The sequence below is a fragment of the Streptomyces sp. CNT360 genome, assembly GCF_000424785.1.
Genome location: NZ_AUKO01000001.1, coordinates 1 through 57,671, shown reverse-complemented (window position 1 = coordinate 57,671; position 57,671 = coordinate 1). Strand labels below are relative to the sequence as shown.

General features: G+C 71.8%; 49 protein-coding genes and 1 pseudogene (1 of these 50 running past the window's edge). 39 read left to right on the top strand and 11 right to left on the bottom strand.

Translation table 11 applies throughout. The features are described from left to right. The 3 genes in view from H297_RS33685 to H297_RS0100240 are tightly spaced (at most 57 nt apart) and all read left to right on the top strand, a layout consistent with a single transcriptional unit that may run on beyond the window. Positions 1-1,206, top strand: partial view of a [protein-PII] uridylyltransferase gene (locus H297_RS33685; RefSeq protein ID WP_064744766.1) — the end only. The gene continues 1,530 nt to the left of window position 1, outside the view; 1,206 of the gene's 2,736 nt are visible here — the last part of the coding sequence; its start codon lies beyond the left edge, outside the window; it ends in the stop codon at positions 1,204-1,206. Positions 1,207-1,263: 57 nt separating this feature from the next. After that, positions 1,264-2,826, top strand: coding sequence for a signal recognition particle protein (gene ffh / locus H297_RS0100245; protein ID WP_027735402.1), 1,563 nt, complete (start codon positions 1,264-1,266; stop codon positions 2,824-2,826). Between the two features lie 32 nt (positions 2,827-2,858). Beyond that, entirely contained in the window at positions 2,859-3,377 is a 519-nt protein-coding gene (locus H297_RS0100240; RefSeq protein WP_486589352.1) for a GNAT family N-acetyltransferase, read from the top strand. A gap of 103 nt (positions 3,378-3,480) precedes the next feature. On the opposite strand, the gene H297_RS0100235 is transcribed toward H297_RS0100240, so the two are convergent. Continuing rightward, positions 3,481-4,329 carry a methyltransferase domain-containing protein gene (locus H297_RS0100235; protein ID WP_027735400.1) on the bottom strand — a complete coding sequence of 283 codons (849 nt, stop codon included), beginning with the start codon at positions 4,327-4,329 and terminating at the stop codon, positions 3,481-3,483. A gap of 248 nt (positions 4,330-4,577) precedes the next feature. On the opposite strand from H297_RS0100235, the gene proS reads away from it, so the two are divergent. The 17 genes and pseudogenes from proS (at position 4,578) to H297_RS0100145 (ending at position 20,755) form a co-directional block, all read left to right on the top strand. Beyond that, positions 4,578-6,077: a proline--tRNA ligase gene (gene proS / locus H297_RS0100230; protein WP_027735399.1), complete on the top strand. Its 1,500-nt coding sequence runs from the start codon at positions 4,578-4,580 to the stop codon at positions 6,075-6,077. A gap of 135 nt (positions 6,078-6,212) precedes the next feature. Next, positions 6,213-6,872 (top strand): hypothetical protein, encoded by a 660-nt coding sequence (locus H297_RS0100225; RefSeq protein WP_199787117.1) that lies wholly within the window; start codon positions 6,213-6,215, stop codon positions 6,870-6,872. 255 nt (positions 6,873-7,127) lie between these two features. Next, the gene (gene rpsP, locus H297_RS0100220) at positions 7,128-7,586 is read left to right on the top strand and encodes a 30S ribosomal protein S16 (protein WP_027735397.1); all 459 of its coding nucleotides are present in this window, start codon (positions 7,128-7,130) and stop codon (positions 7,584-7,586) included. A 2-nt stretch (positions 7,587-7,588) separates the two neighbouring features. Beyond that, positions 7,589-7,828, top strand: coding sequence for an RNA-binding protein (locus H297_RS0100215; protein ID WP_027735396.1), 240 nt, complete (start codon positions 7,589-7,591; stop codon positions 7,826-7,828). A gap of 196 nt (positions 7,829-8,024) precedes the next feature. Then, on the top strand, positions 8,025-8,633 hold the full coding sequence (gene rimM, locus H297_RS33680) for a ribosome maturation factor RimM (RefSeq protein ID WP_051351373.1): 609 nt from the start codon (positions 8,025-8,027) through the stop codon (positions 8,631-8,633). Next, positions 8,630-9,442: a tRNA (guanosine(37)-N1)-methyltransferase TrmD gene (trmD, locus tag H297_RS0100205; RefSeq protein ID WP_027735395.1), complete on the top strand. Its 813-nt coding sequence runs from the start codon at positions 8,630-8,632 to the stop codon at positions 9,440-9,442. The genes rimM and trmD overlap by 4 nt, the downstream gene beginning before the upstream one ends. Before the next feature lie 197 nt (positions 9,443-9,639). After that, the gene (rplS, locus tag H297_RS0100200; protein WP_027735394.1) at positions 9,640-9,990 is read left to right on the top strand and encodes a 50S ribosomal protein L19; all 351 of its coding nucleotides are present in this window, start codon (positions 9,640-9,642) and stop codon (positions 9,988-9,990) included. Positions 9,991-10,034: 44 nt separating this feature from the next. Next, positions 10,035-10,748 carry a signal peptidase I gene (lepB, locus tag H297_RS0100195; RefSeq protein WP_078513640.1) on the top strand — a complete coding sequence of 238 codons (714 nt, stop codon included), beginning with the start codon at positions 10,035-10,037 and terminating at the stop codon, positions 10,746-10,748. A 145-nt stretch (positions 10,749-10,893) separates the two neighbouring features. Beyond that, positions 10,894-12,135 (top strand): signal peptidase I, encoded by a 1,242-nt coding sequence (gene lepB / locus H297_RS40945; RefSeq protein WP_051351372.1) that lies wholly within the window; start codon positions 10,894-10,896, stop codon positions 12,133-12,135. Continuing rightward, on the top strand, positions 12,029-13,180 hold the full coding sequence (gene lepB, locus H297_RS33670; protein WP_106959539.1) for a signal peptidase I: 1,152 nt from the start codon (positions 12,029-12,031) through the stop codon (positions 13,178-13,180). Before lepB (H297_RS40945) ends, lepB (H297_RS33670) begins: the two co-directional genes overlap by 107 nt. A gap of 71 nt (positions 13,181-13,251) precedes the next feature. Beyond that, on the top strand, positions 13,252-13,989 hold the full coding sequence (gene lepB, locus H297_RS0100180; RefSeq protein ID WP_027735392.1) for a signal peptidase I: 738 nt from the start codon (positions 13,252-13,254) through the stop codon (positions 13,987-13,989). 39 nt (positions 13,990-14,028) lie between these two features. Continuing rightward, the gene (locus H297_RS0100175) at positions 14,029-14,352 is read left to right on the top strand and encodes a DUF2469 domain-containing protein (RefSeq protein ID WP_027735391.1); all 324 of its coding nucleotides are present in this window, start codon (positions 14,029-14,031) and stop codon (positions 14,350-14,352) included. A gap of 569 nt (positions 14,353-14,921) precedes the next feature. Then, positions 14,922-15,290, top strand: a pseudogene (locus H297_RS42465) (YraN family protein); the annotation flags it as partial. After that, the gene (locus H297_RS0100160; protein WP_027735388.1) at positions 15,290-16,906 is read left to right on the top strand and encodes a YifB family Mg chelatase-like AAA ATPase; all 1,617 of its coding nucleotides are present in this window, start codon (positions 15,290-15,292) and stop codon (positions 16,904-16,906) included. The pseudogene H297_RS42465 and the gene H297_RS0100160, both read left to right, overlap by 1 nt. A gap of 350 nt (positions 16,907-17,256) precedes the next feature. After that, positions 17,257-18,432, top strand: coding sequence for a DNA-processing protein DprA (gene dprA, locus H297_RS0100155; RefSeq protein ID WP_486589395.1), 1,176 nt, complete (start codon positions 17,257-17,259; stop codon positions 18,430-18,432). 308 nt (positions 18,433-18,740) lie between these two features. Next, positions 18,741-19,592, top strand: coding sequence for an RNA polymerase sigma factor WhiG (whiG, locus tag H297_RS0100150; protein WP_027735386.1), 852 nt, complete (start codon positions 18,741-18,743; stop codon positions 19,590-19,592). Positions 19,593-20,215: 623 nt separating this feature from the next. After that, entirely contained in the window at positions 20,216-20,755 is a 540-nt protein-coding gene (locus tag H297_RS0100145; protein ID WP_037792605.1) for a TetR/AcrR family transcriptional regulator, read from the top strand. Here H297_RS0100145 and H297_RS40935 read toward each other — a convergent pair. Further along, a complete protein-coding gene (locus H297_RS40935; protein WP_078513638.1) occupies positions 20,644-21,915 on the bottom strand; it encodes a M23 family metallopeptidase in 1,272 nt (423 codons plus the stop codon). The genes H297_RS0100145 and H297_RS40935 overlap by 112 nt on opposite strands. Before the next feature lie 451 nt (positions 21,916-22,366). On the opposite strand from H297_RS40935, the gene rpsB reads away from it, so the two are divergent. From rpsB to H297_RS33665, 9 genes are all read left to right on the top strand, one after another. Beyond that, positions 22,367-23,287: a 30S ribosomal protein S2 gene (rpsB, locus tag H297_RS0100140; RefSeq protein ID WP_027735384.1), complete on the top strand. Its 921-nt coding sequence runs from the start codon at positions 22,367-22,369 to the stop codon at positions 23,285-23,287. Between the two features lie 151 nt (positions 23,288-23,438). Further along, on the top strand, positions 23,439-24,275 hold the full coding sequence (gene tsf / locus H297_RS0100135) for a translation elongation factor Ts (protein ID WP_027735383.1): 837 nt from the start codon (positions 23,439-23,441) through the stop codon (positions 24,273-24,275). A gap of 197 nt (positions 24,276-24,472) precedes the next feature. After that, entirely contained in the window at positions 24,473-25,231 is a 759-nt protein-coding gene (gene pyrH, locus H297_RS0100130; protein ID WP_051351371.1) for a UMP kinase, read from the top strand. Between the two features lie 361 nt (positions 25,232-25,592). Then, positions 25,593-26,150, top strand: coding sequence for a ribosome recycling factor (gene frr / locus H297_RS0100125; RefSeq protein WP_027735381.1), 558 nt, complete (start codon positions 25,593-25,595; stop codon positions 26,148-26,150). A gap of 39 nt (positions 26,151-26,189) precedes the next feature. Next, positions 26,190-27,422 carry a phosphatidate cytidylyltransferase gene (locus H297_RS40930; protein ID WP_078513637.1) on the top strand — a complete coding sequence of 411 codons (1,233 nt, stop codon included), beginning with the start codon at positions 26,190-26,192 and terminating at the stop codon, positions 27,420-27,422. A gap of 181 nt (positions 27,423-27,603) precedes the next feature. Continuing rightward, positions 27,604-28,710 carry a dual-specificity RNA methyltransferase RlmN gene (gene rlmN / locus H297_RS0100115; protein WP_027735379.1) on the top strand — a complete coding sequence of 369 codons (1,107 nt, stop codon included), beginning with the start codon at positions 27,604-27,606 and terminating at the stop codon, positions 28,708-28,710. Between the two features lie 173 nt (positions 28,711-28,883). After that, on the top strand, positions 28,884-29,960 hold the full coding sequence (locus H297_RS0100110; RefSeq protein ID WP_027735378.1) for a thiamine ABC transporter substrate-binding protein: 1,077 nt from the start codon (positions 28,884-28,886) through the stop codon (positions 29,958-29,960). Next, the gene (locus H297_RS0100105) at positions 29,936-31,693 is read left to right on the top strand and encodes an ABC transporter permease (protein ID WP_078513636.1); all 1,758 of its coding nucleotides are present in this window, start codon (positions 29,936-29,938) and stop codon (positions 31,691-31,693) included. Before H297_RS0100110 ends, H297_RS0100105 begins: the two co-directional genes overlap by 25 nt. Positions 31,694-31,719: 26 nt before the next feature. After that, complete coding sequence (locus tag H297_RS33665; protein ID WP_078513720.1) at positions 31,720-32,820, top strand: ABC transporter ATP-binding protein; 1,101 nt, start codon at positions 31,720-31,722, stop codon at positions 32,818-32,820. Between the two features lie 76 nt (positions 32,821-32,896). Here H297_RS33665 and H297_RS0100095 read toward each other — a convergent pair whose 3' ends face one another. From H297_RS0100095 to H297_RS0100080, 4 genes are all read right to left on the bottom strand, one after another. Continuing rightward, positions 32,897-34,099 carry a hypothetical protein gene (locus tag H297_RS0100095; RefSeq protein WP_027735376.1) on the bottom strand — a complete coding sequence of 401 codons (1,203 nt, stop codon included), beginning with the start codon at positions 34,097-34,099 and terminating at the stop codon, positions 32,897-32,899. Beyond that, a complete protein-coding gene (locus H297_RS0100090) occupies positions 34,081-34,857 on the bottom strand; it encodes an ATP-binding cassette domain-containing protein (protein WP_027735375.1) in 777 nt (258 codons plus the stop codon). Before H297_RS0100090 ends, H297_RS0100095 begins: the two co-directional genes overlap by 19 nt. A gap of 139 nt (positions 34,858-34,996) precedes the next feature. Then, positions 34,997-36,403 carry an aspartate aminotransferase family protein gene (locus H297_RS0100085; protein ID WP_051351370.1) on the bottom strand — a complete coding sequence of 469 codons (1,407 nt, stop codon included), beginning with the start codon at positions 36,401-36,403 and terminating at the stop codon, positions 34,997-34,999. Continuing rightward, positions 36,388-36,879: an Lrp/AsnC family transcriptional regulator gene (locus tag H297_RS0100080; RefSeq protein ID WP_051351369.1), complete on the bottom strand. Its 492-nt coding sequence runs from the start codon at positions 36,877-36,879 to the stop codon at positions 36,388-36,390. The genes H297_RS0100085 and H297_RS0100080 overlap by 16 nt, the downstream gene beginning before the upstream one ends. Positions 36,880-37,043: 164 nt before the next feature. Between H297_RS0100080 and H297_RS0100075 the strand changes: the two genes are divergently transcribed. Beyond that, complete coding sequence (locus H297_RS0100075) at positions 37,044-38,477, top strand: gamma-aminobutyraldehyde dehydrogenase (RefSeq protein WP_027735372.1); 1,434 nt, start codon at positions 37,044-37,046, stop codon at positions 38,475-38,477. 121 nt (positions 38,478-38,598) lie between these two features. On the opposite strand, the gene H297_RS0100070 is transcribed toward H297_RS0100075, so the two are convergent. The 3 genes from H297_RS0100070 to H297_RS0100060 form a co-directional block, all read right to left on the bottom strand. Further along, entirely contained in the window at positions 38,599-38,955 is a 357-nt protein-coding gene (locus H297_RS0100070) for a zinc-ribbon domain-containing protein (RefSeq protein WP_027735371.1), read from the bottom strand. Between the two features lie 74 nt (positions 38,956-39,029). Next, entirely contained in the window at positions 39,030-39,737 is a 708-nt protein-coding gene (locus H297_RS0100065; protein WP_027735370.1) for a glycerophosphodiester phosphodiesterase, read from the bottom strand. Between the two features lie 185 nt (positions 39,738-39,922). Then, positions 39,923-40,960: an adenosine deaminase gene (locus H297_RS0100060; protein ID WP_027735369.1), complete on the bottom strand. Its 1,038-nt coding sequence runs from the start codon at positions 40,958-40,960 to the stop codon at positions 39,923-39,925. Between the two features lie 154 nt (positions 40,961-41,114). Here H297_RS0100060 and H297_RS0100055 point away from each other — a divergent pair, with 154 nt between their 5' ends. The 7 genes from H297_RS0100055 to H297_RS0100025 all read left to right on the top strand — a co-directional run bounded on the left by H297_RS0100055 (position 41,115) and on the right by H297_RS0100025 (position 49,874). Beyond that, a complete protein-coding gene (locus H297_RS0100055; protein ID WP_106959520.1) occupies positions 41,115-41,789 on the top strand; it encodes a DUF4190 domain-containing protein in 675 nt (224 codons plus the stop codon). A gap of 450 nt (positions 41,790-42,239) precedes the next feature. Further along, a complete protein-coding gene (locus tag H297_RS0100050; RefSeq protein ID WP_027735367.1) occupies positions 42,240-43,763 on the top strand; it encodes a gamma-aminobutyraldehyde dehydrogenase in 1,524 nt (507 codons plus the stop codon). Between the two features lie 169 nt (positions 43,764-43,932). Then, positions 43,933-45,174: a polyamine ABC transporter substrate-binding protein gene (locus H297_RS0100045; RefSeq protein ID WP_027735366.1), complete on the top strand. Its 1,242-nt coding sequence runs from the start codon at positions 43,933-43,935 to the stop codon at positions 45,172-45,174. A gap of 80 nt (positions 45,175-45,254) precedes the next feature. Continuing rightward, complete coding sequence (locus H297_RS43915) at positions 45,255-46,538, top strand: spermidine/putrescine ABC transporter ATP-binding protein (protein WP_027735365.1); 1,284 nt, start codon at positions 45,255-45,257, stop codon at positions 46,536-46,538. Positions 46,539-46,543: 5 nt separating this feature from the next. Then, entirely contained in the window at positions 46,544-47,500 is a 957-nt protein-coding gene (locus H297_RS0100035; protein WP_051351475.1) for an ABC transporter permease, read from the top strand. Further along, complete coding sequence (locus H297_RS0100030; protein ID WP_078513635.1) at positions 47,500-48,369, top strand: ABC transporter permease; 870 nt, start codon at positions 47,500-47,502, stop codon at positions 48,367-48,369. The genes H297_RS0100035 and H297_RS0100030 overlap by 1 nt, the downstream gene beginning before the upstream one ends. Positions 48,370-48,449: 80 nt before the next feature. Continuing rightward, positions 48,450-49,874, top strand: a complete 1,425-nt coding sequence (locus H297_RS0100025; protein ID WP_027735362.1) for an FAD-dependent oxidoreductase — start codon at positions 48,450-48,452, stop codon at positions 49,872-49,874. Between the two features lie 82 nt (positions 49,875-49,956). Here H297_RS0100025 and H297_RS0100020 read toward each other — a convergent pair whose 3' ends face one another. Both H297_RS0100020 and gabT read right to left on the bottom strand, forming a co-directional pair. Then, positions 49,957-50,577: a phosphatase PAP2 family protein gene (locus H297_RS0100020; RefSeq protein WP_486589351.1), complete on the bottom strand. Its 621-nt coding sequence runs from the start codon at positions 50,575-50,577 to the stop codon at positions 49,957-49,959. Positions 50,578-51,131: 554 nt separating this feature from the next. After that, positions 51,132-52,490, bottom strand: a complete 1,359-nt coding sequence (gabT, locus tag H297_RS0100015; protein WP_027735360.1) for a 4-aminobutyrate--2-oxoglutarate transaminase — start codon at positions 52,488-52,490, stop codon at positions 51,132-51,134. A 593-nt stretch (positions 52,491-53,083) separates the two neighbouring features. Between gabT and H297_RS0100010 the strand changes: the two genes are divergently transcribed. After that, entirely contained in the window at positions 53,084-55,132 is a 2,049-nt protein-coding gene (locus H297_RS0100010) for a P-loop NTPase family protein (protein ID WP_037792427.1), read from the top strand. 215 nt (positions 55,133-55,347) lie between these two features. Further along, positions 55,348-57,438: a PucR family transcriptional regulator gene (locus H297_RS0100005; protein ID WP_027735358.1), complete on the top strand. Its 2,091-nt coding sequence runs from the start codon at positions 55,348-55,350 to the stop codon at positions 57,436-57,438. Positions 57,439-57,671: the final 233 nt, after the last annotated feature.

The following is a 57,671-nucleotide window of genomic DNA, read 5'->3' as shown; positions in this document are numbered from 1 at the left end:
ACGGCCGCGCTGCTGCACGACATCGGCAAGGGGTGGCCCGGCGACCACGCCCGCGTCGGCGAGACGATCATGCGCGACTTCGCGCCCCGCATGGGATTCCCGGACGCCGACACCGAGGTCCTCGCCACCCTGGTGCGCCACCATCTGCTGCTGGCCGAGACCGCGACCCGCCGGGATCTCGACGACCCGGCGACGGCGCAGACCGTGGCCGAAGCGGTCACCAGCACCGACACCCTGGAACTGCTGCACGCGCTGACGGAGGCCGACGCACTGGCCACCGGCCCCGCGGCATGGAGCGGCTGGCGCGCCTCGCTGGTCCAGGGCCTGGTGACCCGGGTGGCCACCGTGCTGACGGGTACTCCTGCGGCGGCTGCCCGCTGGGGCGGTACGCCGACGGCGGGGGAGGCGCAGGTGGAACTGTCTGCGGAGACGGCACGGCTGGTGGAGGGGGCCCGGCGGACGGGTGGGCCGGTGCTGACGGCGACGCCGGGCGAGGGGCAGCGGACGGAAAAGCCCGGCCGCGACGCCGGGGAACCGCTCGGTGTCGAGCTCCGGATCGCCCTGCCGGACCGGCCGGGTGCCCTCCCCGCGGTGGCCGGGGTGCTGGCCCTGCACAAGCTCTCCGTCCGCTCGGCGGACCTGCGCCGGGCGGCGCCGCACACCGGGACGCACGGCCGCCGCACCGCAGACGAGGAGCCGCCGGTTCTGCTCCTCACCTGGCGCGCCGCCGCCCGGTACGGCTCCCTCCCACGGGCCGACCGACTCCGCGCGGATCTCTCACGCGCGCTCGACGGCTCGCTCGACCTCGCCTCCCGGCTGGCCGAACGAGAGGCCGCGTACCGTCGTCCCCGGCACGGTGGGGCCGACGTCCAGCCGCCGCCGCCCCGGGCGCGGGTCGTGCCGGGGGTCTCCGGTACCGCCACGGTGGTCGAGGTACGGGTCCATGACGTCCCCGGGGTCCTGCACCGCATCGCCCGGGCGCTGGAGGGCACGGGCGTCCGGGTGCGCAGCGCGCACGTCAGCACGTTGGGCGCCGACGCCGTGGACGCCTTCTATGTGACGGACGCCTCCGGGGCGCCCCTCACCGAGGAGGCCGCGGCGCACCTGGTCCGGCGGGTCGAAACGGAGCTGGCAGCAGGCGGTCCGGCCGCGCGCCCGGAGCTGTCCGGTCCCGAATCCGGACAGGCGGGGAAGCGTCGTCGGTGAGGCGGCTACCCTTGCCAGTGACTGACTCCGCCACCGACCCGAGGACCGACGAGCGCTGTGTTCGATACCCTTTCCGACCGCCTGAGTGCGACGTTCAAGAACCTCCGGGGCAAGGGGCGCCTCAGCGAGGCGGACATCGACGCCACCGCGCGGGAGATCCGCATCGCCCTGCTCGAGGCGGACGTCGCGCTCCCTGTCGTCCGCGCCTTCATCAAGCAGGTGAAGGAGCGCGCCACCGGGGCCGAGGTCTCCCAGGCGCTCAACCCCGCCCAGCAGGTCATCAAGATCGTCAACGAGGAGCTGGTGAGCGTCCTCGGTGGCGAGACCCGGCGCCTGCGGTTCGCCAAGAATCCGCCGACCGTCATCATGCTGGCCGGCCTCCAGGGCGCCGGTAAGACGACCCTGGCCGGCAAGCTGGGCCGCTGGCTCCAGCGGCAGGGCCACACCCCGGTGCTGGTCGCCGCGGACCTCCAGCGCCCGAACGCCGTCAACCAGCTCTCCGTCGTCGCGGAGCGCGCCGGGGTGGCGGTCTTCGCGCCGGAGCCCGGAAACGGGGTCGGCGACCCGGTCGAGGTGGCGAAGGACTCGATCACCTACGCGCGGGACAAGCAGCACGACGTGGTCATCGTCGACACCGCGGGCCGCCTGGGCATCGACCAGGAGCTGATGCGGCAGGCCGCCGACATCCGCGACGCGGTCAGCCCCGACGAGGTCCTCTTCGTCGTCGACGCCATGATCGGTCAGGACGCGGTCACCACGGCGGAGGCCTTCCAGGAGGGCGTCGGCTTCGACGGCGTCGTGCTCTCCAAGCTCGACGGTGACGCGCGGGGCGGTGCGGCGCTCTCGGTGGCCCAGGTCACCGGCAAGCAGATCATGTTCGCCTCCAACGGCGAGAAGCTGGACGACTTCGACGCGTTCCACCCGGACCGCATGGCGTCCCGCATCCTCGGCATGGGCGACATGCTCACGCTGATCGAGAAGGCCGAGCAGACCTTCAGCCAGCAAGAGGCCGAGAAGATGGCCGCCAAGCTGGCGAAGGGGCCCAAGGAGTTCACGCTCGACGACTTCCTGGCCCAGATGGAGCAGGTCCGCAAGATGGGCTCGATCTCCAAGCTGCTCGGCATGATGCCGGGCATGGGCCAGATGAAGGACCAGATCAACAACCTCGACGAGCGCGAGGTCGACCGGACGGCCGCCATCATCAAGTCGATGACGCCCGCCGAGCGTGCCGAGCCGACCCTCATCAACGGCTCCCGGCGGGCCCGGATCGCGCGCGGTTCGGGTGTGGACGTCAGCGCGGTCAAGAATCTGGTGGAGCGCTTCTTCGACGCCCGCAAGATGATGTCGAAGATGGCACAGGGCGGTGGCATGCCGGGTATGCCCGGGATGCCGGGAATGCCCGGCGGCGGGGGTGCCAAGAAGAAGGGCAAGCAGCAGAAGAAGGCCAAGGGCAAGCGCCAGTCGGGCAACCCGATGAAGCGCAAGCAGGAGGAGCAGGCCGCGGCCGCCCGCCGGACGCAGGGCGAGGAGGGCGGCGCATTCGGCCTCCCCGGCGCGGGCCAGGACCCGAGCGACTTCGAACTCCCGCAGGAGTTCAAGGACATGCTCCCCCCGAAGTGAACCTGCCGCGGCAAAGGCGGATGATGTCGTCCATGCGCGTATACATCCGCCCTCCCCGGCCCTCGGACGAGCAGCTCTACAGCGAGGCCGTTCTCCGCTCGGCAGACCACCTCCGCCCGTGGAACCCGGTCGAGCCCGACGGCCTCCCCGATCTGCTGCGCCGCCAGGGCCCCGCGCTGCGGACGTTCCTCATCCTCGACCGGGAGGACGAGGGGCTGGTCGGTCGGGTGAACGTGGCCAACATCGTGCGGGCCCGCTTCCGGAACGGCTCCCTCGGCTACGACAGTTACCTCCCCTACGCGGGGACGGGGCGGATGACCGAGGGGCTGCGGCTGATCGTCGACCGCTGCTTCCAGGCCGGGCCCGACGGGTTGGGGCTGCACCGGCTGGAGATCAACGTCCAGCCGGAGAACGACCGCTCCCTGGCGATGGCCAAGCGGCTCGGGTTCCGGCACGAGGGGTTCTCGCCCCGGATGCTCTTCCTCGACGACGCCTGGCGCGACCACGAGCGCTTCGCCCTGACCGCGGAGGAGTGGCCGGGCCTCGACTGATACGAGGCATAGGCGTGCCCGTACGCCCGCCGGCGAAACGCGCCCGGCGTGCGGGGCGAGGGCGGTCCGCCCGTCGGCGGTGCTGCGTGTCGTCCGCGGGGTGCTAGGTGCGGGCGACGACGTACCGGAAGAGGTTGGGCATCCACACCGTGCCGTCCGCGCGCAGGTGCGGATGCAGGGCCTCCACCAGCTCCTTGAGGACCTGCTCCAGATCGGTCGCCCGCACGGCGGCGTCGTACAGACCCGTCGACAGCAGGCCGCGGACCGCGGCGGTCAGGTCCGCGTAACCGAACGGGCAGGCGACCCGGCCCGACCCCTCCAGCCGCAGCCCGCAGCGCACCGCCAGCTCCTCCAGGTCGTCCCGGCCGCACCAGCCGCCCGCCGGGCCCAGGCCCACCGGATCCGCCAGCCGGGACGCGACGCGGAGGGCGGGTGCGGTCGCACACCGCTCCGCCGGCCCCCAGCCGGTCAGCACCACGGCCACGCCGCGGCCCAGCGTCTGGCGCAGGGCGCGCAGCTCCTCCGCTGCGGGGGGCGCCCCAAACGCCGTCACCAGCGTCGGCCGCGGCCGTTCGGCGGCCACCTCGGCCGCCGTACGGCCGGTGATGCCCACGCTGAACCCGGCCTCCTGCGGAGGGGAGGCGTCGGACACGGGGTGGTCGAGGAGCCGTTCGCGGGCGACGGCCAGGCGGGCCGGGTCCGTGTCGATGCCGTGCACCTGCGCGCCGCGACCCGCGGCGAGCAGCAGTGCCAGGCCGGTCCCGCAGCCGAGGCCGAGTACGCGCGAGCCCGGCCCGGTCTCCATCCGTGCGTACACCGCCTCGTGCAGCGGTACCAGCATCCGTTCCTGGAGCTCCACCCAGTCCCGCAGCCGTGCCGCGCCGTCGGCGGCAGGCAGTGCGGCGCGGGGCCGGTCCGTCGGGTGCCGGTGGTGTACGAGCGCGGGTGTCATCGCAACGCCTCAATCCGAAGATCCGTCGCAGCCGTCTGGTCCCCCGAGTGGTGCCGTGCCCTGCGCGCGGGCTGCCTGCGTGCGGCGGCCCGGGGGAGCGGAACCCCGTGTGTCAGGGAACTGCGCATCCCGGCGTCCGTCCAGGGGGTGCGCCCGGTTGTCTTCCGCACACCCTGCGTGCGCCTCCCCGCCCCCTGTGTGCGCCCTCGGCACGGCACGCGGCGACCTCGCGCCCTACGATGCCCGCCATGGCGACATCACCCGTCCTCACGCCTCGGTCCGAGGACTTCCCGCGCTGGTATCAGGAACTGGTCAACAAGGCGGAGCTCGCGGAGAACGGGCCAGTGCGCGGCACCATGGTGATGCGACCGTACGGCTACGGCATCTGGGAGCGCATGCAGTCCGCAATGGACGCCCGCATCAAGCAGACAGGTGCCCAGAACGCCTACTTCCCCCTCCTGATCCCGCAGTCCTACATGACGAAGGAGGCCGAACACGTCGAAGGCTTCTCCCCGGAACTGGCCGTCGTCACCCACGGCGGCGGTAGACAGCTGGAGGAGCCGGCCGTGGTGCGGCCCACCTCCGAGACCATCGTCAACGACTACTTCGCCAAATGGGTGCAGAGCTACCGCGATCTGCCCCTGCTGATCAATCAGTGGGCCAACGTGGTCCGTTGGGAGATGCGGCCCCGGCTGTTCCTGCGCACCTCCGAATTCCTGTGGCAGGAGGGCCACACGGCCCACGCCACCGCCGAGGAGGCACGCGACTTCGCCGCCCGCATCCACCGCGACGTCTACCAGGACTTCATGACCGAAGTGCTGGCTGTCGACGTCGTCCCCGGCCGCAAGACGGCACGGGAGCGCTTCTCCGGCGCGCTGAACACCCTCACGCTGGAGGCCATGACGGGAGACGGCAAAGCGCTCCAGATGGGCACCAGTCACGAGCTGGGGCAGAACTTCTCCCGCGCTTTCGGCACCCGCTACCTCACCCGGGAGGGCACCCGCGAGTACGCCTGGCAGACCTCCTGGGGGAGCACCACGCGAATGGTGGGCGCGCTGGTGATGGCGCACGGCGACGACGGAGGGCTGCGCCTGCCGCCACGGCTGGCGGCCGTGCAGGTGGTGGTCGTCGCGGTCAAGGGCGACGAGGCCGTGCTCGCCCAGGCGTACGCCCTCGCCGACGAGCTGCGCGCCGCCGGGCTGCGGGTGCACACCGACGACCGCACCGACGTCCCCTTCGGGCGCCGGGCGGTGGACTGGGAGCTCAAGGGCGTCCCCGTACGGATCGAGATCGGCCCCCGCGACCTGGCGGCCACCGCTGCCGACCCGGACCGCACCGGAGGAGCCGCGGGCCGCGCGGGCGGCACCGAGAGGGCCGATGCGGCCTCCGGCTCGGGTGCCGGCGCCACGTTGGTGCGCCGTGTGCCGCGGACGAAGGAGAAGGTGGCCCTCCGTTCCCTGGCCGCCACCCTGCCCGGTCTCCTGGAAGAGGACCAGGCGGCGCTGCTGCGCGAGACGCGGGAACGCCGCGCAGCACGCACAGAAAACGTCCGTACGATCGGGGAGGCCGTGCAGGCGGCCACCGCGGGCGGGTGGGCGCGCATCCTGTGGTCCACGCTCGGCCCCCGGGGCGAGGCGGAGCTGGCACAGCACGCCGTGACGGTGCGCTGCCTGGTCGCGGAGGACGGTTCCGTACCGCGGACCGAGGACGCGCCGGGTACGTACGCGCTGGTGGCCCGCGCGTACTGACGGGGTGTACCGACGGCCACGTAGTGGTGATACGTCCCGGGTTGGGGCGGGTGCACGGCTTGGCCGCCATTGAGGGCACCCGCCCCGCTCCCACCGCAACGGCGCCGACTGACTGGTACGTGCAAAATATTTGTGTTGCCCCGGAATCGGAACACCAGGGCGCTCCCGCTCGTTGGGAACGACGTGAGCACGACACCACCAGTTCTCGCCGCCGAGCTGGCAGCCGCCTGGGCCGACATTCAACGTCACCACCCCGAGCTGCCGGACCTGGCCGCGCCCGAATCCCTCATCGGAGAGTCCTCGTCCGCATGCGGCACCGGTCTCTCGTTCGAACGGCTGCTGCACGAGGCAGTCCACGGCATCGCCGCAGCCCGCGGCGTCCGGGACACCTCCCGTGCGGGCCGCTATCACAACCGCCGTTTCCTGGCGATCGCCGAGGAGCTGGGGCTCGACCACCCCGAGGAGCCGCACCCCAGCAGCGGTTTCTCCCTCGTGGCCCTCACTCCCGACACGCGGCGCCGCTACCGCCCCACCATGGAGCGCCTCCAGCGGGCCCTGAAGGCGTACAGCACGGCCACCGAGACCGACAGCGGGCGCAGCTTCCGCGGCCCCGCAGCGCGCCACGGCTCCTCCGGGGGCGGGGTCCGCGTCAAGGCGGTGTGCGACTGCGGGCGCAACGTCCGGGTCGTGCCCTCGGTGCTGGCCCAGGCGCCCATCATGTGCGGCGCCTGCGGCAAGCCGTTCCGCATCCCGGTGGAGGCGTCCGTGGGCGCGGAGCCGGTCCCGGTCGGCTGACCCGGCCGCCGGGCCGCGCGGAGGCCGGGGACCGAGCGCGGGAGCGGGGTGCGGGAGAGCAGCGGGGGATGGTACGGGACCGGGGGCGGGTTTCCTGCGGGGCCGCGCGGTGTGGCATCATGGTCGGCTGAACTCGACAGCCGCACAGGACCCCTCTCTCCTCCGGCTGACGCGTCCATTCGGACACCCGGCGCCGCAACCCCACGTGGCATCCCGACGTGTCCACCCACGTCAAGACCAGGAGACACCACACCCGTGGCAGTCAAGATCAAGCTGAAGCGTCTGGGCAAGATCCGTTCGCCTCACTACCGCATCATCGTCGCCGACTCCCGCACCCGCCGTGACGGCCGGGCCATCGAGGAGATCGGCCTGTACCACCCGGTGCAGAACCCCTCGCGCATCGAGGTCGACTCGGAGCGCGTGCAGTACTGGCTCGGCGTCGGCGCCCAGCCGACCGAGCCCGTCGAGGCGATCCTCAAGGTCACCGGCGACTGGCAGAAGTTCAAGGGGCTGCCCGCGCCCGAGCCGATGAAGGTCCCGGAGCCGAAGGCCGACAAGCGGGCCCTCTTCGAGGCGGCCGCCAAGGAGTCCGCCGACGAGCCGCAGGGTGAGGCCATCACCCCCAAGGCCAAGAAGGCCGACAAGGCCGAGAAGAAGGCGGACGCACCCGAGTCGGCCGGCGCCTCGGCCGCCTCTGAGTCGACCGAGGCCTGAGGATGCTCGAGGAGGCCCTCGAGCACCTGGTGAAGGGCATCGTCGACCACCCCGACGAGGTGGGGATCGCATCCCGCAACCTCCGTCGCGGGCGCGTGCTGGAGGTCAGGGTGCACCCCGACGACCTCGGCAAGGTGATCGGCCGCAGCGGTCGCACCGCACGCGCTCTGCGCACCGTCGTGGGAGCTCTCGGCGGCCGTGGCATCCGCGTCGACCTCGTCGACGTGGACCAGGTCCACTGAAGGGCGATATGCAGCACCGGCACGGGCCGGGGACGGCAGCCACGCCGTTCCCGGCCCGTTGTCGCGTGAACCCTCCCGCCCGCACGCCGCTCTCCGCGCCCCTCGCCTCCTTCCTCACGTTCTGCCGTATCACCACGTCCCGCCCGCTGTCCCGACGCACGGGTCAGTACCGAGCACGGAGAGGCACGAAGGCACAGTGCAGCTAGTCGTCGCACGGATCGGCCGCGCCCACGGCATCAAGGGCGAGGTCACGGTCGAGGTCAGGACCGACGAGCCCGAGCTGCGGCTCGCGCCGGGCGCCGTGCTGGCCACCGACCCCGCTTCCGCCGGGCCGTTGACCATCGCCACGGGCCGGGTGCACAGCGGTCGGCTGCTGCTGCGCTTCGAGGGGGTCGGCGACCGCACTGCGGCCGAAGCCCTCCGCAATACCCTGCTCGTCGCCGAGATCGACCCGGACGAGCGGCCGGAGGACCCCGAGGAGTTCTACGACCACCAGCTGGAGGACCTGGAGGTGGTCACGCGTGCGGGCGAGGTCGTCGGACGCATCGAGAGCGTCGCGCACCTGCCAGCGCAGGACCTGCTCGTGGTGCGCGGCGCGGACGGCGGTGAACTGCTGATCCCGTTCGTCACCGAGATCGTGCCCGAGATCGATCTGGAGGCCCAGCGCGCGGTCGTCGACCCGCCGCCGGGCCTGCTCGGCGAGCCGGAGGAGACGCAGCGCCCGGAGGGCGGGGAGCGGCAGAGTGCTCAGCACAGTGCTCAGCGGCCCGGGCAGGACGGAGCCGACCGGGAGCACCCGCGGTGAGGCTCGACGTCGTCACGATCTTCCCCGAGTACCTGGAGCCCCTGAACGTCTCGCTGGTCGGCAAGGCCCGCGCCCGCGGCGTGCTGGACGTCCGCGTCCACGACCTCCGCGCGTGGACGCACGACCGGCACCACACCGTCGACGACACCCCCTACGGCGGCGGCCCCGGCATGGTGATGAAGCCCGAGCCCTGGGGAGCCGCCCTCGACGAGATCCTCGCCGACGGCGCGCCGGAGTACGGGGAGCCCGTTCTGATCGTCCCCACGCCCAGTGGCAGGCCCTTCACGCAGGAGCTGGCCGTCGAACTGGCGGACAAACCGTGGCTGGTCTTCACGCCCGCCCGGTACGAGGGCATCGACCGCCGCGTGATCGAGGAGTACGGGGACCGTTTCGACGTACGGGAGGTCTCGATCGGCGACTACGTGCTGGCCGGCGGAGAGGCTCCGGTGCTGGTCATGGTCGAGGCGGTCGCCAGGCTGCTGCCCGGCGTGCTGGGCAACGCGGCCTCGTACCAGGACGACTCCTTCGCCCCCGGCGCCATGGCCGACCTGCTGGAGGGCCCCGTCTACACCAAGCCGCCCGAGTGGCGTGGACGCGGCATCCCCGAGGTGCTGCTGAGCGGCCACCACGGCCGGATCGCCCGCTGGCGCCGGGACGCGGCGTTCGCTCGCACAGCGGCCCACCGGCCCGACCTGATCGAACGGTGCGACCCGGAGGCCCTGGACAAGCACGACCGGGCGGCGCTGGAGGGACTCGGCTGGCATCAAGACGCGGACGGGCGCTGGCGCCGTGCCGCGGACGACGGCTGACCAGGGCGGCGGTCCGGTTCGGGCGGGCGCTCGATTTGGGCCGGAGGGGGCGCCCGTGGAAGAATGGGCCGCTGCCTCCCGTCCGGTGCGGCGACCCTGCCACAGGGGGACCGACGCCCACCGACAGCGGCGGCTCTTCGACCAGATCACACTATGCCGCTGATGACCTGTGGCATCAGCGAGGAAAGCAGACGGACATGTCCCACCTTCTCGACAGCGTCGACTCCGCGTCCCTGCGCACGGACGTTCCGGCCTTCCGCCCCGGCGACACGGTCAACGTGCACGTGCGCGTCATCGAGGGCAACCGCTCCCGTGTCCAGCAGTTCAAGGGCGTCTGCATCCGCCGCCAGGGCGCGGGCGTGCGGGAGACCTTCACCGTCCGCAAGGTCAGCTTCAGCGTGGGCGTCGAGCGCACCTTCCCGGTGCACACCCCGATCGTCGAGAAGATCGAGGTCGTGACCCGCGGTGATGTCCGCCGCGCCAAGCTGTACTACCTGCGTGATCTGCGCGGCAAGGCCGCCAAGATCAAGGAGAAGCGCGAGAACTGATCTCGCGTCCTGGGTGTTCAGGGCGCCGGTTAGGCTTCCGCCCGATGGACACCGAGGAACAGCACGACGAACCGGAGCGCGACCGCTCCTCCGCTTCCCTGGAGGAAGCCGAGGGCAGGTCGCGCTTCGTGCGTCCGGCCCTCTACGCCGGGATCGTGCTGGGTGCGCTCTTGCTGACGAACGCATTCGTCATGCAACCTTTTCTGATCCCGAGTTCCTCGATGAACCCGACCCTGCGCGTCGGGGACCGGGTGCTGGTGAACAAGCTGGCCTATCGGCTCGGCGGCGGTCCGCGGCACGGGGACATCGTCGTCTTCGACGGCACCGACTCGTTCTCCGGCGAGGCGGATGCGGACGGGAACCCGGTCACCACCACCTTGCGCGAAGCCGGCGCGGCGACCGGGCTGGTGCGGCCGGCCGAGACGGACTACGTCAAGCGCGTCATCGGAGTCGGCGGCGACGTCGTGCGCTGCTGCGACAGGCGGGGGAGGATCGAGGTGAACGGTCGGCCCGTGAACGAGGACTATCTGCACCCCGGCGACGCGCCTTCCGCCGTGCCCTTCGAAACCCGGGTGCCAAAGGGGCGCCTGTGGGTGATGGGGGACCACCGCTCGCAATCCAGCGACTCCCGTGACCACCTGGGAGACCCGGGGGGCGGCACCGTTCCCGCGGACCGCGTGATCGGGCGGGCCGAGTGGGTCGGCTGGCCGCTGGGCCGCATCGGGTCGGTCCCCGCGGGCGCGGGGAACAATGACTGATCCCGGCGGCGGATACCGCGACCCCGACCGGCGCCCCCGCCCAGCGCAGCAGCAGTCCCCCTGGCAGCAGCCGGCACCGACGCCACCCGCGAACTCACCGTACGGAGGTGCCGAACCGTACGGAGGTGCGGAACCGCACGGAAGCGTGGGTCCGCAGTATTCCGGGGCGCCGCACGGCGGATCGGGAACGTACGGGTCCGGGCCCCCGCATGACGGCTCCGGTTCGTACGGTGGCCCTGGCCCGTACGGCAGCCCCGGCCCGAACCCGGGGCCTGCTCCCTATGACGGCTCCGGCCTCTACGGTGACCGTGGAGCGGAGCACTCCGGATACGGAGAGGCGTACGGCCCCGATCCCGGCCCGGAGGCGGCGGCTGCCTCGGAGGAGGAGCCGCTTGCACTGCGGCGCCCCGGCCAGGGACGGGCCGACCGCAGGCGGGCAGCCAAGCGGATCAAACGCCGCCGCAGGTTGTCGGCGACCAAGGAGATACCCATCCTCCTCGGCGTCGCCCTGGTCATCGCCCTCGTACTCAAGACCTTTCTCGTCCAGGCGTTCGTCATCCCCTCCGGTTCGATGGAGCAGACGATCCGGATCGGTGACCGGGTACTGGTCGACAAGCTGACCCCCTGGTTCGGGGCCGAGCCGCACCGCGGTGACGTGGTCGTCTTCGAGGACCCCGGCGGCTGGCTGGAGAGCGAGAAGGACAAGAAGAAGGATCCTCCTTGGGGGATCAAGCAGGGCAAGGAACTGCTGACGTTCATCGGGCTGCTGCCCTCCGACGACGAGCAGGACCTGATCAAGCGTGTCGTCGCCGTCGGGGGAGACACCGTCCACTGCTGCGACAAGAAGGGGCGCGTCACCGTGAACGACACGCCCCTGGACGAGCCCTACATCCACCCGGGCAACAAGCCTTCGCGGATCACGTTCACGGTGAACGTTCCCCGGGGCCGGGTGTTCGTGATGGGCGACCATCGGGGCAACTCGGCGGACTCGCGCTACCACTTGCGGGACCCGGACCATGGAACGATCGGGGCGGACCGGATCGTTGGCAGGGCAGTGGTCGTGGCCTGGCCGTTCGACCACTGGAGACGGCTCAAGGAGCCGGAGACCTACGCTTCGGTACCCGACGCGGGTGGTACCTCGGCGCCGGCGCCCGCAGGCCGGGAGAATCGAGTGGCGCAACTCCCGTTCTCTGCGGAACTTCCGCTCGTTATGGGAGTGGTGGGCCTGGCCCGATGGCAGGACAGGCGAACGCGCAGCGTGAGGAGTGGATGTGGGGGACTTGGCGGTCGGCGCACGGTCCGGTTCCGGGTACCCGGAGGACGAACGTTCTGGTGCGGACGGCAGGGCGGACGACGCAGGACCACCGGCCGTGGAAAGAGAGAGTGACGGTGTGACCGCCGAGACCGACGGGACGGCAGCAGGACCAGGAGCCGAGGGAGGCCGGCCGAACGGCTTCGGGCCTCCCGCCGGGCAGCAGACGCCGGGTGCCCACGCGGGCCGGACCGGCTGGAGCGACCACATGGATCAGACCGGCGGGCCGGATCCGAACGCCGCGGGCGGGCCGGACGGCAGGCACGGCAAGCACGCGGCCGACGGGAAGGGCGACGGCACGGACGGGAAGGGCGGCGCCAAGCAACAGCGCTCCTTCTGGAAAGAGCTGCCGATGCTCATCGGCATCGCGCTGGTCCTCGCGCTGGTCATCAAGACGTTCCTCGTGCAGGCCTTCTCCATTCCCTCGGCCTCCATGCAGGACACGCTCCGCATCGGGGACCGGGTCCTGGTCGACAAGCTGACGCCCTGGTTCGGGTCGACCCCGGAGCGCGGTGACGTCGTCGTCTTCCACGATCCGGGCGGCTGGCTGCCCGAGGCCCAGGTGGAGGAGAACTTCGTCCAGACCGCGCTCAGCTTCATCGGCTTGATGCCGTCCGCGAACGAGAAGGACCTCATCAAGCGCGTCATCGCGGTCGGCGGTGACACCGTGGAGTGCAAGAAGGGCGGCAAGGTCCGCGTCAACGGCACACCGCTGAACGAGTCCTCCTACATCTACCCGGGCAACACACCGTGCGACGACAAGCCGTTCGGCCCGGTGAAGGTGCCCAAGGGGAAGCTGTGGGTGATGGGCGACCACCGTCAGGACTCGCTCGACTCCCGTTACCACCAGGACCAGCCCGGTGGCGGTTTCGTCCCCGAGAAGCAGGTCGTGGGCCGTGCGATCGTCCGTGCCTGGCCGATCGACCGCTGGGGCACGCTGCCGGTGCCCGAGACCTTCGACCAGAAGGGCGTCCAGGCAGCGCGCGGCACCGACTTCGCCCCCGCCACACTCGGTGCCGCACCAGGTGCGCTCGGCCTTGCCGGCGCGGTTCCGCTGGTGCTGTGGCGGCGCAGGCGGCGGTTGGTCGTCACGGCCAGGCCTGCGAAGCGCCAGGGCTGACGGATTCCCGTACCCCTGGGTAGGGTGCCGCGCAGATCTTCGAGGCCGCGGCCCACTACCCGGGAGTGCACGTGAGCAGGACAGAACGAGCCGACGAGAGCCGCGGTCGCCTGGGCAACCGACTGTCCGGGATCGCCGTGGCTCTCGGCTGTGTGCTCTTCCTCGGCGGTTTCGTCTGGGGCGCGCTGCTCTACCAGCCGTACACGGTGCCGACCGACTCCATGGACCCGACCGTGAAGGCGGGCTCCCGCGTGCTGGCCGAGCGGGTGGACGGCGACGAGGTGCACCGCGGGGACGTCGTCGTCTTCCAGGACTCGGTGTGGGGCTCGGTTCCGATGGTCAAGCGCGTCGTCGGCGTCGGCGGTGACAAGGTGGCCTGCTGCGACAGGCACGGGCGCCTCACCGTCGACGGCAAGGGGGTGGACGAGCCCTACCTGGGCTCGCGCGGCCACGATGCGCAGCGGCCCTTCGCGTCGACGACAGTGCCCAGGGACAAGCTGTTCCTGCTGGGCGACAACCGTTCGGCCTCCCTGGACTCCCGGGTACACCTGGAGGACCGTGACCACGGAGCCGTACCGCGCTCCACCGTCTCCGCCCGTGTGGACGCCATAGCGTGGCCCGCCGGCAGGTTCGGAATGTTGCCGGAGGCGAGCGGCTTCGCCGGTCTGCCCGGCGGTACCTCCGACCGCGGCCCGCTGCCGCAGGCCCTGACCGCCGTGGTGGTGGGCGCCGTCCTGGTGCTCGGCGGAGCCGCCTGGGGGCCGATCGCGCGGCGCCGCGCGATGTCGGCCCGTCGTCGCGTGGGGTGACGCACAATAGGGGGACGCACGGCTGAAGGGGAACATGCCATGAGCGCCGAGGACCTCGAAAAGTACGAGACCGAGATGGAGCTGAAGCTCTACAGGGAGTACAGAGACGTCGTCGGACTGTTCAAGTACGTGATCGAGACCGACCGGCGTTTCTATCTCACCAATGACTACGAGATGCAGGTCCACTCGGTTCAAGGCGAGGTCTTCTTCGAGGTCTCCATGGCGGATGCCTGGGTCTGGGACATGTACCGGCCGGCCCGCTTCGTCAAGCAGGTGCGGGTTCTCACGTTCAAGGACGTGAACATCGAGGAGCTCAACAAGAGCGAGCTGGACCTGCCGGAGGACTCGGGCTTCAAGGGCTGAGCCCTCCCCGTCCGGCCTTCGGGTCCGCTCGCAGCCTTCTACTCGCTGCCCCTCGCGTTTTTCGCTCGTGTGAGTGACGGACTTGTCCACAAGCGCCGGGTTCTCCACAGAAACAGAGCAAGATCCCCAGCTCACCTCCGATGCCGCGACAGTCGGTGTCGGAGGTGGTTCACATGCAGACCAGCACAGCGCGGAGTGCACGCACGGCGAGCCAGAGCGTGTGTGGCCCGAAGCGGTCGAGGGGGCCGAGGGAGTCCTGGGAGCCGAGGGAGCGGGGCGGGCCGGGAGCGGCACCGCCCGCCCACGAGGGGCCCGACCGCACCGACGGGCGCCGCGACAGCTCGCGCACCCAGCGTCCCGAAGCGGAACAACCGGAGCCGCGGCATCCTGCTACGCCGAGTAGGGGCACGCCGACCCCTGCTGCACAGCGCGACGGTGCGTCGAGTCCGGAGCGACGGCGGGGTGGCGATGGAGCCGCCCGAACCGTCGGAGCACGCCCCGACGGCCGGAAACGAGCGGGCCGGAAACAGGCGGGCCGGGTCCAGGCGGCGCGTGAGCCCGCCCGGACGGCGAGGGGAGCCCTCGGCCGGTACGGGGAGGACGTCGCGACCCGGCGCCTGCGCGAGGCGGGAATGGTCGTCCTGGAGCGCAACTGGCGCTGTCGGGAAGGCGAGATCGACCTGATCGCGCGGGACGGCGATGCCGTGGTGATCTGCGAGGTCAAGACCCGCAGGGCCGTCCCCTTCCAGCACCCGATGGAGAGCTTGCCGCCCACGAAGACGGCTCGGCTGCGCCGCCTGGCGGCGCGCTGGCTCTCCGAATGCTGGGTCGCCCGCTACGGCCGCCCGCCGACGGGCGGGGTCCGCATCGACCTGGTCGGCGTCGTCCTGCCGGACCGGGGCGCACCGGTCGTCCAGCACGTTCGCGGGGTGGGCTGATGGGGTTCGCCCGTACATGCGCGGTGGCGCTGGTCGGTGTCGAGGGCGTACCGGTCGAGGTCCAGGCCGACCTGGAGCCCGGCGTCGCCGCCTTCACCCTCGTGGGGCTTCCGGACAAGAGCCTGACCGAAAGCAGGGACAGGGTGCGGGCGGCCGTGGTCAACTCCGGTGTCGCCTGGCCGCAGAAGAAACTCACCGTGGGCCTCAGCCCTGCCTCCGTGCCCAAGGGCGGCAGCGGTTTCGACATCGCGGTGGCGTGCGCCGTACTCGCCGCCGCCGAGCGGATCGACCCCCGTCAGATCGCCGGAGTCGTCATGATCGGCGAGTTGGGGCTCGACGGCCGGGTGCTGCCGGTGCGGGGCGTCCTTCCCGCGGTGCTGGCGGCGGCCGACGCCGGGTACCGGCAGGTGGTGGTGCCCGAACACACGGCGCCCGAGGCCGCACTCGTCCCGGACGTCTCCGTGGTGGGGGTGCGCAGTCTGCGTCAGCTCATCGCGGTGCTCAACGACGAACCCGTCCCCGACGAACCCGAGCACGCGGAGGACGGCCCACCCGAAGCCGCCCGACCCGGCCTCGCCGGGCTCCCCGCCGCGGCCCCCGGACTGACCGGGTTGCTGAGTGAGGACCGGCCCGTCGATCTCGCGGAGGTCACCGGGCAGCACCGTGCGCGCCGGGCCTTGGAAATCGCGGCGGCAGGCCGTCACCACATCTTCTTCAAGGGTCCCCCGGGCGCAGGCAAGACCATGCTGGCCGAACGACTGCCGGGCCTGCTGCCGCCGCTCAGCCGCAAGGAGTCGCTGGAGGTGACGGCCGTGCACTCGGTCGCGGGGGCGCTGCCTCCCGGCCAGCCCCTGGTCGCGCGGCCGCCGTACTGCGCCCCGCACCATTCCGCGACCATGGCTGCCCTGGTGGGCGGGGGTTCGGGACTGCCCCGCCCGGGCGCCGTCTCGCTCGCCCACAACGGAGTCCTCTTCCTGGACGAGGCGGCGGAGTGCAGCGCCCGGGTCCTCGACGCGATGCGTCAACCGCTGGAGTCGGGACACGTGGTCGTGGCTCGGACGGCCGGGATGATGCGTATGCCGGCCCGCTTCCTCCTGGCCCTGGCCGCGAACCCGTGCCCGTGCGGGCGGCACGGCGGTACGGGAACCGAGTGCGAGTGCGGGCCCGCCTCGGTACGCAGGTATCGCGCCCGGCTCTCCGGACCACTGCTGGACCGGGTGGATCTCCGCGTCCTGGTCGAGCCGCTGGCCCGCTCCGAACTGGTGGCCGCCAACGGGAACGCGGAATCGACCGCCACGGTGGCGGTCCGCGTACGGGAAGCCCGGGAACGCGCCGCCAGGCGCTACGCGGGTACTCCATGGAAGACCAACAGCGAAGTCCCCGGCCACGAACTGCGTACCCGCCACCCTGCCGGTCCAGGAGCGCTGCACGATGCGGAGTGCGACCTGGAGCGCGGCATACTCACTGCTCGCGGTCTCGACCGGGTGCTCCGGGTGGCCTGGACCGTCGCCGACCTGTCCGGCCACGACAGGCCCACCCGCGACCACGTCAACTACGCGCTGGAGCTGCGGACCGGCGTCCGGCGCGGTGCCTTCGTGCCGGAGGTGCCCGCATGACCCCCGACACCGCTCGCCCGCTGACCCCTTCGACTTCTCCGGCCGCCTCGGCTCCGCAGGCGCCTTCGGGTGCATCGGCTTGCACCGCCCCATCAGGAGCCGCCGCACCGGCGAGCTCGACCGACGGCGCACCGCGGGCCGGGGGACGGCAGGAAGTGGAATCGGCTCCCGCTGGTGCGCCATCCGACGGCCCGTTCCCGACGGTGCCGCCGCTGACCGGACCGCCGCTGACCGCCCCGTCATCGGTCGCCTCGTCCCCGGCGGGGCCGCCGCCCGGCCCACCGGCGGGGCCACCACCGGCGGCCTCGCCACCAGGCGGGCCACTGCTGTCCGCACCGGCCTCGGCGGGGCTGCGCGAAACCCGGCCCCCTGATGTCCCCGCGGACGGTGGCCCCGCGGACTGGCCGGAACGGCTGGCCCGCGCCGCTCTGACACGGATCGCCGAACCGGGCGACGAACTGGTGGGCCGGTGGGTCGCCGACCTCGGCGCATGCGCTGTCGTGGCGGCTGTGCGCGGTGACGGGCCACCGCTCGACGGCGCACGCGAACAGCGCTGGGCGGGCCTGAAGCTGCGAGCTGCCGCTGTCCGGCCGGACGCGGACCTCGCCGCCATCGAACGGCTCGGTGGCCGGTTCATCTGCCCCGGGGACGGTGAATGGCCCCGCCAGCTCGACGACTTGGGTCATGCCAAGCCCCTCGGCCTCTGGGTCGACGGTGTGCCTTCACTGCGGGTGTGGGCGCTGCGCTCGGTCGCCGTCGTCGGAGCCCGGGCCTGCACCGAATACGGTGCGCACTGCGCCGCGGTGCTCGCCGCGGGGCTCGCCGAGCGGGGCTGGACGGTCGTCTCCGGTGCGGCGTACGGCATCGACGCCGCAGCGCACCGGGGTGCGCTCGCCGTGCGCGGGCCCACCCTCGGCGTGCTGGCGTGCGGCGTCGACGTGGCCTACCCACCCGGTAACCAGGAACTGATCCGCGCGCTGGGCCACCGCGGGATCCTCCTGGCGGAACTCCCGCCGGGGGACCACCCGACCCGCTCCAGGTTCGTCCTTCGCAACCGCGTGATCGCGGCGCTCACGCGGGGGACCGTTGTCATCGAGGCGGCGGTCCGCAGCGGGGCACTGGTCACCGCACGGCGAGCCGCCGCACTGGGGCGTCATGTCATGGGAATGCCCGGCCCCGTCACCTCGGGGCTCTCCCAGGGCGTGCACGAACTGCTGCGGGGGGAGGCAACGGTGGTCACGGATGCCGCCGAAGTGGTGGAACTCGTCGGCGCCATGGGAGAGCTGGCACCGCAGCGCCGCGGGCCCGCCGTGCCGCGGGACGCGCTCAGCCCCAGCGCTTCCCGGGTGCTGGAGGCGGTCCCGGGGCGTGGTACTGCCGACCCGGCCCGCATCGCGTGCTCCGCCGGTGTCCCGGTCGACGTGGTCCTTGCCCGGCTTCATGAGCTGCGAGCCCTCGGTTTCGTCCAACGGGACGGTGAAATCTGGCAGTTGACTCCCTCCCGCAAGGGGCACTCCTTCGAGTGATGGGGCGGTCCTTGACCTGGGGCTATCGGGTGAAAAGCTGAGCTGTGTGCCTTCGCCGGGGTGGTACGGGCCCCGTGGGGCCCCGTGCCCCGGCCCGTGCCCGGTCATCCGTACCGCGCCCGTCACACGGCCCCCGCAGCGCTCGCGGAATGGAAGCGAAAAGGAGTGTCTCGGCACAGAGGAGGGCGAACGATCCGTCGCATATTGCGATGCCCCGGTCACGTTACGCTCGCACGGTCTCCCAGGAGACGACGAATCCCGCACACCAACAGACCACCACTACCCAGCAGAACGGCTCAAGGCGACGAATGCCTCAGCACCTCTCCGGGCCCGAGCGCACAACCGCAGCGGTCCCCGCAGCCGCGCGGGCCGTGGTCGACGACGCGCCCAGGACTGCGCCCAGCTCGCTGGATGAACTCTGGCGGTCCTACAAGGCCACAGCCGACAGCGGGCTGCGTGAGCAGCTCATCCTGCACTACTCGCCGCTGGTCAAATACGTCGCGGGCCGGGTCAGCGTGGGTTTGCCCTCCAACGTCGAGCAGGCCGACTTCGTCTCCTCCGGAATCTTCGGACTCATCGATGCCATCGAGAAGTTCGATCCGGCACGCTCCATCAAGTTCGAGACCTACGCCATCACCCGCATCCGCGGGGCGATGATCGACGAACTCCGGGCGCTGGACTGGATCCCCCGTTCGGTGCGACAGAAGGCCCGCGCCGTGGAGCGCGCTTACGCCACCCTGGAGGCCAGGCTCCGCCGCAGCCCCTCGGAGGCGGAAGTCGCGGGTGAGATGGGCATCGAGGTGGAGGAACTGCACGGGGTCTTCAGCCAGTTGTCCCTCGCCAACGTCGTCGCTCTCGAAGAGCTCCTGCACGTCGGCGGGGAGGGGGGCGACCGGCTCAGTCTCGTGGACACGCTGGAGGACACCGCCGCGGACAACCCCGTCGAGGTCGCGGAGGACCGCGAGCTGCGCCGCCTGCTCGCCCGCGCCATCAACACCCTGCCGGACCGTGAGAAGACCGTCGTCACCCTGTACTACTACGAAGGGCTCACGCTCGCCGAGATCGGCCAGGTCCTCGGCGTGACCGAGAGCCGCGTCAGCCAGATCCACACCAAATCGGTTCTGCAACTCCGTGCCAAGCTGGCCGACGCCGGCCGCTGACGCCCTGCGCCCCACCCCCACGCGCCGGCCATCTCGCGCTCCCGCCCACGAGGCGCACGCCACCTTGCCGCGTCGACCGCTTCGGGCCTGTGTCCCTTCTGCTTGTGCGTGTCCCGGGCCTCCCGCTTATGCGTGTTGCTGCACGTCGGCCGCCTCACACGCTGGCTGCGGCTTGTTTCCGTCTCGGCTCGCAAGCTGCCTTGCGCCACCACCCACGGCTTGTTAGTCGCCGTCGCCGGACGCCTCGCGCCTCACCTCCCCAATCAATGGTCACGCTGGCGTTCGCGACCTCCGCCTGCTGCCCCCTCGACTGTGCGCCGACCCCGCTTGCGGCTCGCCTGTGGCCCTGTGGGCGACTGCTGTCCGTTGCTCGCCTGCGGCTCCGTTGGCGGGCTTTCTGACGGCTCCCTGTCACACCTGCGCGCGGCTCGCCTGCCTCTTCGCCTCCGTCCTCATCTTCCCGGCGGCCTCTTCGCGGGTTGCTCGGCGTCCGGCGCGGCGCGAGGTCTCGTCCGGCCGGTCGTCCGGTTGATCCGCGGGGACGTGTGGGAGTCGCGGGCCTGAATCCGTAAGCTGGAGGCGTGCCCAGGATTCGAGCGGCCTCTGTGGCCGAGCACCGGACCATGCAGCGAGCGGCCCTGCTGGATGCCGCCAGATCGTTGCTGTCCGAGGGCGGGACCGAAGCACTCACCTTCCCCGCCCTCGCCCAGCGCACCGGTCTCGCGCGGTCCTCCGTGTACGAGTACTTCCGTTCCCGCGCCGCCGTCGTCGAGGAGCTGTGCGCTGTCGACTTCCCGGTGTGGGCCGCCGAGGTCGAATCGGCGATGCGCGAGGCGGAGACGCCGGAGGGGAAGGTCGAGGCGTACGTCCGTCGGCAGCTCGCGCTCGTGGGAGACCGTCGGCACCGTGCTGTCGCCGCGATCTCCGCGGGGGAGCTGGACGCGGGTGCCCGTGAACGCATCAGGGCCGCGCACGGCGGACTGATCACCATGGTCGTGGAGGCACTCGGTGCATTGGGCCACGAGCAGCCCCGCCTCGCGGCAATGCTCCTTCAAGGGGTCGTGGACGCAGGTGTCCGCCGCGTCGAGTTGGGGGCCGCCGAGGATCCCGAGCAGATCGCCGAGGCAGCCGTCTCCATGGCGTTGCGCGGGGTCTGCGGCTGACGCGGTTGCTCTGGGGCAGGAGTGTGCCGGTGGTCGGCGGCCACGGGGGATGCGCCGACCGTCCGACTGCCTCGCTGGCCTCTGTCGTGACCCTCGCGTTCTCTCCCGTCTCGACAACAACACTCGTGCCGACCGTCGCCTTCGTCCCGACACCCCCTTCGTCTCGACGGCCGTCGGCGTCCCGGTAGCCGCCGGTGGGCCCAGAGGCAGCAGAGCACCAGTGCTGCTGTCGCGCTCCAGGTGGCGGGGCCGCCCTGGCCGGCCCCGGGCCCGGCCACGGCAGCCGGAGCGGCGGCCAGAGGCGCTGCGGTGACGTCCTTCCCCCGCGCCTGCCCTTGCCCGCGCCGCACACCGGGGACGGGCACACCGAAGACCGGGAGCAGTCTGGAGCGGCCGCCCAGCAGGGATGCGGGCAACAGGGAGAGTGGGTCGAGATAGCGGTCGCCGCGGAGCAGACCCCAGTGCAGGCACGGCATGTGCGGACAGTGCTCACCCCGGACCAGCGTGCCGACCGTCTCACCGGCCTTCACCGCTTCGCCCTTGTGCACCGACGGCCGCACCGGCTGGTACGTCGTCCGCAGTGGGGGTTTCCCCGTACCCGCCAACTCGATCGAGACCACCCCGCTTCCGGCGACCTTCCCCGCGAAGGAGACCTTTCCGTCAGCCACCGCACGGACGGCTTGTCCGGGGCGCGCGGCGAGGTCGACCCCGCGGTGGCCCGGTGCCCACCGCTGCGGGGGCGGATCCCAGCCGCGGGGGACCCGTGGCCGCCGGGCCCCGTCCGTGCCCTCGACCGGCCAGTTGCGGCCCGGGGTGGCTCGGCCCGCATGGTCGGCCCCTCCCTCCTTCACCTTTTTGCTCCCCTTGCCCTCCGGTCCGTCCCGGGCGGGGACTCCCGCACCCGCGCGCGCGGGGTGAACATCGGGTGCGGGAGGTTCGAGGGCCCAGGCCGTGCCACCCGGCGAGGCGGTGACGCACAGCAGCCCCACGAGCAGCACTACGGCGAGGGCTGCGAGGGAGAAGCGGAGCAAGAAGGCCGCCCGCGAGCAGCGGAAGAGCCCTCCTGGCAGCCGCCGCAGCCGCAGCCGTTGCAAGAGGCAGGACAGCCGGAGGAGGGGAGCCGCTCGAAGAGCCCCGGTGGCCCCCTCGCCGGACGCCATGACGTCCTGAGCCGCCCGGTCGGCGAGGGGATCGGAGTCCTCGGCGGGCCGTCCCGCTCGTAGGCTGGTGCCTGCCCCCTCACCGGAGGGCCTGTGCCGTGTCATGGCAGAACCGTCGCGCGGATCGGCGGCCCGCAGGGATCATGGTCAGGATCTGTGGGTAACTCCGCAGTTGTGGACAACGCCGTCACCCGCGCGAGCGGTCACCCTCCGCACCGGCAGGCACCCGCGGCCCCCGCCCGGCGCGGCCCGCCTCAGCGGTCCCGTACACTGCTGGTGCGGCCCGGGTGACCGGGCTGACTTCGCACGCCCGCCACCCTCACCCGGTGGCCGCGCATCTCGGTCCCAGGACCAGTCGTCATACGACCTCCAGGGCGGCGCGTCAGGGCGTCAGGCAAGCGGGGGCATCCGCCTCCGCTGACGACAACCGAGTATTTCAAGGAGAACGGCCATGGCCGTCGTCACGATGCGGGAGCTGCTGGAGAGCGGCGTCCACTTCGGGCACCAGACCCGCCGCTGGAACCCGAAGATGAAGCGCTTCATCTTCACCGAGCGCAACGGCATCTACATCATCGACCTGCTCCAGTCGCTGTCGTACATCGACCGCGCCTACGAGTTCGTCAAGGAGACCGTCGCGCACGGCGGCTCCATCATGTTCGTCGGCACCAAGAAGCAGGCCCAGGAGGCCATCGCCGAGCAGGCCACCCGCGTGGGCATGCCCTACGTGAACCAGCGCTGGCTCGGCGGCATGCTGACCAACTTCTCGACCGTCTACAAGCGGCTGCAGCGCCTCAAGGAGCTGGAGCAGATCGACTTCGAGGACGTGGCCGCCTCCGGCCTGACCAAGAAGGAGCTGCTGGTCCTCTCCCGCGAGAAGGCGAAGCTGGAGAAGACCCTCGGCGGTATCCGCGAGATGCAGAAGGTGCCCAGCGCCGTCTGGATCGTGGACACCAAGAAGGAGCACATCGCCGTCGGTGAGGCGCGCAAGCTCAACATCCCGGTGGTGGCGATCCTCGACACCAACTGCGACCCCGACGAGGTCGACTACAAGATCCCGGGCAACGACGACGCGATCCGCTCCGTCACCCTGCTGACGCGCGTGATCGCCGACGCGGTCGCCGAGGGCCTCATCGCGCGTTCGTCGGGCGGCTCCGGCGAGGGCAAGAGCGAGAAGGCCGCCGGTGAACCGCTGGCCGAGTGGGAGCGCGACCTCCTGGAGGGTGAGAAGGCCGCCGAGAAGCCGGCCGCCGAGGCTGCTGCCGAGGCCGAGAAGCCGGCCGAGGCCCAGCCCGCCGCCGAGGCCGAGCAGGCCACCGAGGGCGAGCAGGTCGTCGAGGGCGAGCAGCCCGCGGCCGCTGCCGAGCAGGGCTGACCCACCGGTCCACGTGGATCATGTGGGCCCCTCGGGTCCACCGTAAGACGGCGGGGGCCGGGTGCCCCCGCCGTCCAGGCGTGACCTGGGCGGTCCGCCCGCGTGATCCAGATCCATTCTCATCGACTTTCCGGGAAGAGATTCACAGACCATGGCGAACTACACCGCCGCCGACGTCAAGAAGCTCCGGGAGCTGACCGGCGCCGGCATGATGGACTGCAAGAAGGCGCTGGACGAGGCCGAGGGCAACGTCGACAAGGCCGTCGAGGTCCTGCGCGTCAAGGGCCAGAAGGGCGTCGCCAAGCGCGAGAGCCGCACCGCCGAGAACGGCGCGGTCGTCGCCCGCATCTCCGACGACAGCACGGCCGGTGTCCTGGTCGAGCTGAAGTGCGAGACGGACTTCGTCGCCAAGGGTGACAAGTTCCTCGCCGTCGCCGAGTCCATCGCCCAGCACGTCGAGGCCACCTCCCCGGCCGACATCGACGCGCTGCTCGCCTCCGAGATCGAGGCCGGCAAGACTGTCCAGGCGTATGTCGACGAGGCCAACGCCACCCTCGGCGAGAAGATCGTGCTGGACCGCTTCGCGCAGTTCTCCGGCGCCTACGTGGGCTCCTACCTGCACCGCACGAGCCCGGACCTGCCCCCGCAGGTCGGCGTGCTGGTCGAGCTGGACTCCCCGAACGCCGACATCGCCAAGGACGTCGCGCAGCACATCGCCGCCTTCTCCCCGGCCTACCTGAACCGCGAGGACATCCCGGAGGAGACGGTCGCCAACGAGCGCCGCATCGCCGAGGAGACCGCGCGCGAGGAGGGCAAGCCGGAGCAGGCCCTGCCGAAGATCATCGAGGGTCGGGTGAACGGCTTCTTCAAGGAGAACACCCTCCTCGACCAGCCCTTCGCCAAGGACAACAAGAAGTCCGTGCAGAAGGTCCTGGAGGAGGCCGGTGTCTCGCTGAAGCGCTTCGCCCGCTTCCGCGTCGGCGCCTGAAAGGCCCGGTCCTGACGTAAGCCGCAGGCCGGTTCCGGCCCCCGCGCGCCTGGTGCACACCGGGTACCGCAACGGAACCGGCGCGGGCCCGATAGGGTCGGGCACAGGGCAGTTGTGACGAGGAGGCCATTGCCGCAGAGGGAACCGCGAGGGTCCGACGGCAGTGGCCTCTTTCGTATGTGCACGAGGAGATCTCCATGACCTGCAATGACACCGGCAAAGACAGTGACAGCCGCCGGCGCTTCCTGCTGAAGCTGTCCGGCGAGGCGTTCGCCGGGGGCGGTGGCCTCGGTGTCGACCCCGACGTCGTGCACAAGGTGGCACGGGAGATCGCCTCGGTCGTCCGGGACGACGGCGCCGAGATCGCCGTCGTCATCGGCGGCGGCAACTTCTTCCGCGGCGCCGAACTGCAGCAGCGCGGTATGGACCGGGCCCGCTCCGACTACATGGGCATGCTGGGCACGGTCATGAACTGCCTCGCGCTCCAGGACTTCCTGGAGAAGGAGGGCATCGACTCACGCGTCCAGACCGCCATCACCATGGGGCAGGTCGCCGAGCCCTACATTCCGCTGCGCGCCATCCGGCACCTGGAGAAGGGGCGCGTCGTCATCTTCGGCGCGGGCATGGGCATGCCGTACTTCTCCACCGACACCACCGCGGCCCAGCGTGCGCTGGAGATCAACGCCGAGGTGATGCTGATGGGCAAGAACGGCGTGGACGGGGTCTACGACTCCGACCCGCGGAGCAACCCGGCGGCAGTGAAGTTCGACGCGCTCGAGTACGGCGAGGTCATCACGCGTGACCTGAAGGTCGCCGACGCGACCGCGATCACGCTCTGCCGGGACAACAAGTTGCCGATCCTCGTCTTCGAGCTCCTCGTCGAAGGCAATATCGCCCGTGCCGTCAAGGGTGAGAAGATCGGCACCCTGGTGAGCAACCAGGGCACCCGGGGCTGACCTGTCCCGCCTCCGGCCCGGACCCTGCGGCCCGGCGTCGGTGCGTACCGGGTGGCGGTGCGTGTCGGCGGCGGCGTGTGCCGCTGGCGGGCCGTCGGCGGCGCGGACCGGCAGGGTGGTACCGGCCGACGGGTGGCGCGGGCCGGTGCGGTGTATGCGGACGTGGGCCGGTGCGTTCGCGGCGGACCCCGGCAACACCGGGGCGCTCGAACAGCCCGGTACGGGGATGGACAACAGCCTGCCGGTCGGACACCGTGCAGGCATCAGTGCACTGCGGGGGCCGGGGCGGCCCGCGGGGCGGCCGACAGCTCATAGCCCCGGATGAAGCAGTCAGGCTCATTCATCGAACCAGGAGCACGTGGTGATCGAAGAGACCCTCCTCGAAGCCGAGGAAAAGATGGAGAAGGCGGTCGTCGTCGCCAAGGAGGACTTCGCCGCTATCCGCACCGGCCGTGCGCACCCGGCGATGTTCAACAAGATCGTGGCGGAGTACTACGGCACGATGACGCCGATCAACCAGTTGGCGTCCTTCTCCGTTCCGGAGCCCCGGATGGCGGTGGTGACCCCGTTCGACAAGAGCTCGCTGCGCAACATCGAACAGGCCATCCGCGACTCGGACCTGGGCGTCAACCCGTCGAACGACGGCCACATCATCCGGGTGACCTTCCCCGAGCTGACCGAGGAGCGGCGCCGAGAGTACATCAAGGTCGCCAAGAACAAGGGTGAGGACGCCAAGATCTCGATCCGCAGCGTCCGGCGCAAGGCCAAGGAGACCATCGACAAGGCCGTCAAGGACGGCGAGGTGGGCGAGGACGAGGGCCGCAGGGGCGAGAAGGAGCTCGACGACACCACCGCCAAGTACGTCGGTCAGGTGGACGAGCTGCTCAAGCACAAGGAGGCCGAGCTGCTCGAAGTCTGAGGTCCCCGTCTCAAGGTCCGAGGTCGAAGGCTGCTATTTGTGAACGACTCATCCTGGGGAGCCGCGCAACCGCACACGGGGTACCGGGGCCCTGGCGAGCAGGGGCCCGCAGCCCCGGCTGCGATGCCCCGCCCGGGCGATGGTCATCTCTCCATGCGCGACGTGAGCGTCCCCGTGCACGATGCGGGGGGCGATGCGTCGCAGACTCGGCGTATGCCCATTGTGTCCGACCCCGGGGGCCCCGGTGATGCGGGAGAAGGCCCCGAAGGCCGCCGCCCTGAAGGCGCCGGCTTCCCAGGCCCGGCCGACCCTCCGGACGGTACGCCGCCGCACGGCCAGGACCGGCCGCGCGCGGAACCCCCGCCGCGGCCGCAGCATCCGGAGGCTGCACCCCCGGCTCCACCGCCAGGCGCCCCGTCGTCCCCCGCGCCCGCTCCGGCCGCGGGGGAGGGCAAGAAGCGCGCCGGACGGGATCTGCGGGCCGCGATAGGGGTCGGCCTCGGCCTGGGCGTGGTCATCCTGGCCTCGCTCTTCGTCTACAAACCGGTCTTCCTCGGCGTCATCGTCGTCGCTGTCGTCGTCGGACTGTGGGAGCTGACCTCGCGGCTGAAGGAACGCAAGGACATCAGCGCGCCCCTGGTGCCGCTGGCAGTGGGCGGCGCCGCGATGACGGTGGCCGGGTATCTGCGCGGTGCCGAGGGCGCCTGGGTCGCGATGGCGCTCACGGCGCTCGCCGTTCTCGTGTGGCGCATGGCCCAGCCACCGGCCGACTATCTGCGGGACGTGACGGCGGGCCTGTTCGCGGCCTTCTACGTGCCGTTCCTCGCCACTTTCGTCGCCCTCATGCTCGCGGCCGACGACGGCCCCCGACGGGTGCTGACGTTCCTGATCCTCACCGTCGTCAGCGACACCGGTGCCTACGCCGTGGGCTGGCGGTTCGGGCGGCACAAGCTGGCCCCTCGGATCAGTCCCGGCAAGACCAGGGAGGGACTGATCGGTGCGGTGACGTTCGCCATGGTGGCGGGCGCACTGTGCTCCCAGTTCCTGATCGACGACGGCGTCTGGTGGCAGGGGCTGTTGCTGGGGCTGGCTGTCGCGGTCAGCGCCACCCTGGGCGACCTGGGCGAGTCGATGATGAAGCGTGACCTGGGCATCAAGGACATGGGCACACTGCTGCCGGGACACGGCGGCATCATGGACCGCCTCGACTCCCTGCTGCCGACGGCGCCCGTGGTCTGGCTGCTGCTGGTGATCTTCGTCGGAGCCGGCTGACCTGGTGCGGCCCGGCCCCGCGTACGGCGCATGACCCAGGCGGACCACCCTTCCGCGCAGCCTCTCGGCCCTCCTGACCCGCACGCCCGTGCCAGCGCCTTCCTGCCCTCGGCTGCCACAGCCCCCGCACACCCACGCACGGGCGAAGGCCCGCCCGTGCGTCTGCGACACTTGATTCGTTATGCCTGCACCCGGAGAACTCACGTTCGTCGCTCCGCGCGGAGTCAAGAAGCCGCCGCGGCACCTCGCCGACCTCAGCCCCGCCGAGCGGCGGGAGGCCGTTGCCGCCGCGGGGGAGAAGCCGTTCCGCGCCAAGCAGCTCTCCCAGCACTACTTCGCGCGCCTGGAGCACCGCCCGGAGCGGTGGACGGACATTCCCGCCGCCGCCCGCGAGAAGCTGGCCGGCGAGCTGCTGCCCGACCTGATGAGCGTGGTGCGGCACATCAGCTGTGACGACGACACCACCCGCAAGACGCTGTGGAAGCTGCACGACGGGACGCTGGTGGAGTCCGTCCTGATGCGGTATCCGGACCGGGTCACCATGTGCATCAGCTCGCAGGCGGGCTGCGGGATGAACTGCCCGTTCTGCGCCACCGGCCAGGCGGGTCTGGACCGGAACCTGTCCACCGCCGAGATCGTGCATCAGATCGTCGACGGGATGCGCGCGCTGCGTGACGGGGAGGTGCCGGGCGGGCCGGCGCGGCTGTCCAACATCGTGTTCATGGGCATGGGCGAGCCGCTGGCCAACTACAAGCGGGTCGTCGGGGCCATCCGCCGGCTGACCGACCCGGAGCCCGACGGGCTGGGTCTCTCGCAGCGGGGCATCACCGTATCGACCGTGGGCCTGGTGCCGGCCATGCTGCGCTTCGCGGACGAGGGCTTCAAGTGCCGCCTCGCTCTCTCGCTGCACGCCCCCGACGACGAGTTGCGCGACACCCTGGTGCCGGTCAACACCCGCTGGAAGGTCCGGGAGGTGCTGGACGCGGCCTGGGAGTACGCGGCCAAGTCCGGGCGGCGGGTCTCCATCGAGTACGCGCTGATCAAGGACATCAACGACCAGGCGTGGCGGGCGGATCTCCTCGGCAAGCTGCTCAAGGGCAAGCGGGTGCACGTCAACCTCATCCCGCTCAACCCGACGCCGGGCTCCAAGTGGACGGCCTCGCGCCCCGAGGACGAGGCGGAGTTCGTACGGACGCTGGAATCGCACGGTGTGCCGGTGACCGTGCGGGACACCCGGGGACAGGAGATCGACGGGGCATGCGGCCAGCTCGCGGCGACCGAACGCTGAGGCCCGACTGGTAGTGTTCGAGCGGGCTGTGCCGGTACCGACCGTACGGCCTTGACAACCGAACAGCCGACAGGGGAGCGCTCACAGCGCTGAGAGTGCGGCCGTACGACCCGTACGTGTCGCAGACCCTCGAACCTCGCCCGGGTCATGCCGGGTAGGAAGTCGATGCCTTGATGAATACGCATGTGCGGCGCTGCGCCGCTGCCGCCACCTCGGTCCTCACCCTCGCTGTGCTGGCCACCGCCTGCGGCGGCTCGGGAAGCGGCGGGGACGCCAAGACGGTCACACTCGTCACCCACGACTCCTTCGCCGCATCGAAGCCCGTCCTTGCGGACTTCACCAAGAAGACGGGCTACAAGGTCAAGGTGTTGCGCGGGGGCGACGCGGGAGCCGCCGTCAACCAGGCGGTCCTCAACAAGGGCAACCCGCAGGGCGACGTCTTCTTCGGCGTCGACAACACCCTCCTCTCCCGCCCCCTCGACAAGGGCGTCTTCGCCCCGTACAAGGCCAAGGGACTGGACAAGGTGCCCGAACGTTTCCAGGCCGACCCGGCCCGGCATCGCGTCACGCCTGTCGACACCGGCGAGGTCTGCGTCAACTACGACCGCAAGTGGTTCGCCGACAAGAAGCTCGACCCGCCGCGCACGCTGGGCGACCTGGCCCGGCCCCGCTACAAGAACCTTCTGGTGACCGAGGACGCCGGTGCCTCCTCGCCCGGACTGGCCTTCGTCCTGGCGAGCGTCGCCGAGTACGGCGAGAAGGGCTGGCAGGGCTACTGGAAGAAGCTGCGCGCCAACGGCGTGGAGGTCGTCGACGGGTGGGAGCAAGCCTACAACGACCGCTTCACCGGGTCCCGCGGCGGCAAGGGCAAGGGCGACAAGCCGCTGGTCGTCTCCTATGCCTCCAGCCCGCCCGTCGAGGTGCAGGGCGACAAGAACCCGCCCGAGAAGGCCCCCACCGGCGTCGCCAAGGGGACGTGTTTCCGGCAGAACGAGTACGCAGGGCTGCTCGACGGAGCCAAGAACACCAAGGGCGGCAAGGCGCTGCTGGACTTCCTGCTGACCAAGCGGTTCCAGGAGGACCTGCCGTTGCAGATGTTCGTCAGCCCGGTCCGGGAGGACGCCGCTCTTCCCGAACTGTTCACCAAGTACGGCGAGACCGTCGAGGACCCTGCCACCCTGCCGCCCAAGAAGATCACCGACAACCGTGAGCGCTGGATCAAGACATGGACCTCGCTCGCCGTGAAATAGCCGCCGGCAGGGCCGCCGACCCTGCCGGACCGGGCCCCGCGCCCCGTGCCTCCGTCCGCGCCCGCAACCGGGGCACCTGGGCGCGGCTCGCGCTGATGGCCGTCCCGGTGGCGTTCTTCGCCGTCTTCTTCGGCTACCCGGTCGCCGCCATCGTGGGGCGTGGACTGCGCGCGGGCGGCCAGTGGCACCTGGAACGCGTCGGACAGGTCCTCGGCGACCCGGACACCCTCCGGGTGCTCTGGTTCACCGTGTGGCAGGCCGCCGCCTCCACGGCGCTCACTCTTGCCCTCGCCCTGCCCGCCGCCTGGGTCTTCGCGCGGCTCGACTTCCCTGGTAAACGGCTGCTGCGCGCGGTGGTGACCGTGCCGTTCGTTCTGCCGACCGTGGTCATCGGCTCCGCCGTCCTGGCGCTCGCCGGGCGCGGCGGCGTCCTGGACGGGTGGCTCGGGGTGCGGCTGGACACCGGTGTGTGGGCGATCCTGCTGGCGCACGTGCTCCTCAACTTCGCGGTCGTCGTCCGTACGGTCGGCGGTTTCTGGTCCCAGTTGGACCCGCGTCAGGAGGAGGCGGCGCGGATGCTGGGAGCCGGCCGCCTCGCCGCCTGGCGCCGGGTCACCCTCCCCGCGCTGGCCCCCTCGGCGGGAGCCGCCGCGCTGATCGTGTTCCTGTTCACCTTCACCAGCTTCGGCGTCATCCAGGTCGTGGGCGGACCGCGTTTCGCCACGCTGGAAGTGGAGATCTACCGCCAGACGGCCACTCTGCTGGACCTGCCGGTGGCGGCTGTGCTCACCCTGCTCCAGTTCACCGCGGTGGCCGCCCTGCTGGCGGTGCACGCCTGGTCGCTGCGGAAGCGGGAGACAGCACTGGCACTCGTCCCGGCGGAGCGCACCGCGCACCGCCCCACGGGCGCGGGACAGTGGACCGTACTGTGCTGCGTACTGGGCATGATCGTTTCGCTCACTGTCGTGCCGCTCCTGGTACTGGTGCTGCGGGCCTTCGACGGGCCGGACGGATACGGGCTCACCTTTTTCCGCGCTCTGGGCGAGCAGTCCGACAGTGCCACCTTCGTCGTCGCGCCGGTGGAGGCCGTCGGCAACTCCCTTGCGTACGCGGCGGTGGCGACGGTCATCGCCCTGGTGGTCGGTGGCCTGGCAGCAGCAGCGCTCACCGGCCGTCGTCGGACGGACGGCGCGCCGTCCCTTGCCGAGCGGCTGGTGCGCGGGTTCGACGCACTCCTGATGCTCCCCCTGGGCACCTCCGCCGTCACGGTCGGCTTCGGCTTCCTCATCGCCCTGGACGAGCCCCCGCTCGATCTGCGCTCCAGCTGGCTCCTGGTGCCGCTGGCTCAGGCACTGGTGGGCGTGCCCTTCGTCATCCGCACGATGCTGCCCGTCCTGCGCGCCGTGGACAGCCGACTGCGCGAGGCGGCCGCCGTGCTGGGCGCTTCACCGCTGCGCGCCTGGCGGGAGGTCGACTTTCCGCTGGTACGTCGAGCGCTGCTGGTCGCCGCTGGATTCGCGTTCGCGGTCTCCCTGGGCGAGTTCGGCGCCACCGTGTTCATCGCCCGCCCCGACACCCCGACGCTGCCGGTGGCGGTGGCCCGGCTGCTGGGCCGCGCGGGGGAGACCAACTACGGCCAGGCCATGGCACTCAGCACCATTTTGATGCTCGTCTGCGCGGCTGTGCTGTTCGCGCTGGAGCGCGTGCGCACCGACAGCCGGGGAGAGCTGTGAACACCGAGGAGCAGGGAGAGTCGGGCATGCTGCGACTGGACGGCGTGACCGTACGCTTCGGCACCCGCACGGCGCTGGACGCCGTCGACCTGGAAGTCGCCGAACACGAGACGGTGTGCGTCCTGGGGCCCAGCGGCAGCGGGAAATCGACCCTCCTGCGTGTCGTCGCCGGGCTCCAGCAGGCCGACTCCGGGCGCGTGCTGCTGTCCGGACAGGACCAGGGTGGCGTACCGCCGCACAAGCGGGGCGTCGGCCTGATGTTCCAGGACCACCAGCTCTTCCCGCAGCGGGACGTCGCAGGGAACGTCGCCTTCGGCCTCCGGATGCACCGCACGGGCCGCGTCGAGACGGAGCGCCGTGTCACAGAACTGCTGGAACTGGTCGGGCTGCCCGAGGCCGGACGCCGTGCAGTGACCGCGCTGTCCGGCGGCGAGCAGCAGCGGGTGGCGCTGGCGCGGGCACTGGCGCCCGCCCCGAAGCTGCTGATGCTGGACGAGCCCCTGGGACAGCTCGACCGCGGACTGCGTGAACGCCTCGTCGTCGAACTGCGCTCCCTCTTCCGCCGGCTGGGCACCACGGTGCTCGCCGTCACGCACGACCACGGGGAAGCGTTCGCGCTGGCCGACCGGGTCGTCGTCATGCGGGACGGCCGCATCGCGCAGGCCGGCACCCCGCTGGAGGTCTGGCAGCGTCCCGCCTCCCCGTTCGTTGCCCGGTTCCTCGGCTTCGACAACATCACCCCCGCCACCGTCCACGGTGAGACCGCCGACACCGCCTGGGGGAAGCTCGCCGTACCCGAGGGCACCCCGCAGGGCAGCACGTCGCTGCTCGTACGTCCCGGAGGGGTACTGCTGCGGAAGCCGGAGGAGGGGGTGCGCTGCACGGTGGCGGCCCGCACGTTCCGTGGCGGCGACTCCTCGACGGTCACCCTGCTGCTGCGCCCTGCCGACGGGCCGCCCCTGGAGGCCGCCTGCACACTGCGGGACGCGCCGGAAGAGGGGGCACAGGTGGGTGCGGTCTTCGACCCGAAGGAGACGGTCACCCTCGACGGCAGGGAGGACGACCAGGCCGGGCCCGCACCGGACGCGGACGGGCTTCACGGGCGGGGCGCGTCCGAGGGCGGCTGACGTTCCGCACCGGGCCGCCCGCATTTCGCGTGTCGCTTCTGCCGTTGCGGCGCCCCGATCCCGTGCTGCTCCAGGATCACCGGTGCGGCAGCGCCGCCGGGAGGCCGGCCGCCAGCGCCAGGACGGCGAACACGCCGACCGTGGTGGCCGCCCGCAGCAGTGCCGCCCCGCGTGCCAGCTTCCGGTCCGCTCCGAGCTGCTGCAACAGCTCCGCACGAGGGGCGCGGGAGCGGCGGACGCGGGTGAGGGCCGCCAGCGCCGCTCCTGCCGCGCAGGCCGCCACCAACGCCGCGGCCAGGGCCCCGAGCGGTCCCGGGCCCGGCACGCCCTCCCCGGTGAGCTGCGCACGGGCGATCACCAGCAGGGCGGCGGCCAGCACACTCAGCGTCGCCAGTGGCCGCCCCGTCCATCCGGCTTCCCGCTCCAGCGCGCGCCCGGCCAGCAGCCGTGCTGCACCTGGACGGCCTGCGGCCAGCATCCGCCCGCACAGCGCCGCCAGCGCGGGCCCGGTGACGATCAGGCCGAGCGCCGCGAGCAGCCAGCCCGCGGCCAGGGGCGAGGCCGCCACATCCGCCGCCCGCGGCCTGCTCGGGTGCGCGAAGCCGTGTCCCGGGGCGTGACGTGCCGCGTAACCGGCCAGCAGCAGTCCTGCGACGATCAGCAGGGCGCCCGCAGCGAGCCCTCCGGTGCCGGTGCCGCGTACGGGTCGGGAGGGCTCGTGCGCTCCGTACGGTGCGTGCGGCGCAGCCGTGGTGCCCGGCGCCGGGCCGGTGGCGACGGTGCGGTGTGTGCCCCAGGCGGCGGCCAGGGCGGCGACCAGCGGAAGGGTGCTCAACAGGGTCAGCGCGGCGGCTGTCGGCAGGGGCTGCCCGGGGAGGAGCGGCCCTGCCGTGGTGCTGGCCGGCCCTCCCTCGCCGCGGCCCGGTCCTGCCGTGACCAGCAGTGCCAGCGCGCCGCCCACCACGCAGGGGAGCGCGGCGGTGCGGGCGGCCAGCAGGGGGAGCCGCGCGGGTCCCAGCCCGGCGGCGTCGAGTCCGGCGCGGGTCCAGGGGCTCGGCTCGGTCCGTCCGAGGGCGGCCGCGAGCTGCGCGGTGACCGCCAGCGGGACCAGGCACCACAGCAGTCCGAGAAGGGAGCCGTCGGGATGCCGGGGATGCTCCAGCGCGTGCGAGAGCGCGCTCAGCAGCAGCAGCCCGACACCCGCCGAGGCGCACAGGAGCAGCAGTCTCAGCAGCAGCGCCAGCGGCGCCGCTGCCAGCGTCAGACGGAGAGTGAGCACGCTGCCGTGCCCTCCGGTTCGGCGGGGGCGGTCGGGTTCGCGGCCGCGGGGGTGGGCGCCCGGCGCCCGTCCGCCAGGGTCACGAGGCGGTCCGCCAGCGCGGCACCGGTCGCGTCCGCGGTGCGTGCCGCCCGGGTGAGCGTCAGATCGTGGGTGGCCAGCACGACGGTGATGCCGTGCGAGCGGGCGGCGGCGCTCAGCGTGCGCAGCACCTGTGCGCGGTCGGTGCGGTGCAGCGGAGCGGTGGGCTCGTCGGCGAAGAGGACCGCGGGGGAGTGCACGAGGGCACGGGCGACGGCGACGCGCTGCCGCTGGGACTGGTCCAGTGCGGCGGGCCGCCTGCGGGCGCAGTCGCCCACGTCCAGCCGCGCCAGCCAGGCGCAGGCCTCCTTGCGGGCCGCGCGGTATCCGTTGCCGTGCAGCAGCAGCGGGAGCGCGGCGTTCTCCCAGGCGGTCAGCTCGGGCACCAGGCGGGGGCTGCTGTCGATCCACCCGAACCGGTGCAGTCGGAGCCGCTCCCGGGCCGCGCGCCCCAGTGTGTGCACCGGAGCGCTGTTGAACCAGACCTCTCCCTGCGCGGGCAGTGTCTGTCCGGACAGACAGCGCAGCAGGGTGGTCTTCCCGCTGCCCCGCGGCCCGGTGACGGCGACGATCTCGCCCTCCCGGATGCCGAAGGAGAGGCCCTGCAGGGCGGGCGAGCCGTCGTAGGCGTAGTGCAGTCCGCGCGCCCAGAGCACGTCGTCCGGCGGGGCGGCCATGTGGGCACCTCCACTCAACATCGTGAACCGTCGTTCCCTCTGGAGAGTGAAACGAGGGGCGAGGTCATCGGTCACTGGAACCGATGACCCCGTCCCTGGCGTCCAGGTCACGCCCGGCCCACCGCGGGCGGGACCCGCCTTACAGCTTCGTCCAGGCCTCCGTCAGCACGGAGCGCAGGATCTGCTCGATCTCGTCGAAGACCTTCTGGTCGGAGATCAGCGGCGGGGCGAGCTGGACGACCGGGTCGCCGCGGTCGTCGGCGCGGCAGTAGAGGCCGTTCTCGAACAGCGCCTTGGACAGGAAGCCGTAGAGCACGCGCTCGGACTCCTCGTCCGTGAACGTCTCCTTGGTCGCCTTGTCCTTGACGAGCTCGATGCCGTAGAAGAACCCGTTGCCGCGCACGTCACCGACGATCGGCAGGTCGTGCAGCTTCTGCAGCGTCCGGTGGAAGTGCGCCTCGTTGTCGAGCACGTGCTGGTTGAGGCCCTCGCGCTCGAAGATGTCGATGTTGGCCAGGGCGACGGCCGAGGAGACCGGGTGGCCACCGAAGGTGTAGCCGTGCAGGAAGGTGTTGTCGCCCTGGTAGAACGGCTCGGCGAGGCGGTCGGAGATGATCGCGGCGCCTATCGGGGAGTACCCGGAGGTCATGCCCTTGGCGCAGGTGATGATGTCCGGGACGTAGCCGAACTTGTCGCAGGCGAACATCGTGCCCAGCCGGCCGAAGGCGCAGATGACCTCGTCGGAGACGAGCAGCACGTCGTACTGGTCGCAGATCTCGCGGACCCGCTGGAAGTAGCCGGGCGGCGGCGGGAAGCAGCCGCCGGCGTTCTGCACCGGCTCCAGGAAGACCGCGGCGACGGTCTCCGGGCCCTCGAACAGGATCTGCTGCTCGATCTGGTCGGCTGCCCAGCGGCCGAAGGCCTCCGGGTCGTCGCCGTGGATGGGGGCGCGGTAGATGTTGGTGTTCGGCACCTTGTGCGCGCCGGGGACCAGCGGTTCGAAGGGCGCCTTGAGGGCCGGCAGGCCGGTGATCGACAGGGCGCCCTGCGGGGTGCCGTGGTAGGCGACGGCCCGTGAGATGACCTTGTGCTTCATCGGGTTGCCGGTGAGCTTGTGGTACTGCTTGGCGAGCTTCCACGCCGTCTCGACGGCCTCGCCGCCGCCGGTGGTGAAGAAGACCTTGTTCAGGTCGCCCGGCGCATGCTGGGCCAGCCGCTCGGCGAGCTCGACGGCCTTGGGATGCGCATAGGACCAGATGGGGAAGAAGGCGAGGTCCTGGGCCTGCTTGTTGGCCGCCTCGGCCAGCTCGGCGCGGCCGTGCCCCGCCTGGACGACGAACAGGCCCGCCAGGCCGTCGAGGTAGCGCTTGCCGTCGGTGTCGTAGATGTAGACGCCCTCACCGCGGGCGATGGTCGGCACCGGCGCGTCCCGGTACGACGACATGCGGGTGAAGTGCATCCACAGGTGGTCGTGTGCGGTGCGGGAGAGGTCCTTGCTTCCCTGGGCGGCGTGACTGTCCTTGCTCACTTTTATCGCGTTCCCCATGTGTAGGTCTGCTTGCGCAGCTTGAGGTAGACGAAGCTCTCCGTGGAGCGCACGCCCGGCATGGTCCGGATGCGTTTGTTGATCAGCTCCAGGAGATGGTCATCGTCGTGGCACACGATCTCGACGAGCAGGTCGTAGGAGCCCGCCGCGACGACGACGTAGTCCACCTCGTCGATCTCCGCGAGCGCGTCGGCGACCGGCTCGACGTCACCGTCGACCGTCACACCGAGCATCGCCTGGCGCATGAAGCCGACGGTGAGCGGATCGGTCACGGCGACGATCTGCATGACGCCCTGCTCCTGGAGTTTCTGGACGCGCTGCCGGACGGCCGCCTCCGACAGGCCCACGGCCTTGCCGATGGCGGCGTACGGACGGCGTCCGTCCTCCTGGAGCTGTTCGATGATCGCCAGGGACACGGCATCCAGGGAGGAGCCGCGTGTCTTCTTCGAGTCGCGAGCCACCGCTTCACTGTGCATGAGACCTGCGCCGTCACGCAACCCTGCAGCGATGCAATCCGTAGCGAACCAAGCAAGCAAGAACTGATTCCGTCGTTCGACGGGGTCAGGTGTATCGAAAACGTGGCTCGGACGGTTAGGCTGGCAGTCTCACCCAATGGACAACGGAGCAGGAGGGGTGCCAAGTGACCACCGAGCTGCGTCGACTGCGCAACTACATCGACGGGGAGTTCAGGGACGCCGCTGACGGCCGGACCACCGAGGTGGTCAACCCGGCGACGGGTGAGGCGTACGCGACGGCGCCGCTGTCCGGCGCCGCCGACGTCGACGCCGCGATGGCCGCCGCCGAGACCGCCTTCCCGGCCTGGCGCGACGCGACGCCCGGCACCCGCCAGCAGGCGCTCCTCAAGATCGCCGACGCGCTGGAGACGCGCGCGGACGAGCTGCTGGCCGCCGAGTGCGAGAACTGCGGCAAGCCGCTGGAGCTGACCCGGCAGGAGGAGCTGCCGATGATGCTCGACCAGATCCGCTTCTTCGCCGGCGCGGCCCGCATGCTGGACGGCAAGGCGGCCGGCGAGTACATGGAGGGGCTGACCTCCTTCGTGCGGCGCGAGCCGATCGGCGTGTGCGCCCAGGTCGCGCCGTGGAACTACCCGGCGATGATGGCCGTGTGGAAGTTCGCCCCGGCGCTGGCCGCGGGCAACACCGTCGTGCTCAAGCCCTCCGACACCACCCCGGCCTCCACGGTCTTCCTGGCCGAGGTGATGGGCGAGATCCTCCCCAAGGGCGTCTTCAACATCGTCTGCGGCGACCGCGACACCGGCCGCCTGCTGGTCGAGCACGACACCCCGGCGATGGCCTCCATCACCGGTTCCGTGCGCGCCGGCATGGAGGTGGCCGCCAGCGGCGCCAAGGACCTCAAGCGCGTGCACCTGGAGCTGGGCGGCAAGGCCCCCTGCGTGGTCTTCGACGACGCCGACATCCCGGCGGCCGTCGAGGGCATCCGCGACGGCGGCTTCTTCAACGCGGGCCAGGACTGCACCGCGGCCACCCGCGTGCTCGTGCAGGAGGGGGTGTACGACGAGTTCGTCCAGGCACTCGCCAAGGCCGCGGCCGAGGTGAAGACGGGCGACCTCGGCGACGAGGACTGCTTCTACGGTCCGCTGAACAACCCCACCCACCTGGAGAAGGTCGCCGGCTTCATCGACCGGCTGCCCGCCCATGCCAAGGTCGAGGCGGGCGGTGAGCGCGTCGGCGACAAGGGCTTCTTCTACGCGCCCACCGTCGTCTCGGGGCTCCGGCAGGACGACGAGATCATCCAGAACGAGGTCTTCGGCCCCGTGATCACCGTCCAGAAGTTCACCGACGAGGCGCAGGCCGTCCAGTGGGCCAACGACGTCGACTACGCCCTCGCGTCCTCGGTGTGGACGACGAACCACGGCACCGCCATGCGGATGTCCAAGGCGCTCGACTTCGGCTGCGTGTGGATCAACACCCACATCCCGCTCGTCGCCGAGATGCCGCACGGCGGCTTCAAGAAGTCCGGATACGGCAAGGATCTGTCGATGTACGGCCTGGAGGACTACACGCGGGTCAAGCACGTGATGACCGCGCTGTGAGCCGCCCGGCGGGCTGAGCCCGCTCATGCGCGAGGGGCCCGCACACCCACCCACGGTGGAGTGCGGGCCCCTCGCACATGCGCCGGGACCGGGCTCCGGCTCGGGCGGCGAGCCGGGAGTCTCAGGACCGGTACGGGTTCTGCGGCTGCTGAGCGGCGAACGGGTTGCCGTCCTGACCGGCGCCCGGTTGCTGTGTGACACCGTCGCCGGGCTGCTGCGGCCCGAACTGGCCGCCGGGCGCCCCGCCGTGGGCGAGCATCTGCTCCGCCGACTCCTTGGAGATCTCGGTCGCCGCGCCGCAGAACGTGCACTGGATGTGGTGCTTGGCGGGGGCGATCGGGAAGAGCGGGATGAAGAAGAGCGAGAACTTCGTGACCCGCTTGCGCAGCGGATGAGCGGCCGGGTTGCCGCAGAAGCCGCAGAGCAGGTTCAGCATGGCGATCTGTACCAGCTTGCTGGAGGTGCCGAAGATGAGCACGGCCGAGCTCCCTCGTGGTGTCCGTGGATGAGGGTAGGCAGCCAACCATCCGAAGGCGGGCTGCGGTAAGCCGTTCATGTAACGACCCTGCCCCAACCCCGCAGCCCGGCCGGGGCCGAGCGCTCGCGCACCAGTCGCTCGATGTGGTTGGTGGTGATCGCGTCCACCCCCATCGCGGCGAGTCGGCGCATGGTGCGCAGCCGGTCGGCCGTCCACGCGGAGACCAGACGACCGTCGGCGTGCGCGCGGGCCACGAGCTGCGGGGTGAGCAGCCCGAAACCGTAGTTGAGCCAGCGGGGGCGCAGCTCCTCCAGCAGCGTGGGGCGCACCGGGGCGGCGCGGTCCCAGCTCAGCGCCAGCTCCGCACCGGGCTCCCTCGCGCGCACCCGCCGCATCGCCACCGGGCCGCCGCAGTAGTACACGCGCTCCGCGGCGTCCGCCTCGCGCACGGCCGCGACGGTGGCCGGCACCGCAGCCGGGTCGGGCAGGTCGATCAGCGTACGCACCGCACGCGTGGCCGCCAGCGCCTCGGTCAGTGCGGGGATGCCGGGAGCCGACTCGGCCACTTGCCCGCGGGAGAGCGCCGCGACGGCGACGTCCCGTCCCCACAGCCGCCCCAGCGTCCGGTCGTGCAGCACGACGGGCACCCCGTCCCGGGTGAGCCGCACGTCGAGCTCGACGGCGTCGGCGCCCGCCACGACGGCCGCGCGGAAGGAGCGCAGGGTGTTCTCGCGGGCCACGAAGGGCGCACCCCGGTGCGCGACGGCGTGCACCCCGTCCAGCGCGCGGGGTCCGCCCGCGTGCGCCCGTGCGGCGTACCCGAACGTGCCCACCTCTGCCTCCGTCGCCGATGCCGCTGCCTCCGCCGAGCGGCCGCCCTGCGAGGCGCCGGTCGTCTCCCGGGGCCTGCTCTCCTCCGGGCCGTCGCCGCGGTGGTGTGCGGATGCCTTCTGCTGCGGCACCCGGGTCACCTCGGCCGCTGCCAGGCGGCCAGGTGGGCGTCGATCTCCTCGCGGAGCCGGGACCTGCCCGCCTCGTCCAGGAAGGAGGCGTCCACCGCGTTGCGGGCGAGGGCCGCGACACCGGAGGCGTCCAGTCCCAGCAGCCGGGCGGCGATGGCGTACTCGGTGTTGAGGTCGGTGCCGAACATCGGGGGGTCGTCGCTGTTGACCGTCACCAGCACCCCCGCCTTGACCAGCTCGCCGATGGGGTGGCTCTCCAGCGACTCCACCGCGCGGGTCGCCACGTTCGAGGTGGGGCAGACCTCCAGCGGGATCCGGTTCTCGGCCAGGTGTTCCAGCAGCCGGGGGTCCTGGACCGCGCTGGTGCCGTGGCCGATGCGCTCGGCACGCAGCGAGGTGAGGGCGTCCCAGACCGTTCCGGGCCCCGTCGTCTCACCGGCGTGCGGCACGCTGTGCAGACCGATCGCCAGCGCGCGGTCGAAGTAGGGCTTGAACTGGGGCCGCGGCACACCGATCTCGGGCCCGCCCAGGCCGAAGGAGACCAGCCCGTCCGGGGTCATCTCGGTGGCGATCCGGGCGGTCTCCTCCGCCGACTCCAGCCCCGCCTCACCGGGGATGTCGAACGTCCAGCGCAGCACCACACCCAGCTCCCGCTCCGCGGACCTGCGGGCGTCCTCGATGGCCTCCAGGAAGGCGCCGTCCGGGATGCCACGGCTCACGGAGCTGTAGGGGGTGACGGTCAGCTCCGCGTAACGGACCGCCTGGCGCGCCATGTCGCGGGCGATCTCGTAGGTGAGCAGCCGCACGTCCTCCGCGTCGCGGATCAGGTCCACCACGGAGAGGTAGACCTTGATGAAGTGGGCGAAGTCGGTGAACGTGAAGTACTCCGCGAGCGCTTCCGGATCGGCCGGTACCCCGGCGTCGGGATGCCGCGCAGCGAGTTCGGCGACGATGCGGGGCGAGGCGGAACCGACGTGGTGGACGTGCAGCTCGGCCTTGGGCAGCCCCGCGATGAAGGCGGTCAGATCGGCAGAATCGGTCAAGAGGTGCCTCCGGCTCCTTGAGGGACCGCATCATCGTAGGCGTCGGCCCGCACCGGAGGGGCGCGGGCGGCCCGGGGCGGTGTCCGGGCAGGCGCATAGCATGGACGGAGCGCAGGGGTCGCAGGTCGCAAGGGTGGGGACGAAAGGGGGCACCATGGGCCACGGAACGGGGCAGTCGCCGCCCGCCGGAGTGCCGGGGCAGCCCGGGCCGCCGGGTGACGGCAGCGACAAGGGCGGCGGTGATCAGCCGCCCCCGATACCCGTGGCACCGGACGGCCCGGGCCGCTCCTACGGCACGGCACCCGGCCCGGCGTACGGGGGGTACGGAGGCCATGCCGGGCAGCCCCCGCCGCCGGCGTACGGCGCACCGTCCCCGGGGTACGCCTCCGGCGGGTACGACGCCTACGGTGCGTACGGCGGCACCGGTGCCTACGCCCCCCACGGGTACGGCTGGCAGGGGCCGCCGCTGCCGGCGGGCAGGTCCATCGCGGCCATGGTCGTCGGCATCGTCAGCGTCGTGCTGGTTGTCACCTGCTGGGGCAGTTTCGCCAGCGTGCTCTCCTCCACCGTCGCGCTGGTGCTGGGGGCCAGTGCGCGGCGCGGGGTGGCCCGGGGTGAGCTGGGGGGCCGGCCCCAGGCGACGGCGGGGTTCGTGCTCGGCATCGTCGGGCTCGCTCTTTCGGTGATCGTCAGCACGCTGCTGGTGCTGAGCCTCACGGCCTGGGCCGACGACTCCGGCGGGGGCGGTTCAGGGGGAGGGGGCGGTGACGGTGACTCCTACGACGCCAGGGGTGCGGGCGCATCGGTGACGCTGACGTACGACGGGTGACGCCCTCCCGCCTGTGATGCCGGGGGCCCGGTGCCCGGCACCGATGCAGCAGGGCAGCAACGGCCTCCTTCCGTGTGAAGAGCGACGGTCCCTTCCGTCGGACGCGGGAGGGGGCCGTTTCGTGTGCGTACAGGGAGAGTGGTCGCGCGGCGGAACCAGGCGCCCGGGGGAGGGGCGGACGGGCTGGGCGTCCAGGGTGTTCTCCGGTCCCCGGGCAAAAGGCGCGCCGGAGTACAGATTCCGTGGCGTAATCAAAAGATGACTACGGAATCCCTTGTTGGATGGGGGAAGCTTTGCCAGGATCGGCTGCCAACAGTGGTCCGGGCAACGGGTCCGGGCTCGCCGGACGTGCCGGTGCCGCGTACCGGCGCCGCACCCCGCCGGCGAAGGGCGCGAGCCGTGCCCCGGGCCGCCGGAGCACCCAGCACGCCGTAGTCGTCAGGAGCCCCGATGGTTCAGCGCTTCCCTGTGTCCGAGCGGTTCGCCGCGGGCGCCCAGTACGTGGCCGGACGGCTCGCCCCGGGCACCTCGGGCCGTACGCACACCGTCGTCGACCCCGCCACCGGTGAGGACGTCCACACCTTCGAACTCGCGGGGCCCGCCGACGTCGACGCGGCCGTCCGCGCGGCCCGCGACGCCTTCCCCGGTTGGTCCGGAGCCACGCCCGCCGAGCGGTCCGACGCCATGCACCGCTGGGCCGCCGAGCTGGTGCGCCGCACTGACGAGTTCGTGTACGCCGAGTCGCTGCAGTGCGGCAAGCCGCTCAAGCTGTCGGCCGAGTTCGACGTCCCCGGCTCGTTCGACAACGTCGCCTTCTTCGCCGGTGCGGCCCGCCACCTGACCGGCGCCGCGGCAGCCGAGTACAGCGGCGAGCACACCTCCAGCGTCCGCCGCGAACCGCTCGGTGTCATCGGCTCCATCGCCCCGTGGAACTACCCGCTCCAGATGGCGGCCTGGAAGATCCTCCCGGCCGTGGCAGCGGGCAACACGATCGTCCTCAAGCCCTCCGAGCTGACGCCGTTCACCTCGCTGATGTTCGCGCAGGCGGCCACGGCCGCCGGGATCCCGGACGGGGTCGTCAACATCGTGACCGGTGCAGGCCAGGACGCCGGTGAGGCGTTGGTGGCCCACCCCGGCGTCGCCATGACCTCCTTCACGGGCTCCACCGCCGTCGGCCGCCGCGTCGCCGAGATCGCCACCACGGCCTCGCGGCCCGCCAAGCGCCTCCACCTCGAACTCGGCGGCAAGGCACCCTTCCTGGTGTTCGACGACGCGGACCTGGAGGCCGCCGCACACGGGGCCGTCGCGGGCGCGCTGATCAACACCGGCCAGGACTGCACCGCCGCGACCCGCGCCTATGTGCAACGTCCGCTCCACGACGCGTTCGTCGAGGCCGTCGCAGGGCTGATGAACGACGTACGCGTCGGCGATCCCTTCGCACCGGACACCGACCTGGGACCGCTCATCTCCCACGCGCAGCGCGACCGGGTCGCCGGTTTCGTCGACCGTGCCCGCGCCTACGCCACCGTCGTCACCGGAGGCGAGGCCCCCGGCGGCGAGCTCGCCAAGGGCGCGTTCTACCGGCCGACGCTCCTCACCGGTGCCCCGCAGGACAGCGAGGTCGTCCAGCAGGAGATCTTCGGGCCGGTTCTCGTCGTCCTCCCGTTCGACACCGACGACGAGGGCATCGCACTGGCCAACGACACCCCCTACGGGCTCGCCGCCTCTGCCTGGAGCCGGTCCGTCTTCCGCACCGGGCGCGCCGCCCGCGAGATCCAGGCCGGATGCGTGTGGCTCAACGACCACATCCCGATCATCAGCGAGATGCCGCACGGCGGCTACAAGTCCTCAGGGCACGGCAAGGACATGTCGGCCTACTCCTTCGAGGAGTACACCCAGATCAAGCACGTCATGTCCGAGAACACCGGCGTCGTCCGCAAGGACTGGCACCGCACCGTCTTCGGCGACCGCTGACGCCGCCCGCCGCCCCGGCCCGGTTGCGCCAGCACGGTCGGGCCACCGGCCCCGTTGCCGCACACCACCGGCTCACCCGCTCGCGCCCCCCGTATCCGACCTTCTCCTCCCTTCCCTCCTCTGCCAGGAAATTCCCTCTCAGGAAGTTCTCTCCAGGAAGGCGGTCCACATGGACCTGTACGAAGGACTGCCGGAGCCCGTCGCCCAGGCGTGGGAACGCGGCCTGACCCGTGGCCGCGCCGCGATGTCCCGGCGCCGACTGCTGCGTGCCGCCTCACTGGCCGCAGCCGGTACCACTCTGGCGGCCTGCGGCATACCGCCCGCCGCCGGCAGCAAGGGCGGCGAAGACCCCGAGGACACCCCCGACCACTCGGCCGAGGAGAAGGTTCTCAACTTCGCCAACTGGCCGCTCTACGTCGACGTCGACGAGAAGAACAAGAAGAAGCGCCCGACTCTCGACCGCTTCCGGCGACGGTCCGGCATCGAGGTCAAGTACGTCGAGGACATCAACGACAACAACGAGTTCTACGGCAAGATCAAGCCCCAGCTCGCGGCCGGTCAGGACACCGGCCGGGACCTGATCTGCCTCTCCGACTGGATGGCGGGCCGGGTCATCCGGCAGGGCTGGGCGCAGCGGCTGGACCCGGCCCACCTCACCCACGCGGTCACCAACCTGGAGGACCGCTTCCGCGCGGCCGCGCACGACCCCGGGCGGCAGTACAGCTACCCGTGGGCCGGCACCGCCTGCGTCGTCGCCTACAACAAGAGGGCCACCAGAGGGAAGAAGGTCACCAGCGTCACGCAGCTGCTGGAGGACGACTCCCTCAAGGGCCGCACGTCCATGCTGATCGAGATGACCGACACCATCGGTCTGACCCTCCTCGACATGGGCGCCGACTCCGAGCACTTCACCGAGGACCAGTTCGACGCGGCCCTCGCCCGTATCCAGAAGGCCGTCGACCGCAAGCAGCTGCGCCGCTTCACCGGCAACGACTACCTGGACGAGCTCAACTCCGGCGACATCGCCGCCTGCCTGGCCTGGGCCGGGGACATCGTGCAGCTCAGGATGGACAACGAGGACGTGGAGTTCGCCGTTCCCGACCGCGGCTACCTGTTCGGCACCGACGACCTGCTGGTGCCCGCCAAGGCCCGCCACCGGAGCAACGCCGAGGCGCTGATCGACTACTACTACCAGCCCGAGGTGGCGGCCGAACTGGCCGCGTGGGTCAACTACATCTGCCCGGTCACCGGCGCCAAGGCCGAGATGGAGAAGATCGACAAGGAGCTGGCCCGCAACCCGCTCGTCTTCCCCGACCAGCGCATGATCGCCAAGGGCAAGAACTTCCGGCCCCTGGGCGCCAAGGAAGAAGCGCGGTGCGAGGAGAAGTTCTCCAAGCTCATCGGCGCGTGAGTACGCGTCGCCCGTCGGTGCCCGCCCGCGCGCCGGGGCCGCTTCCGATTCCCTCTCCGCCGTCTCCGTGAGGACCGGACATGACCATCACTCTCTCCGGGATCAGCAAGACCTTCGGCGGCTTCACCGCCGTCCACCCCCTCGATCTGACCATCCCCGAAGGCTCCTTCTTCGCCCTGCTCGGCGCCTCCGGCTGCGGCAAGACCACCACCCTCCGCATGATCGCGGGGCTGGAGGAGCCGACCGGTGGGCGCATCCTGCTGGGCGACGACGACATCACCCGTCTGCCGCCGCACAAACGCCCCGTCAACACCGTCTTCCAGAACTACGCCCTCTTCCCCCACCTCGACGTCACCGAGAACGTCGCCTTCGGACTGCGGCGGCGCGGCGTCGGCTCCGTGCGCAAGCAGGTGGCCGAGATGCTCGACCTCGTCCAGCTCGGTGACATGGCCCGGCGCAAACCGCGCCAGCTCTCCGGCGGTCAGCAACAGCGCGTCGCCCTCGCCCGCGCGCTGATCAACCGTCCGCGCGTCCTGCTCCTCGACGAGCCGCTCGGAGCGCTCGACCTCAAGCTGCGGCGCCAGATGCAGCTGGAACTCAAGCGCATCCAGACGGAGGTCGGCATCACCTTCGTGCACGTCACCCACGACCAGGAAGAGGCCATGACCATGGCCGACAGCGTCGCTGTGATGTACCAGGGGCGCGTCGAGCAACTCGGGCCGCCCGCAGAGCTGTACGAGAACCCCCGCTCCACCTTCGTCGCCAATTTCCTGGGCACCTCGAACCTGCTGGAAGCCGAGGTGCTCTCTCCCGGGGAGAGCCACCCTGCCGGGGGCGACGGCGTTGCCGGAGGGGGCAGCGCGGGGGAGGGCCGCACCGGCGGGGAGGGCGGTGCCCACGGGCAAGGAGGAGCCGAGGACGGGATGCGGGTGACGGTGACCGGTGTGGACACCCGCGCCGCTGACACCGGCGCCGCTGATGCCGGTGCCGGTGGCCCGGGGGCGGGTGCCGAGCTGCGGTTGCCCTCCGCGCGGTGCGCCGTCGAGGACGTGCAGGAGGGCGCGAAAGTGCTGATCGGCATACGTCCCGAGAAGATCTGTCTCATCCACACCGACGAGGCGGCCACCGTTCCCGCGGGACACAACCGGCTGTCCGGCCGCATCAAGGACGCCGGCTACCTCGGTGTCTCGTGGCAGTACCAGGTGGAGACGGCCGGCGGTGCGGAGCTGACGGTCTACGAGCAGAACCTGGAGCGCGACAGCCGGCTCACCGCCGGGGCGCGCGTCGTCCTGCACTGGCGCCCCGGTCACACCTTCGCGCTGGACGCGGCCCAGGACGCGGCAGCCGGCGAGGAGCAGCTGTGACCGCCGTGGCGCCCCTCGCAGGGCTCCCCGACACCCCACCGGGCCCTGACGGCACGGGAACCGGCGCCCCGGGCGGAGCCCCACCACGCGGCAGTCGGTCCCGCCGCGGGCTGACGCCGTACTGGCTGCTGCTGCCCGCGGGACTCTGGCTCGCCGTCTTCTTCGTGGCGCCCCTCTTCTACCAGGCCTCCACCTCCGTGCAGAGCGGCTCCCTGGAGGAAGGCTTCCGCGTCACCTGGTCGTTCTCCACCTACACCGACGCGCTGGCCACCTACGGCGCACACTTCACCCGCTCGTTCGGCTACGCGGCCACCGCGACGGTGCTCTGCCTGGTGATCGGCTACCCGCTCGCCTACATGATCGCCTTCCGTTCGGGGCGCTGGCGCAACCTGGTGCTGGTCATGGTGATCGCCCCCTTCTTCACCAGCTTCCTCATCCGCACCCTCGCCTGGAAGACGATCCTCTCCGACGGCGGGCCCGTCGTCTCAGCCCTCGGCTCCCTGCACGTGCTGGACATGACGCACTGGCTCGGGCTGACCGGCGACGAACGGCTGCTGGCCACCCCGCTCGCCGTCGTATGCGGGCTCACCTACAACTTCCTCCCCTTCATGATCCTCCCGCTCTACAGCTCCCTGGAGCGGATCGACACCTCACTGCACGAGGCCGCCCGCGACCTGTACGCCACCCCCGCCACCACCTTCCGCAAGGTGACCTTCCCGCTGTCGCTGCCCGGCGTGGTGGCCGGCACCCTGCTCACCTTCATCCCCGCCTCCGGCGACTACATCAACGCCCAGTTGCTGGGCTCGCCGAACGAGCAGATGGTCGGCAACGCCATCCAGAAGCAGTTCCTCAACGTCCTCGACTACCCGACGGCGGCTGCGATGTCCTTCATCCTGATGGCGCTCATCCTGATCGTCGTCAGCGTCTACATGCGCAAGGCCGGGACGGAGGAGCTGGTCTGATGCCCACCCGCACCCACGGGACCGGCACCACCACCCGTGCCGTCGCCCCCGCACCCGGCCCCCGCTTCCTGCGCTCCCCGCTGCGGCTGCTGCGGCGGAACGCCGTCGTCCTCGTGGGCTGCGTGGCGCTGGCGTACCTGCTGCTGCCCAACGTGGTCGTCCTGCTGTTCTCCTTCAACAAGCCGGCCGGCCGCTTCAACTACTCCTGGCACGCCTTCTCCACGGACGCCTGGGAAAACCCCTGCGGCGTCGCCGACATGTGCGGCTCCCTGGGGCTCAGCCTCCAGATCGCCGTGCTGGCCACCCTGATCGCCACCGCCTTCGGTACGTTCGCCGCCTTCGCGCTGGCCCGCTACCGCTTCCGGGGCAAGAGCGCCACCAACGCCCTGATCTTCCTGCCGATGGCCATGCCCGAAGTCGTGATGGCCGCCTCCTTGGGCACCCTGTTCCTCAACGCGCGCGTCCAGTTCGGCTTCCTGACCATTCTGATCGCGCACGTCATGTTCTGTCTGAGCTTCGTCGTCGTCGCGGTGAAGGCCCGCGTGACGAGCATGGACCCCCGGCTGGAAGAGGCCGCACGCGATCTGTACGCCGGGCCCCTGCAAACCTTCTGGCGAGTCACCCTGCCGCTCGCGGCGCCCGGGATCGCCGCGGGCGCGCTGCTGAGTTTCGCGCTCTCGTTCGACGACTTCATCATCACCCAGTTCAATGCGGGCCCCTCCACCGTCACCTTCCCGATGTTCGTGTGGGGCGCCGCGCAGCGCGGCGTGCCGGTACAGGTGAACGTCATCGGATCGGCGATGTTCGTCCTCGCCGTCGCGCTCGTCCTCGGCGGCCAGCTCGTGGCGAACCGACGCCGCAAACCGTGACCGGCCCAGGGGACCCGACACCACCCCGGCGGGCCGCACTCGCGCAGAAGAAGCACAGAAGAATCAAGGAGCCGATAACCGTGAGCGACGCCGTGGCCTCCCGAGCTGCCCTCCGTTCCCTCGCCGACGCCCAGCCCGTCCCCTACTGGCTGGACGACCCCGCACGCCGCCCCGCACCCCGCCCCGCCCTCGTCGGCGACGAACAGTGCGACCTGCTCGTCGTCGGAGGCGGCTACAGCGGACTGTGGACCGCCCTCCTCGCCAAGGAGCGCGACCCCGGCCGCGACGTCGTACTCGTCGAGGGCGACGAAGTCGGCTGGGCCGCCTCCGGGCGGAACGGCGGATTCTGCGCGGCCTCCCTCACCCACGGCTTCGGCAACGGACTCGCCCGCTGGCCCGACGAGATCGTCGAGCTCGAGGAGTTGGGCCGCCGCAACCTCGACGCCATCGAGAGCGCGGTCACCCGCTACCGGCTCGACTGCGAGTTCGAGCGCACCGGCGAGCTCAGCGTGGCAACCGAGCCGTACCAGGTCACCGAGCTCCGGCAATGGGCCACCGAGGCGGACGGACTCGGGCTGGGGAAGGACCTGACCTGTCTCGACCAGGACGCGGTACGCGCCGAGGTCGCCTCCCCCACCTTCCTCGCCGGACTGTGGGACCGCACCGGTGTGGCCATGGTCAACCCGGCCCGCCTGGCCTGGGGCCTCAAACGCGCCTGCGAAGGGGCCGGGGTGCGCATCTACGAACACACCCCCGCCACCCGGTTGGGCACCCGTGGCGCGCAGGTGGCCGCCGCGACCCCCTACGGACGCGTCCGCGCCCGCCACGTCGCCCTCGGCACCAACGCCTTCCCCTCACTGCTGCGCCGGGTGCGCCCCTTCGTCGTACCCGTCTACGACTACGCGCTGATGACCGAGCCCCTGACCGAGGAGCAGCGGGCCGCCATCGGCTGGCAGCACCGGCAGGGTCTCGGGGACAGCGCCAACCACTTCCACTACTTCCGCCTCACCGCGGACGACCGCATCCTGTGGGGCGGCTACGACGTGCTCTACCACTACGGCAGCCGCATCTCCCGCGACTACCACCAACGGCCCGAGACCTTCGCCAAACTGGCCCGGCACTTCTTCCGCTGCTTCCCGCAACTGGAGGGCATCAGATTCAGCCACCGCTGGGGCGGCGCCATCGACACCTGCACACGCTTCTCGCCGTTCTTCGGCACCGCCATGGACGGGCGCGTCGGCTACGCGGCCGGCTACACGGGGCTCGGTGTCGGCTCCACGCGCTTCGGCGCCGAGGTCGTGCTGGACCTGCTCGACGGGGAGCGGACCGCACGCACCGCGCTGGAGATGGTGCGCAAGAAGCCGCTGCCGTTCCCGCCGGAGCCGGTGCGCTGGGCAGGCATCGGTATCACCCAGTGGTCCCTGGCCCGCTCCGACGCCCAGGCAGGGCGGCGCAATCTGTGGCTGAGGACCATGGACAAGGTCGGCATGGGTTTCGACAGCTGAGGGTCACGACCCCCTCCACGGCCATGTCCTCGTCACGGCCACGCCCTCTCGCCGTGGCCGAGGGCCGCGGCCTCGGCCACGGTCACACGGAGGGACCGACAGGGGTCACAACCCGCTGTCGGCTGCGGTGGGCCACCGCGCTGGCCGCACAGAGCAGGAGCACGCTCAGGGACCAACTCGCCGCCACGTCCAGCGGCCAGTGATACCCGCGCCACACCAACCCCAGCCCGTTGCCCAGGGAGAGCAGGGTCGCAACCGTCCAGGCCAGGCGTAGCAGGGTGCGTGACAGCAGGTTCGCGAGCAGGAGCAGCGCCCCGCCGAGAGCCACCGCGGTGGTGGCCGCGTGGCCGGACGGATAGAAGCCGCCACCGCCCAGCGGGCCGGTACGGTCCGTCCAGCTCTTCACCCCCGTCACCACCAGCGCCATCACCACCATGGCCAGGAGGTAGCAGAGCACCGGTCTCCAGGAGCGCCCCCGGGAGCTCCACAGGGAGGCCGCCGTCGCCGCGGCGAGCAACGGCAGGGCGACCGTCATGTTGCCGATGTCCGCCAGCAGCTCGGCCGGGCCGGAGGGCGGCGCGGCCGCCCGCATGGCGTCTCCCAGTGCCTCGTCCCAGCGCCGCAGCGGGCCGGCGACGACGACCTGCCAGGTGCACAGCGCGAAGACGGCTGCGCACACCCACGAAGCCGTCAGCGGGGGCACACGGAGGGGGAACCGGGCAGCGGCGGGACCGGTCGCGGTCGGCGGCGTGGCGGGCCGCCCAGGAATCGGAGGGATTCCGGGGCGGCCGGCTCGATCGGACCGCCGCGGGTCCCGGGGGGTGTGGGACACGCGGTCAACCGATCGCGGAGGTGCGTGCGCGAGGGCACGGCCGGGCCTGTCCTGGGGAAAGACGGGCTCGGACCCGGATGCTGGAGTGGTTCGGACCTGCATCCTGGCAACTGCCAGAACCGTACGGCAGCGGAGCCGGGCCCGACAGACGGAACACGCACCGGCCATCGCCCCCGCACAGATTCTTCACCGGCCTGCTCTCCCTGTTCCCCTGCTGGTCACCGCCTCGGCCGCGACGGCCGTACGCGCGGCCCCGCCGCTCAGACACCACGGTACCGGCGCGCGGACCGACAGGGCGCCGTACGGCGGGCGTACAGCGCGGCGCACAGCGGGCGCGCAGTGCGGGCCCACAGCAGGGCGCCGCACACGACACGGGTGCGGACGCCGCAGCGCCCGCACCCGTGTGGTGATCCGTCCTTCGACTGTCAGAGTCCCGCGAGCGCGTCCTCCAGGATGTCCAGGCCCTCGTTGAGCAGCTCCTCGCCGATGACCAGCGGAGGCAAGAACCGCATGACGTTGCCGTAGGTGCCCGTCGTCAGAACGAGCAGGCCCTGCTGGTGGCAGGCCTTGGCCAGGGCCGCGGTGGCCTCGGGGGCGGGCTCCTTGCTGCCGGGCTGCACCAGCTCGATGGCGAGCATCGCACCGCGCCCCCGCACCTCGCCGATGACGCCGAACCGCTCGGCCAGCTTCTCCAGGCGCGGCTTCATGATCTCCTCGATGCGGCGGGCCTTGGCGGGCAGGTCCAGCTCGCGCATCGTCTCGATCGACCCGAGCGCCGCCGCGCACGCCACCGGGTTGCCGCCGTAGGTGCCGCCGAGGCCGCCGCTGTGCGCCGCGTCCATGATCTCGGCGCGCCCGGTGACGGCCGCCAGCGGCAGGCCGCCCGCGATGCCCTTCGCCGTCGTGATGAGGTCAGGGACCAGCCCCTCGTCCTCGCAGGCGAACCACTGCCCGGTGCGGCAGAAGCCCGACTGGATCTCGTCCGCCACGAACACGATGCCGTTGTCCCGGGCGAACTGCTGGATCCGGGGAAGGAAGCCCTGAGCCGGCACGATGAAACCGCCCTCGCCCAGGACCGGTTCGATGATGATCGCCGCGACGTTGTCCGCACCGATCTGCTTGCTGATCTGATCGATGGCCTGCGCGGCGGCCTCCTCGGCGCAGTTCTCCGGGCCGGTCAGCCAGCGGAAGGGATAGGCCACCGGGACCCGGTAGACCTCCGGCGCGAACGGGCCGAAGCTGTGCTTGTACGGCATGTTCTTGGAGGTGAGAGCCATCGTCAGGTTCGTCCGGCCGTGGTAACCGTGGTCGAAGACCACCACCGCCTGACGGCCGGTGTGCGCACGGGCGACCTTCACCGCGTTCTCGACCGCTTCCGCACCCGAGTTGAACAGCGCGCTCTTCTTCGCGTGGTCGCCCGGCGTGAGCGCGGCCAGCTCCTCGCAGACCTGCACGTACGGCTCGTACGGAGTAACCATCGCGCAGGTGTGCGTGAAGTCGTTGAGCTGCTCCGTCGCCCGGCGGACCACGGCCTCCGCGCTGTTGCCGACGGACGTCACGGCGATACCGGAGCCGAGGTCGATGAAGGAGTTCCCGTCCACGTCCTCCAGCACGCCACCGCCCGCACGCCGCGCGAAGACCGGCATCACCGTCCCGACGCCGGCCGCGACCGTGGCCTGCTTGCGGGCCATCAGCTCCTGCGACTTCGGCCCGGGAATCGCGGTGACGACACGCCGCTCCTGGGGAAGGGCGGGGCCTCCGGACAGTTCCGTCTTTGCGGTCATAGCGCACTCCTCGGGAGAAACGGGGGTCTTGTACTCCGCAGGCTAGGGGCACCCGTGCGGCCGACACATGCTCCGCTCCGGAGAAGTGCGTTTCCACGGTTGGCCACCGCGGACATAGGCGCCGCCGGACCCTCGTGGAAGCGGGAACCGGACCGGCTCTCCCGGCGCCGCACCCGGACGGCCCGACCCGCGTGCGGGCCTGGTTCAACTGAGGTGGCGGGCCGCTAGATTGGAGACAGGAGGATGCCGGCCGTACGCGGTGGGCACGTCGGGGCGTCAAGGAGCTGAGGCAGCACATGAACATGGGGCTTCCCCACCGGAAGCAGGGCACAGACAGTCCGGACGGCTCCGCACACCCCTGGCGGCAACCGTCACCGGGGTCGGTGCCGGCCTCCTCCGCCGGGCAGCCCGTGCCGAGCCCCGCACGGCCTGACGCGGGGCAGCCGGGGCGACCCGGGCAGTCGGCCGGTTCCGTGCCCGTACCGCCCGCCCGCCCTGTCGAGCCCGCTGCGCCGCCGCCTCCTACCGCGCCGCCTGGTGCGGGAGCGGGTGCTGCGGCTGACGCGTGGGGAGTGGAGGCCGGGCCTCCGCCCATGCCCGCCGGGGCCCCGCAGGCCGGGCCCCCGCTCGTCGACTGGCTCCGACTGCCCCGCCCCGAGGCCGGCCCCGGCGTATGGCGCTGCGGCCACCAGCCCCGCCCCCCGGAAGACCCCGACCGCATCCCCGCCCGCCAACTCGTCAGCGGCGCCATCGTGTCGTTCCTCATCGGATGGCTGCTGTGGTCGTTGTTGTGGAACGGGTATCTGGGGCAGTTCTGGCTCTGGCCTCTGTACGCCATGACTCCGGATGCGGTGGGCACCGGCAGGAAATTTCTTGCATACGGCTATTACGCGCTCGTGGCCATTGCTCTCATCGTCTTCTTCGGCCGCATCGGGCGCTGGGACGAACTGCTTCGCCGCGTGGTCGGTCGTCTGACCGCGAGCAAGGAAGCGCCTGGTGGTGTCACCCCGGACCGTGTCACAGAGGAGGTCCCCACCCCCCCTCCGCACCTCGATCCCGCCGAATGGCCGGAGCTTCGGGCCGGTGGGGCGAAGGAGGCCGCGGAGCGGTTGGCGGGGGAGTTGCGGGCGGGGCGGATGACGGACGTCGATCATGCTCGCCTCGACCGGGCGTGGCAGACCGTCAGGGCCCGCCCGCAGCGGTTGTCGGCGTTCGTGGAGAGCGTGCTCAGCGAGGGGGCGGGGGCCTGCGGGCACCCGTCGGGAGCCCGGGACCTGCCGGTCAGGGCCGCGCGGCACGACCTTTGTGTGCGGCAGGTCCGGATCGGCCGGGCGGCCGATGTCGAGCGCAACCCGCAGGAGTACCGGGGGGCGGGCGTGGCGCTGGACCCCTCGCTGCTGGGGACGTCGGCGCTGGCTGTCGGGCCGCCCGGTACGGGGAAGACGACGAAGCTGGCCCGGCCGGTCGTGGAGTCGCTCTGTCTTCAGGCGCTGTCGGGGCAGGCCGCGGTGATCGCCGTGAGCCCGACGGGCTCGCATTTCGTGCGGGACGACTCCTTCGACCTCGTCGTCCGGCTCGGCCACCCCGACTCCACTCACGACCTGGACCTCTACGGCGGCACGACCGACCCGGACGAGGCCGCCGGCATGCTCGCGGAGGCCCTGGTGGGGGATGTGGCCGCCGCGTTGCCGGGTGGGGACAGCCGACGGGTGGCGACGGTGCTGGCGCAGCTCATCGGCCCGTTCGCCACGGTGCACCGCCGTTTTCCCGCGGTGCCGGAGCTGCGCGAACTGCTGGACGGGGCCCCCGGCGCGCTGGATGCGCTGCGGGACGAGCTGCGGGCCGAGGGGCAGGCCGCCCAGATCCGTGAGCTGGACGCGTTCGAGCGGCAGTCGGGGAGGGCCGGGGACATGGCCGCTCTGCTGGCCGACCGCATCGCGCTCCTGGACCGGCCGGCGTTCGCGGACTTCTTCCTGCCGGAGGGCAGCCCGCGTGCCCAGGGGCGGCGGCCCTTCTCGCTGCGGGCGCTGGAGCATCCGCTGCGGGTCCGTATCGATCTGCCCGAGCGGGGGCACGCGGAGGCCTCCCGGATCCTGGCCAGGCTGGTGCTGGCGCAGTTCACCGAGTGCGCTGTCGCCCGCGCCGACCAGTCGCTGTTCACCTGCCTGGTGCTGGACGACGCGGCGCAGACGATCACCCCGCAGGCGTTGCGCGGGCTCCAGCGGCTGCGCTCGGCGCACGCGGGGGTGCTGTTGACACTGCGGGCGCTGGACGACGTGCCCGAGTCGTTGCGCGGGCCGCTGCTGGGCGCTGTGGGGTGCCGGATGGTGTGTGCGGGGGTCACGCCGTGGGACGCGGAGCGGTTCGCGGAGGTGTGGGGCACGGAGTGGGTGCAGACCCGCACGGTCACCAATCGGCAGCTCGTCTCCGACGAGCCGGTCACGCGGGTGCTCCACGCGGTCCGGCGGCTGGCGACCGGCAAACACGTGACTGCGGAATCGGTCACTGTCCGAAGTGAGCAGCGGGAGCGATGGTCGGCCTCCGACCTGGCCAACGAGTTGCAGCCCGAGCACGCGGTGCTGTCTTTCACCACGGTGCGTGGCGAGCGGACCCCGCCCATCCTGACGAAACTGGGGGACTGACACCGCGCGCCGCAGACCCCGCACGCCGGGCGCCCCGCATCCGGGCACGCCCCACCTCGTGCAGGCCGCGACGTCCGTGCACGCCTCGCCCGTGGCAGGCCGCGTATTCCGCGCCTCCCGTATCAGGTGACCCCATGGGCCCCGCCGCACGGAGGAGGTCATCCGTTCGCGTGAATGACCGAACGGGGGTGGACGCCTGTACGGTGAAATGCGTTATGTCACCGACTCTCGCCACGCTCGTCCAGAACTCCGCGCTCCGCCTCTCCGTGCTCGCGGGGCACGACAGGCTGGACGCTTCCGTGCGGTGGGCGCACGCCAGCGAGCTGGCCGATCCGACGCCGTACATGGACGGTGGCGAACTCATACTCTTCACCGGGCTCAAGCTCGACGCGGACGATCCCGAGGTGATGCGCGGCTACGTGGCGAAGCTGCTCGGCAAGGGTGTGGTGGGGCTCGGGTTCGCCGCCGGTGTCAACTACGAGGGTGTGCCACGGGCGCTCGTCGAGGCCTGTGAGGGGGCCGGTCTGCCGTTGCTCGAGGTGCCGCGGCGTACCCCGTTCATCGCGATCAGCAAGGCGGTGTCGGCGGACATCGCCGCGGAGCAGTACCGGGCGGTGACCGCCGGGTTCGACGCGCAGCGCGAGATGACCCGGGCGGCGCTCTCCCGTGAGGGGCCGTCCGCGTTGCTCGCCCGGCTGGCCTCGCAGGTCGACGGGTGGGCGGCGCTCTACGACGTGTCCGGCTCGGTGGTCGCCACCGCCCCGGCGTGGGCCGTGCGCCGGGCGGCGCGTTTCGTGGACGACGCGGAGCGGCTGCGGGACCGTCCCGCGCCCGCCAGCGCGGTCGTCAGTGAGGCGGACAGCCGGGACGACCGTGTCGAGCTCCAGTCGATCGGTACCGGCAGGCGGGCGAAGGCGGTCCTGGCGGTGGGTACGGCGGCGCCGCTGGGTACGGCGGAGCGGTACGCCGTGAACTCGGCCATCGCGCTGCTGACCCTCACCACCGAGCGCTCACGGGCCCTGCAGGAGGCGGAGCAGCGGCTGGGAGCCGCGGTCATGAAGATGCTGCTCGTCGGCGAGGCCGATCACGCCCGTGCGGTGGCGGGGCAGTTGTACGGCGGGCTGTTGGACGCACCGATGCGGGTGATCGTCGCCGAGCCGGCGTCCGCCGCCGCCGCGCGGTACGCGCAGGAGGGCATCGCGGCGGTGCACTCCGGCCGGTCCGCCGCCCCCTCTCCGGCGGTGCCCGCCACCGTGCCGACGGCCACCACTCACGTCGCGGCGTCGCCCGCAGCCCGCACGGCCGCCCCGGTCCCCACCGGCTACCTGGCCCGCGCGGGCGAACCCTGCGGCCTGTCCGACCTGGCTGCCTCTCCCGGCGGGGCCCCGGCCGGCGGGAGGGGGCCCTCCGCGAAGGCGCCGTTGGCGACGGCGTCCTCCGCCAAGGTCCCGTCCCCCTCGGGCGGCGGGAAGACGGCAGCCACCAAGGAGCCGTCCGGGGCGGAGGCGCGCCGGACGCCGTCCGGGCGCGAGACCGGTCGCGTGCCGTCCGGGCCCGAGGCAGGCACGGACGGGGCGGTTCTCCCCGCCGTGGCGGGAGGAGCCGCGGTCCCGGGTACCGGGGTGGTGGTCGCCTCGGGCGGCGGCCCCCGGTCCGACTCCGCCGACGGCGGGCGACTGGGCCGGATCGTCTGGCCGCTGGAGGAACTGGCCGACACGGTCGAGACCGCTGCCGCACGCAACGGTGAGGCGGTGCTCGTGGTGCCCGACGGGGCGCGGCTGGTGGTGCTGGCCCCGGACGGCGGGGCCGCGATGGCGGCCTGTGCCGACTTCGCCGCGACGGCCGCTGCCGCCCAGCCGGGCCGGGGTTCCGACGGGGGCGGTGAGGGGGGGCTGGCGATCGGCGTCTCCGCGCCCGCGGGCCTGCCGGCCGCCGCTGTCGCCTTCAAGCAGGCCGACCAGGCGCTCTCGGTCGCCAGGCGGCGCGGAGTGCCGCTCGTCGAGCACGAGGACGTGGCGGCGGGTTCCGTCCTGCCGCTGCTCGCCGACGACGCCGTACGGGCGTTTGCGGACGGCCTGCTGCGGGCCCTCCGCGAGCACGACGCGAACGGCAGAGGGGACCTGGTCGCCTCGCTGCGGGCGTGGCTGTCCCGGCACGGTCAGTGGGACGCGGCCGCGGCGGAACTCGGCGTCCACCGGCACACCCTGCGGTACCGCATGCGTCGGGTGGAGGAGATCCTCGGCCGTTCGCTGGACGACCCGGACGTGCGCATGGAGCTGTGGCTGGCCCTCAAGGCGACGAGCTGAGCGCGGGCCCGAAACCTCGGCTGCGCCCCGCAGTGCAGGCCCTCCACTGAAGCCGGGCTGCGGGCTGGTGACCCCGCCGGCCCCGATCGCGCGCATGCCCGGGATCCCCTTTCCCGGCTCCGGCTGCTGCCCCTGACCGGCTGTTACATGCTCCGGACATGCCCTCGTGAACTCCTGCTGCCGAGGGTGCATCGAACCTTCCGTAACGCACTCCACAGGACGGGGAGCGCCGG

Coding starts and splice junctions, on each gene's coding strand:
- H297_RS0100045 (WP_027735366.1), top strand. CDS start 43,933: ATGGACCTGTACGAAGGACTGCCGGAGCCCGTCGCCCAGGCGTGGGAA.
- whiG (WP_027735386.1), top strand. CDS start 18,741: ATGCCTCAGCACCTCTCCGGGCCCGAGCGCACAACCGCAGCGGTCCCC.
- H297_RS0100240 (WP_486589352.1), top strand. CDS start 2,859: ATGCGCGTATACATCCGCCCTCCCCGGCCCTCGGACGAGCAGCTCTAC.
- H297_RS0100160 (WP_027735388.1), top strand. CDS start 15,290: ATGGGGTTCGCCCGTACATGCGCGGTGGCGCTGGTCGGTGTCGAGGGC.
- H297_RS0100175 (WP_027735391.1), top strand. CDS start 14,029: ATGAGCGCCGAGGACCTCGAAAAGTACGAGACCGAGATGGAGCTGAAG.
- H297_RS0100080 (WP_051351369.1), bottom strand. CDS start 36,879: ATGCACAGTGAAGCGGTGGCTCGCGACTCGAAGAAGACACGCGGCTCC.
- H297_RS0100110 (WP_027735378.1), top strand. CDS start 28,884: ATGAATACGCATGTGCGGCGCTGCGCCGCTGCCGCCACCTCGGTCCTC.
- gabT (WP_027735360.1), bottom strand. CDS start 52,490: ATGACCGCAAAGACGGAACTGTCCGGAGGCCCCGCCCTTCCCCAGGAG.
- proS (WP_027735399.1), top strand. CDS start 4,578: ATGGCGACATCACCCGTCCTCACGCCTCGGTCCGAGGACTTCCCGCGC.
- H297_RS43915 (WP_027735365.1), top strand. CDS start 45,255: ATGACCATCACTCTCTCCGGGATCAGCAAGACCTTCGGCGGCTTCACC.
- H297_RS0100030 (WP_078513635.1), top strand. CDS start 47,500: ATGCCCACCCGCACCCACGGGACCGGCACCACCACCCGTGCCGTCGCC.
- lepB (WP_078513640.1), top strand. CDS start 10,035: ATGGACACCGAGGAACAGCACGACGAACCGGAGCGCGACCGCTCCTCC.
- H297_RS0100050 (WP_027735367.1), top strand. CDS start 42,240: ATGGTTCAGCGCTTCCCTGTGTCCGAGCGGTTCGCCGCGGGCGCCCAG.
- rpsB (WP_027735384.1), top strand. CDS start 22,367: ATGGCCGTCGTCACGATGCGGGAGCTGCTGGAGAGCGGCGTCCACTTC.
- H297_RS0100085 (WP_051351370.1), bottom strand. CDS start 36,403: ATGGGGAACGCGATAAAAGTGAGCAAGGACAGTCACGCCGCCCAGGGA.
- H297_RS0100105 (WP_078513636.1), top strand. CDS start 29,936: ATGGACCTCGCTCGCCGTGAAATAGCCGCCGGCAGGGCCGCCGACCCT.
- tsf (WP_027735383.1), top strand. CDS start 23,439: ATGGCGAACTACACCGCCGCCGACGTCAAGAAGCTCCGGGAGCTGACC.
- H297_RS0100010 (WP_037792427.1), top strand. CDS start 53,084: ATGCCCGCCGGGGCCCCGCAGGCCGGGCCCCCGCTCGTCGACTGGCTC.
- H297_RS0100090 (WP_027735375.1), bottom strand. CDS start 34,857: ATGGCCGCCCCGCCGGACGACGTGCTCTGGGCGCGCGGACTGCACTAC.
- H297_RS0100055 (WP_106959520.1), top strand. CDS start 41,115: ATGGGCCACGGAACGGGGCAGTCGCCGCCCGCCGGAGTGCCGGGGCAG.
- H297_RS40935 (WP_078513638.1), bottom strand. CDS start 21,915: ATGGCGTCCGGCGAGGGGGCCACCGGGGCTCTTCGAGCGGCTCCCCTC.
- pyrH (WP_051351371.1), top strand. CDS start 24,473: ATGACCTGCAATGACACCGGCAAAGACAGTGACAGCCGCCGGCGCTTC.
- H297_RS33665 (WP_078513720.1), top strand. CDS start 31,720: ATGCTGCGACTGGACGGCGTGACCGTACGCTTCGGCACCCGCACGGCG.
- H297_RS0100235 (WP_027735400.1), bottom strand. CDS start 4,329: ATGACACCCGCGCTCGTACACCACCGGCACCCGACGGACCGGCCCCGC.
- H297_RS0100215 (WP_027735396.1), top strand. CDS start 7,589: ATGCTCGAGGAGGCCCTCGAGCACCTGGTGAAGGGCATCGTCGACCAC.
- rplS (WP_027735394.1), top strand. CDS start 9,640: ATGTCCCACCTTCTCGACAGCGTCGACTCCGCGTCCCTGCGCACGGAC.
- H297_RS0100145 (WP_037792605.1), top strand. CDS start 20,216: ATGCAGCGAGCGGCCCTGCTGGATGCCGCCAGATCGTTGCTGTCCGAG.
- rlmN (WP_027735379.1), top strand. CDS start 27,604: ATGCCTGCACCCGGAGAACTCACGTTCGTCGCTCCGCGCGGAGTCAAG.
- H297_RS0100005 (WP_027735358.1), top strand. CDS start 55,348: ATGTCACCGACTCTCGCCACGCTCGTCCAGAACTCCGCGCTCCGCCTC.